Below are 55,018 nucleotides of genomic sequence, written 5' to 3'. Positions count from 1 at the left end.
CTAGCATTAATAATGATATGAATAGTGTTGTTAATCTAAAGGCTGCAGAAAGTAACTTGCAAAAAAATGATTTAGCAGAAAATTATAATGAGCTAAATACTGCAAAGCTAAAAGAAAATGCAGCTCTTTATGCAAGTTCTTTTAATACAAATTATCTTCAAAATAGACTAGATGCACTTCTTGGCTAGTGCATCTAAGACTGCAATAAAAAATGAATAGTTCAAAATATCTTCCAATCCTATAATTTATTACTTTTGTAATGTTTTTAGAATAAAAGCTCAACTCCTTAAGGGATTTTAAAGCTATAAGGGTTTAGAAATTTTCAAAAACCAACTGCAAGTAAATTTCACTAAAAAGTAAAATAAAAATTAATAAGTAACTAAGTAAGTGGCTAAAAATTCCTTTAGATATTTTTGTGATAAGTGTTAGTATTAAAAAAATAAATATAGATGGCTTTTATAAAGATTTAAAGAGAAAATGTAAAGTTTAGCACAACCTTATAAGACTTTAAAAAAGTGTTTTTAAAACTAATTTTTATTAGTAAAACACAAAATAAAACCATTAGTAATTTTTGCGGAGAGTTGTTTGGTTGTTAAATAGAAAAGCAAGGTATGCAAAAATTTTATAAACAATATTTAATTGCTTAGTTTTTAAATAAAAATTACTCATTTTCAAAGAGTTTTATAATATTAATCATATTTAAGCTTTAATTTATAAGAACTCTGTTAATTTATGCTTAAAAATCTTAAATACAAAAAATTTCAAGAATTTATATTTTTGAATAAAAATAAGGAAATATTATGGATCTTACAACAATATTAGGAATGGTGCTTGCAATTACTAGTATTTCATTAGGGGATATATTAGAGGGAGGAAATCCCTTGCATGTTATTCATCTTTCATCTTTTCTTATAGTAGTGCCAACTGCTATTTTTTGTGCGACAACAGCAACACATAAAAATATTGTAAAAGCAGCTTATAAAGAACTAAAACTTGCATTTATGGGTGCTAGAGTAAATCTTAATCAAAGGATTTCAGAACTTATAGATTATTCAGTGATTGCGCGTCAAGATGGAGTTTTAGCATTAGAGCAAAAAGCAAATGAAATTGAAAATGATTTTTTAAGAAAAATTATGATGATGATGGTAGATGGTAAAAGTATTGAAGAAATAAAAGAAAGTGCAGAAATACAGATAGAAGAAGCAGAAGAGTATTATAAAGAATGTGCAGAATATTGGGTGCGTGTGGGTGAAACTTGTCCTACAATGGGACTTGTTGGAGCTGTTATGGGGCTTATGCTTGCACTCCAACTTCTTGATGATCCTAAGGCAATGGCTTTAGGAATTGCAGGTGCATTTACTGCTACGGTTACAGGGATTTTTGGTGCTTATGCACTTTTTGGCCCATGGGGAAATAAAATTAAGGCAAATTCTCGCGATTTAATCAAAGAAAAAATAGTAATCTCTACGGCTATTATCGGTATAGCTGAAGGTGCTAATCCTAGAGATTTAGAAGCTAAATTATTTAATTATTTAAGCCCTAATGAACCTGCAGAATCTAGATTTTAATAAGGTTTAAAAATGGCTAGAAAAAAGAAACAAGCAGAATGTCCTGCAGGTGAAAAATGGGCTGTTCCTTATGCGGATTTTTTAAGTTTGCTTTTGGCACTTTTTATAGCACTTTGGGCTATTTCTGAAAGCAATCCAGCCAAGACAGAAGCTCTAAAAACAGAGTTTATTAAAATTTTTGATTTTACTGCTTCAAGTCCATTGGATAGAGAAAGTGATACACATAATAAAGATAGTGCTCCTGCAAACTCCGAAGTTGAAGAGCTAGAGAGGGAAAAAGTAGCTCTAGATCAAAAAGAAAATAATATGATTTTGCATTTGCCTGCTAAGGTTGAATTTATTAGGGGTAGTGCAGAAATCATATCAGCAGATATGCTAGTTTTAATTAGGCGTGCTGGAGAGATTATCAAAAAAATGCCTCCGCAGGTGCAAGTAGAGCTTAGAGGTCATACGGATAATAGCAATAAAAATCCAAGTGAAAATTTTATTCTAGGAAGTAAGAGGGCTGAGGCTATTGCAGATTTATTGATTAAGCAAGGTGTTAATCAAGAACAGCTTGTCATAATAAGCTTTGGGGATCATACTCCTCTAACAAGAAATAAAAGCGACACAATTAACAATAGGGTAGAGTTTCGCATCCGCACAGACGATAAAGATGATGAAGAAAAGCAATTATTATTAAAGCAGTGGAATTTAAAATAATCCAAAAGCTTTTAAAAAGTAGATTGTTCTTTTTATAGAGAATAAAATTAGAATTTGAGAGCTTTTTAACTTTTTATTTTTTAGCTTTTGTAAAGAAGATGTGGTTTTAGGCTAAATTAACACATTTTTTTATAAAATTCCTAGAAATTACTTTAAATATAAATGTGAGTAAATTAAGGAAATTAAGTGAGATTTGCAGAATTTTTTAAAAGCCTTAAAAAAGTGGAAAGAGCCACTCCAAAAGAAGCACCAAGTCATTGGGTTAAATGCCCTAGTTGCAATGCTTTGATGTATTATAAGGAAATCATTACACAACATTATACCTGTCCTAAGTGTAATTTTCATATGAGAATAGGTTTGCAAGATCGCATTTTTTTAATTTGTGATGAGGGAAGCTTTGTGGAATTTGATAAAGAGCTTTCCCCAACAGATCCCCTTAACTTTGTAGATAAAAAAAGCTATCAAAAAAGAGTAGAAGAATATGAGAAAAAATGTGGCCGTCCTAGTTCTGTGATTAGTGGAGAATGCACAATTATGGGTGTAGGTGCTCAACTTATCCTTTTTGATTTTAATTTTATGGGAGGTTCTTTAGCTTCTGTGGAGGGTGAAAAGATTGTAAGAGCCATTGAGCGTTGTATTGATAAAAAGCAAGGACTTATTATAGTGAGTGCAAGCGGTGGTGCTAGAATGCAAGAATCTACCTATTCTCTTATGCAAATGGCAAAAACTTCTGCAGCACTCAATCGCTTAAGTGAAGCCAAATTACCTTTTATTTCTGTTTTAAGCGATCCTACATTAGGTGGCGTTAGTGCTTCTTTTGCATTTTTGGGAGATGTGATTATGGCAGAACCAGGTGCTACGATAGGTTTTGCAGGAGCTAGGGTAATTAAGCAAACTATTGGAGCAGATTTACCTCAAGGCTTTCAAACGGCAGAATTTTTATTAGAACATGGGCTTATTGATATGATAGTCCAAAGAAAAGATATGAAATCAACTTTAGCTAGTTTATTAACTTATTTGAAAGTTTCTTAGTTTGATTAAAATCAATGTTTATTATATAGCTAAACCCACAAAAGGTTTAGAAGATGAGATGTGTAAAGAATTTGCAAGTTTATGTATGGGATTTGGCGTAAAGGTAGAGTGGTTAAATCTTTTTAATAAAAATATTAAAGAGAGTCATAAAACAGATGCTAGTGAAGCCAAAAAGAGCTATACGCAAATTTTTAGTAGAGTTTTTAAGGAAAATTTATATAAAATTGCCTTATCACCAAGTGGGAGGGAAGTCGATTCGTTTAAATTTGCTTCATTTTTGAAGGATAAATCAGAAATTAATTTTTTTATTGGTGGTGCTTATGGTTTAGAGGATGATTTTTGTAAAAGTTGTGATGCGACACTTTCGCTTTCTAAACTTACTTTTAGTCATAAATTAGCAAAAGTCGTCTTAAGTGAGCAGATTTATAGAAGTTTTTGTTTATTAAACAACCATCCCTATCATAAATGACAAAGGACAGCTAAGTGAGACGCAGTGATTTAGAAAAATTTAGAAAGCTACTTTTAGAGCAAAAGCAGGCAATTTTAAACAATAATCAAGAGCATTGCAGAAGTATGGAAGTGGTAAGATCAGAGCATTTGGGAGATGAAGTGGATATTGCTACAATGAGTATCAAAAATCGTCTTGATGAATCGATTTTTGAGAGGCATACCAAAGAGTTAGAATTTATTGATATTGCCTTGGCTAAAATAGAAGAGGGCAATTATGGAATTTGTGAAATGTGCGAAGAAGAGATTAATTTTCAACGCTTAAAAGCAAAACCACATGCAAGATATTGTATAGTTTGCAGAGAAATTATTGAAAAAAATAAAGGAAAATAATGAAGTTTAAATATTATTTTGGTGCTTTTTTTGTTTTTGTTGTAGTAGTGGGCTTATATATTTATAGCTTAAGCGGTATGGATTATACCTACCATATTCCCTTTACACAGAGATTTGTAACTTTACCGATTGCGCTTTGGTTTCTTGTGCCTGTGGTGCTGTTTTTTATTGTGGTATTGTTTTTACAAGTGGGTGGAATGTATCGTATGTGGTATAAGAGAAACAAATACAAAAACGATTATAAAATGATTTTAGACCAAATTGAAAACCAGCTTCTTGGAAGAGAGGTTCCATTAAAACAACCTTCTATGAATCGCTACAAAGCACTTTCTATTTTATTAAATAATCTTATTTTTGATGTTAAAGAGGGGATTACACAAAAAAGTGGTGAAGCAAGATTGGATGAGCTTATTGAGGTTTTAGGAGATTTAAAAAGGGGAGAATATGTGAATTTAAAGAAATTTAATCCAGGAAATAATTCTCCATTTTTTAAGCAAAATACGCTAAATCAAATCAAATCTGATCCAAAATTTGCAAGTGAGGTATTGAAAAAATCTAGCTTTAGTGATGAGTATAAGCAAGAAGCTTTAAGAGTTTTACTAGCAAATGATGATTTAAGTGAGATTAAACGCTTTATAGCTTCTGTGAAGTTTGATAAAGAGCTTGCTAATCAAGTATTAGGAATGTGTTATGCAAAAAGATTGGAATTTAGCAATGAGGATATTGCAAGTCTTTGTGCGGAAGTAGGGTTTTTAAAACAAGATTATTTGCTTTTAGCACAGAAGACAAAAGAATGCTATGAGCCAACATCTTGGCTAAATCTTTTTGAATATTTGGCTAATAAAGATGAAGTAGCAGAAATGGCATATTTTTATGTGCTTTTAGAGCTAGAGATGATTGATGAGGCAAAAGAGCGTTTAAGTATGCATACGCCTAATGAATTTTTAAAAGTAAGGGCTTATTTAGAGCTAAAGAGTATGGGCAAAAAATATCCGCTTGAATTATTTTTGTTGGATTAGGTAGTAGCCATGGAATTATGTGTTGCACTTGATTTGCCAAGCTCTTATGAAAACCTAAAGCTTTTAGAGGGTTTAAAAAATGAGAATATTTGGGTTAAAGTGGGCTTGAGGAGTTTTATCCGCGATGGAAGAACTTTTATAGAAGACATTAAAAGCATTAATCCAAATTTCAAGATTTTTTTGGATTTAAAGCTTTATGATATTCCAAATACGATGAAAGATAGCCTAGAAGAGATTGCAAAAATAGGTATTGATATGGTTACAATCCATGCAAGTAGTGGTTATGAGGCTATGGAAGTGGTAGCTAATTATGCAAAAACGCTTAGCAAAGCACCTTTGGTTATGGCGGTTACTGCTCTAACTAGTTTTAATCAAGAGGGGTTTTGTGAGATTTATCATAATGATTTAGATAAAAGTGTGCTTGAGTTTGCAAAACTAGCGTATAAAGCGGGTATAAATGGGGTAGTGTGTTCTTGTTTTGAATCTAAAATGATAAAAGAAAATTTAGGCAAGGATTTTCTAACTCTAACCCCTGCAATCCGTCCTTTTGGGGAAGATAGTGGAGATCAAAAGCGTGTGGCTACGCTAGAAGATGCAAAAGAAGCAATGAGTGATTTTATCGTCGTGGGGCGTCCTATTTACAAAGCAGAAAATCCAAGTGCAGTCGCAAAGAGAATTTTAGAAAATATTTAGGGTTTTTGTGAAAAATTTACTTGAATTTGAAAGTTTTTTAGAAACTTTACAATCCACAAACCGCACATTTGGCTTTTATGTAGATTGGGCAAAGTGTAAGTTCAATATAGATAAAATCAAAATATCACTCAATCATCTTAATTTTTTGCTAGGCACACAAGAGCCACAATTACAAGAAAAAATTACAATATTGTTTTGTGAATATTCTAAGGCATTTGAAGTTTTACCCTTACTACTTGCCATTAGAGATACTAAAAAAGAGCAATTATTTGATAGTATGGGTCAAATATGCAGTATGGATTGCTATCTCCAAACCCCACAAAAGATTTATGAATTCCTATGCGAGAGTGGTTTAGCTGAAATATTTTATAATGCAAATATAAAAGATTTAAATGATTTTGTTTTTGGGGTGGAAAAAGAATATATTGTTTCTGCGTTAGATGGTTTTACATTTGATAATAAAGAGAATCAAAAAGAGAATTTGCAGATTTTAGATTTTATTTATGCAAAAAATCTTAATGAGGCTAAGAAAATTGCCAAATCTAAACATTATGGAGATTATCAGGAAATGGTATTTTATCAAGTCATAAGGTAGAAAATGCACCCAAAAGAATATGTAAAACTTGCATTAAAGAATAATGGTGGTTTTGCTTTATATACAGGTAGATACAAACACTTGGGGGACAAAAACACTTTTATAGCCATTAGAAGAATATTATAAGCTTTTAAAATTGCCTTTGGACTTTTTGGGAGAGGGGATAAAAGAGGATTTAAAAGCAATTAAGCAAAAATTGCACATAGATTCTAAGAACACTTTTAATCACGCTTATTATCAAGGTTTAATTGCTTCTATTGGGAATCTAAGGGGCTTTGAGACTTTTGAGCTTTCATAAGAAAAAAAGCAATTTTGCATACGCATTTAGGTGCAATAGCAAGTCTAGTTTCTTTATTTTTTCAGTTATGATTATCGTGTAAAAGATAAAAATATTGGGATTGTATTTGGTTTAATGAACGCAAAATGCCTTATGCCTTTTATGAAGCGGAGCATTCTACAAATATCAAAAACTCTATTAATCGCTTTTATGAATTGCAAGATTTTAGAGCAAAATTTTTTATCGTTGCAGATAAAAGGCGATTTTGCGAGTTTGAAAGTATTATTTCAGAATCTATTTATAAGCCTATTAGGGAGTTTGTGAAATTTGCAGATTATGAAAGTATTGCAAAGCAGTTTGAAAAAGAAAGTCAAATGGCAAAAGACTAATCCACCACCAAATTTTAGTTGCAGGTATCTCACGCATTCTACAGAGCAAATCATTTGGGCTAGAAAAAGTGTAAAACACAAGCACATTTTTAACTATGAGGTTTTAAAACATCTAAATGGTGATAAGCAAATGCGAGATGTTTGAACATTCCCTGCTATCGCTCCTTGGGAGAAGATAAATGGCAAACACCCTACACAAAAGCCACTTGCATTGCTTGTGCGTTTAATCTTAATGGCAAGCAATGAAGATTCTATCATTTGCGATCCATTTAGCGGGAGTTCTACCACAGGAATTGCTGCAAATTTGTTAAAAAGAAAGTTTATAGGTATTGAAAAAGAAAGTGAGTTTATAGACATATCTATAAAAAGAAAAATGGAGCTAGAGAGTAACTTTCAAACTATAAAATCAAAGATAAAGGATTTAAATATAAAAAGATTGCTATAAAAAAACAAAATAATGCAATAGGAAATTTGGAAAAAGTAAATTTAGCTACCTTTTTATCACAATAAAAGACTATTTTTAATAAAAGTATGAGATTTAAAACTTTTACCTAAGGATTTTGTGTGATTTAAAATATTTATAACTGTTAAAATGCAAGTTACAAAGCCTAGATAAGAAATTACACAAAAACAACACTAAAAATTATTTTTAGTGCTAGAACATAGGGTATGCGAGTTAATTATCTTGCTTTAAATACTAATCTAACCAATAAAGCAGGCGATAAACCATTGAAAAAAAGGCATAAGAAGCGCCAAATATATTTATGTTTTTGGCATTAATTTTGGCGGTTAATTATTATTTAAAGCACAAAAGGTGTATCTTGATAAACGCTAAAATTTAGCCAATTTATAAAAAGCATACTCGCACTAGATTTCCAAGAAAGGATTGCTTCTCCCTTTTTGTTAAAATAATTCTTTGGAATTTTTATATCTAGCCCTTTTTCTTTATCGCGTAAATATTCTTCTTTAAGCGTATTTTTGGAATATTCTGGATGTCCTAGCATAAAAATATCTTTAGAATCTTTGATTAAAGTTGCTCCACTTTCCTCGCCACTTAGAAGAATTTTTAATCCTTGTGTTTTTTGCAAGATTTCTTGATGGATAGTAGAATGTCTAGAATGGGGAAGATTTATTATCTCATCTAGTCCGCTTAAGAGAATATCTTGTTGGATAATTTGATGTGGAAAAACCCCAAATAGCTTTTCTTTAAGGGAGATTTTTGGGATTTTATGAAAATAATAAAGTCCAGCCATCGCTCCCCAGCAAAGATACATCGTGCTTGTGCAATGGAGTTTTAAATATTCCATAATTTCCACCAACTCTTGCCAATAGCATACTTCTTCAAATTCTATTTGTTCAATGGGGGCACCAGTAACAATCGCACCATCAAATCTCCTGCCTTTGATACTATCAAATCCTACATAAAATCTATCCAAATGGCTTTTAGGTGTGTTTTTTCCTATGTAGCTTGTAGTGGCTAGAAGTGTGATATTAACTTGCAAAGGAGAGTTTGCAAGTAGGCTTAAGATTTGATTTTCTGCTTCAATCTTTTTTGGCATAAGATTGATGATTAAAATCTCTAAAGGACGAATATCTTGATGTTTGGCTCTCCTTTGCCCCATAATAAAGGCATCTTCTTTTAAAAGCTCATAGGCAGGTATTTCTTCTGGTATGATAAGAGGCATTTTTTCTCCTTATTTTTTAATGAGTTTTATTATCCATTCTGCATTACCTAGTATTTCAAAATGGGTAATTTTATGTCCCTCTTTGGCAGCCCATTGAGGAATTGTTTCTGTTGCTTGTGTGCAGTCAAAAAGAATTTCTAATTCTTCTCCACTTTTTAGGGTCTGTATAAATACTTGTGCATCTACAAGTGGAAAGGGACAAACCTTTCCTCTAGTGTCTAAAGTTGCCATATATTCTCCTTAAAAATTTTGTTTTATTTTGCGTATTGGCAATATGATTGTGAAAAAAGTAGCTATATAAGCACCTAGTAAGAAAAATAAAGTAGCTACCCAGCCTTTATAGGAAAATAGCGAAGTTTCTACTAGTCCATTACCTATCGTGCAACCTCCTGCAAGGGCTGCTCCAATTCCCATCAATATTCCTCCAAAGCCTGCATAGGCTAAGGCTTTTTGATTAGGAAGGCGAAATCTAAATTCTCCAGATAGTTTAGCAGCTAAAAAAGAACCTAATGCTATCCCAAGAACCAAAAAGACACCCCAATCAATAAATTTAGTGTTACCTGTAGTAAAGTATTGAATTAAATTTGCTGAAGGGGTAGTGATACCTAGGCCACCATCTCTTCCGCTTAAATAAGAGAGTGGCCATGCTAAAATTGCAATGAATGCAACCAATAAAGCTGTAATAAAAGGATGCCATGATTTTTCAAACAATATATGTAAAATTCCATTTTTTCTAGGCTTTATGCGTGTAACTTCTAGGCGTGGTTTGCGTAACTCTTTGATGACAAAAAAGCTAACAATTAAGCTTAGAGTAATTACTAAAAACCAAGGAGAAATTCCTAAAGCCTGATAAAAAGTTCCATCAGAAATTTTAAAAGAACTTAAATAAGTTTGCAAAGGTAAAAGAGCACCGTATTTTACCATGCTTGCACTAAGAGCATAGAAAAATAAAGCGATAATAGAGCCTATTAAACCTTCGGCTGCTCTATACCAAGTTCCTGTAGCACAACCTCCTGCAATTACCATTCCAAATCCAAATATAATTCCTCCAGTAATTGTAGATAGCCAATAAAACTCTTGTGGTTTAATGGATATGTAACCTAAAGAATTAAGAGTCCAAACACCTATGCTTTGCAATGCAACAACTATAAAAAGAGCAATAAAGATTGTAAAATTTCTGCTTAAAAAAACATCTCTATATGCACTTACTACACAAAACCGCCCTCTTTGTAAAACAAAGCCAAGTAGTAAGCCTATAATAATTCCACTCAACATAAATCTCCTTTATTTCTCTAAAGCTTGTTTTAAATCTGCTACTAAATCAAGAGGATTTTCCAAGCCTATGCTAAGTCTTAGTGTGCTAGGAGTGATACCTGCACTTTCTAGCTCACTAGGGCTTAGTTGTGAATGAGTCGTAGAGGCTGGGTGAATAATGAGTGATTTTGAATCGCCAATATTTGCAACAATAGAAAAGATTTCTAAAGAGTTGCAAATTTTTTTTGCTTCTTCAAAACTAAGTGCTTCAAAGCTGATTAGTCCACTAGAATGTCCTTCATTAAAGTATTTATTTAAAAGATTATGGTAAGGACTTTCTTTTAATCCTGGGTAATTTATGGATTTTACATTTGGATGTTTTTGTAAAAATTCTGCAACAATTTTCGCATTTTGGCTATGTTTTTTAATCCTAAGTTCTAGAGTTTCTAAGCCTTGTAGAATAATCCAAGCATTTTGAGGAGAGAGTGTAGCTCCTATGTTCCTTAGCCACTCTGTGATAATTCTAATGCTAAAAATTGGCAAAGGAAGAGTAGCATAAACTAATCCATGGTAGCTAGGATCTGGAGTATTAAAAGCTTCATAGCGTGGATTATCTTTTAGAAGTTCATTTAAATGATTTCTTTCTATAATCGCTCCACCTAAAGCACTTCCTTGCCCATTAATGTATTTACTAAGGCTATAGACGACGACATCTACACCATATTTAAAAGGTTTATGTAAAAATGCAGTTGCTACGGTATTGTCGCAAATGCTTATGATTTTATGTTTTTTTGCAATTTGTGTGATTTTTTCTATATCTGCTATGCTAATTTGTGGATTAGATAAGCTTTCAAAGAAGATAGCCTTTGTATTTGCGTCAATGACTTGTTCTAAACTTGCTAGATTGTCAATATCAAAAACCCTAGCTTCAATCCCAAAGCGTTTTAGCGTATGGATAAAGAGGGTTTGCGTTCCTCCATAGATTTTATTAGAAAATGCGATATTATCGCCATTTTGGGCACAATTTAAAATTGCATAGAAAATTGCCGCACTTCCGCTAGAAGTTGGCACACCAAAAGCACCACCTTCTACACTTGCAAGACGCGCACCTAACACATCAGTGGTTGGATTGCTTAGGCGAGAATAGATATTTCCTAGTTCTTTTAGGGAAAATCTAGCTTCTGCTTGCTCTAAGCTTTCAAAGCTGTATGCTGTGTTTTGATAGATAGGAACACTAAGTGTTCTTTGAGTGTCGTAATGATATCCTGCATGGATTGCTAAAGTATCTTGTGAAAAATTATTATGTGTTAAATTTGCCATTTTTAATCCTTGTAATTTAAATATGGAGTAATAATAGCATAAAAAATAAATAATACAATATGTAATTGTTAAAAAATAGCAAATTTTGTTTAAAATGTTACTTTTTATAAAATACATATTGTAATTTATAAATAATACTTGCAAAAATTATAAAATTTTTTAGTATTTTTTAGGTGGTTTAGAAATATTGCGTGGCAATCTTAGATTTATCTTTAAGGTGTTTCTTGACATTGCAAGAGTAGTGAGGTAATATTATTCTTCATTGATATTGTGTGGCTATGTAAATGTTATGGCATTTTATTATCTTCTACCATCATTGCAAGAGTTCATAGAACTCATAGCAAACTAAGATCTATCCTTAAAGGCATTTATCTGTCATTGCGAGGCAACAAAGTTGCCGTGGCAATCTAAGAATTTACCTTTATATAGATTATTCTTTTTTAGACTGTCACACTTTGCTTTAATTTGTTTGCGGTGAAAGAACAGAATGTCATTGCGAGCAAATATGAAATATTTGCGTGGCAATCTCTTTTAAAGATTAAAAAATATTCTTCTTTTATTGTAAAGCTTTTTAAGAAGCTAAAACATTCTATTGTTTTACCTTTAGGTTATTTTTTAGACTGCCGCAGTGTTTCACTACATGTAGTGACATTTTTTGTTTCTTTGGATTATCACAAGCTATGCTCTTGTGGTGCTATTTCTCTTTACTTAATAAATTTTGTAATAAAAATTTTTAAATTAATCTTTTTATGCTATAATTTTAATGCTTTAAGCTTTGTTTTTATTGTCTTTTAGAAGATGTAAAAAGGAGCTAGTATGGAATTAATAATTTTATTTATCATTTCATTAATAGTTCTTGTTCTAGTCTCAAAGAAAAACTAGAACAAATCACATTTAAAAAAATTCAATAAGATTCTAGTTAATACCTGCTTAACTTAGACTTAAAGCATTTTAAAAAATTCTTCTAAAGGCAAAGCAGGTTAGAATCTTTTCTTTTTGCCTTTTACTAAATGAATTATAAACTTGTATCGTTTGAATATTACTAAAGTTTCCCATAATAATAAAATTTACATATTTTTAAATTTTAAAATCTCATCTCTTAGTCTTGCAGCCTCTTCAAAATCAAGCCTTTTTGCTGCTTCATGCATTTTTTTAGTAAGTTCTTTTGTGAGTTTTTCTCTTTCAATTTTTGGCATTTTTTCTTTTTTCTTAGCCTTTTCATAAAGCATTCCCAAATCTTGATTTTTTAAATCTTCATCTAGTTTTCGTTTAACTCCTTGTGGGGTGATGTTATGAAGCTTGTTGAATTCTTCTTGTTTTTTGCGTCTGTAATCGGTTACTTCCATAGCTTTTTGCATAGAAGGAGTGATTTTTTTAGCAAAGAGTAAAACCCTACCATTTACATTTCTAGCAGCTCTTCCCATGGTTTGAATAAGGCTTGTTTCACTTCTTAAAAATCCTTCTTTATCAGCATCTAAGATTGCTACAAGTGAAACTTCTGGCAAATCAAGCCCTTCACGCAAAAGGTTAATACCCACTAAAATATCAAATTCTCCTGCGCGTAATGCACGAATAATTTGATTGCGTTCAATCGCATCAATTTCAGAGTGCATATAACGCACTCTTAAACCTAAATCACTATAATAGCGTGTGAGCTCTTCGGCCATTTTCTTGGTGAGTGCAGTTACTAGGATTTTATCTCCTCTTGCTATTACTTCTTTGGCTCTATCATAAAGGATTTCTACTTGTTTATCGCAATCTAGCACTTCATAGATAGGGTCTAGTAAGCCTGTTGGGCGGATTAGCTGTTCTGCTGTGTGGTTAGCACTAAGCTCTAATTCTAAAGGTGCAGGAGTAGCAGATACAAAAAGAAAATGGGGGGCTTTGTTGATAAATTCTTCAAATTGCAAAGGGCGATTATCTAGGGCACTAGGAAGTCTAAAGCCATATTCTACAAGCACTTCTTTTCTGCTTCTATCACCCGCATACATTCCGCGAAATTGAGGCAAACTCACATGCGATTCATCTACAATAAGTAAATAAGGCTTGTTTTTTTGTTCAAAATAATCTAGCAAGGAATAGGGGGTTTCACCAGGTTTTTTGCCAGTTAAATGTCTTGCATAGTTTTCAATTCCTTTGCAAATTCCTGTGGCACTTATCATCTCTAAATCAAATTCGGTGCGACTTTTTAGGCGTTCATATTCTACCATCTTGCCTTCACTCTTAAAAAATGCCAATCTTTCATGCAATTCTTGTTCTATGCTTTTTATGGCAACTTTTAACCGCTCCTCACCTACAATAAAAGGATTTGCCGCATAAAGCACAAAAGAATCTAGTTTCCTAAGAGGTTTTTTATCAATAGAATCTAAAATTTGTATGCTCTCTAACTCATCTCCAAAGAATTCTAAGCGGATAATTTCTTCTTCGCTGTAAGCTGGATAAATATCAATCACTTCTCCATTTACTCTAAAATCTCCCCGATCAAAAAAATTATCATTTCTTTTATATCCCATACTTACAAGTCTTAAAAGTAGAGATTTTTGCACATAAGAAGAACCTACTTCAAATTTTTCAATCATTTCTAAATATTCTTGTGGATTTCCTAAACCATAATTTGCAGAAACAGAAGCAATCACAATGCTATCATCATGGGCTAAAAGTGAAGTGGTGGCAGAAAGTCTAAGGCGTTCTAGCTCATCATTAATGCTAGAATCTTTTTCTATAAATAAATCTTGTCTTGGGATATAGGCTTCTGGCTGGTAATAATCAAAGTGGGAGATAAAATATTCTACATGATTTTTTGGAAAAAAGCCTTTAAATTCGCTATAAAGTTGGGCACATAGAGTTTTATTGTGGCTCATAATAAGGGTTGGCATTTGTAATTCTTGGATAATATGAGCCATACTGTAGGTTTTACCGCTACCTGTTACACCTATTAAAGTTTGGTATTGGTTACCTTCTTTTATAAAACTGCTTAGAGTTTTGATGGCTTGTGGCTGATCTCCTGCGGGTTGATAAGGGGAGCTTAAAATTAGTTTTTGCATAAAAATCCTTGAAACTTCAAAAATCGTAAAAGAAATTTTAACAGATTTATAAAAATAATGCTAAAATTATGCAAATTATTCTAAAATAAAATAAGGATTTGCAAAGATGGAAGAAACACAAAACATTTCAAATAGGCTTTTAGCAGGTATTGATGAGCTTGTAGCAGAATTGCAAAAAATGCGTGAAGAAAACCAACAGTTACGCCAACAAATTGTTCTTTTAAAAGCTGAAAATGAAGCTAAAAACACAGAGATTAGCTCTCTTTATGATGAAATTTCCTCAAAAGAAAAAGAGTTAGAGGGAGTTTTAGGTAAAATCCAAAATGTTCTTGGACGCTAATGGATACACTTCGTATTTCTATTATGGGACGCTTTTTTGACATCCCAAAAGATAGGATTTCTAACGATACACTTCTTCGTATTCAAAAACTTATGGATGTAAATAATGCAATCAATCCGCTTGATTTATTAAAAGAGTTTTTAGAATGTAGCGAAGAAAATATAAAGCTAGAAGAAATCTTAAATGAAGCTAGCAATAAAATTGCAAATTATAAAACCAAAAATCCACTAACCTAAGCTTTTAACTTGCATTATTATTTGGTTGCTCCTTTGGGGCTAAATTCCCCGCTTTTAACCTATCAAGCTAAAAATTTGCTCCAAAAGGGAAGAATTGTAAAAATCTTTGTTAAAAACAAAGATTATCAAGGCGTTGTTCTAAAAGAGGTGGAAAAGCCTTCATATGATTGTAAAGATTTAGAGGAAAGTAAAGAGAGCTTTTTGCCTCACCAATTGAAATTAGCAGAGTTTATTGCAAGTTATTATTGTGTAACTTTAAATCTTGCTTACAATCTTTTTATGCCCGCTTTTTTAGAAGCTAAAACAAGTTTATTACCGCCCAAAGACATTGTTTTAAAACCTCTTAATACAGTTCAAAAAGAAGCCTATGAATTTTTAAAAAATCAAAAAAGTGCGCTTTTGTTTGGGGATACAGGGAGTGGTAAGACAGAAATTTATATACATTTGATGTATGAGGTTTTAAAAGATGGAAAGAATGTTATTTTTTTATTGCCAGAAATTTCTTTAACTCCACAAATGGAAAAAAGATTAGGGAGCGTTTTTGGGGATATTCTAGCTTTTTGGCATTCTAAGATTACAGCTAAAAAGAAAAAAGAAATTTTAACTTTACTAAAAGAGGGCAAGATTAGAATAATAGCAGGAGCTAGATCAGCACTTTTCTTGCCTTTGGAAGAGGTGGGATTGATTGTTGTAGATGAAGAGCATGATGATGCTTATAAATCTTCTCAAAGCCCTCATTATCATGCAAGAGATGTAGCACTTTATTATGGGAGTAAGTTTGGTGCTAGAGTGATTTTAGGAAGTGCTACGCCTAGTTTAAGCAGTTATTATAAGGCTAAAAATGAAGGGAGGCTTTTTAGGTTAAAGGGCGGTTTTTATGAAGCAAAAAGAAGATTTATTTTTGAAGAGAGTGCAAGGGATTTTAGTTTTAATATTTTGGAAAAATTAAAGCAAAATTTAGAAAACAAAAAACAAGCGGTTGTATTTTTGCCCACAAGGGCGAATTTTAAATATCTTCTTTGTAAGAATTGTGGCGGTAGTGTAGAATGTCCAAATTGCAGTGTTACTCTAAGTTTGCATAAAAAAAGCAATGCACTAAAATGCCATTATTGCAACTATGCAACAAGGATTTTAGAGGTTTGCCAAAAATGTGGTGGAGAGTTGGGGAGCTTTAGAATGGGGACGCAAGAGCTTATAGCAGAGTTGCAAGAGCATTTAAAAGAGGCTAGAATACAAGGATTTGATAGAGATACTATCACTACACAAAAAAAATTAAAAAGCACGCTAGAAGCTTTTAATAAGGGTGAAATTGATATTTTAGTGGGAACGCAAATGCTCTCTAAAGGGCATGATTACCATAATGTAGCCCTAAGCGTAGTTTTAGGGATTGATTATCTTTTAAAAGGTGTGGATTTTAGAGCTAGAGAGAGGGCAACTTCTTTGCTTTTTCAAATTGCTGGGAGAAGCGGAAGAAAAGAAGATGGAGAGGTTTTAATCCAGACTTTAAATAAAGATTTTTTTATACCAATTTTAGAGGATTATGAGAAGTTTTTAGAAGATGAGATTTCTTATAAAATGGGGATTTATCCGCCCTTTATGCGTTTGGCACTTTTGCACTTTTCTAGCGCTAATGAAAAAACTGCTTATAATAATATGCACAAGGCATTACAGATTTTAGAAAGCAAAGAAGTGGAGATTGTAGGTTATGGGAAATCGCCGATTGAAAAAATTTCTAACAAATGGAGGTATGTGATTTTCGTGCGTTCAATGAGTGTGAGTGTGTTAAATAAAGCATTAAAAGAATTTATAGATTATCCTTGCACTATTGATGTAGATCCGCTAGATTTTAGTTAGGAAGCATTGTATAAAATCATCAAAATTGCAATAGAGAATTTTTGAAATAAGAGTCCTAAATTTGTAAATTATTATGAAGTTTTAGGAAACTTTTAAGATTAAAGAAAAACTTTTATAATTTTGATTAAATATAAAAGAATTTGCCAAAAACTAGCAAGAAGCAAGAGCAAGTTTTACAAACAATTCTCCTCTTTGTTTGTAAGAGCTAAATTGATCCAAACTTGCAGCAGCAGGAGAGAGCAAAGCAACACTTTGCAAATTATGTTCTTGTTTTAAAAGAGGCATAGCTTTTTCTAAAGTGTAGCAAGAAAGACATTGTATTTGAAATTGTGAAGCTAAAGAAGCAATTTTATCTGTATTTTTACCAATGGCAAAAATTTTGATTTTTAAGTTTTTGGCTAAATTAAATAAAGGTTCTAAATTAGCCCCCTTATCATCTCCACCCAAAATTAGCAGGATTTTAAAATCTTGATAGCGTTTTAGTGCCTCTAGTGTAGCATCTACATTTGTGCCCTTGCTATCATCTACATAAAGTCTATTGTCATTGTCTTTAAATTCTTCTAAGCGGTGTTTGCCTATTTCAAAAGAATTAAGAAGTGTGTAATCTAATGTATTAAATAGGATTTTGGTTGCACTTAGAGCTAGGAGACTATCTAGTAAAAAGGGTTCTTTGAATTTGATTTTTTCTAAATCAATTTTAAAAGTATTTGCTAAATCTTTAGAATCTTCATAGAAAATAAGAGTTGCTAGACTTTTAGTGCAAAAAGGATGGTCTTTTAAAGAGGCAGGAAGAACTGCTACTTCTTTATCTTGCATAGATAAAAGAGGCTTTAGCTTTGCTTCTTTGTAGGCCTCAAAGCTTCCATGCCAACTAATATGATCTTCAGAGATAGGGAGTAAGAGATAAAGATTTGGCTTGGCGATTTTTGTGTAATGGAGTGTAAAAGAGCTTGTTTCTAAAATCCAAATTTTAGCATTTTGTGGTAAGGCTGCAAGAGGTGTGCCGATGTTTCCTCCACACACAGCACCAAATTTTTCTAAAAGATGTCCTAAAATTTGTGTAGTGGTGGTTTTACCATTTGTTCCACTAATAAAAATACTATAAGGCATACAAGAAGCAAAAAAATCATATTCGCTAATAGGATTGCTTTGTTTTATCATAGGGTTATGGGGTGGGATACCAGGACTTGTGATGATTTTAGCATCTTTTTGTTCTTTTAAAATTTCAGAAAGAGAACTTGCAGGATAGAGAAGATTGCCTAGAGTATCTTTGCTTTGTTCTTTAAAACTATCATCAAAAATGAAGCATGGAGCAAATCTTTTTGCAATTTCTTGATTAGTAATACCATAGCCTAGTAAAATATTCATATTGCCTTCCTTAGCGAATTTTGAGTGTTAAGAGTGCAATGAGATTGCTCATTAAAGCTACAATCCAAAAACGCACAATAATTTTAGACTCACTTAATCCTTTTTCTTCAAAATGGTGGTGGAGGGGAGCCATTAAAAAGAGTTTTTTGCCTCTAGTTTTGTAGCTTCCTATTTGTAAAATTACAGAAAGAGCCTCTAAAACAAAAATAAAACCTATTAAAAAAAGTAAAATTTCATTTTTAGAGATAATTGCAGTATAGGCGATAAATCCTCCAAGTGCTAGACTTCCGCTATCTCCCATAAAAACTTGTGCAGGGTGGCAGTTATACCACAAAAAGCCTATTAAAGAACCCACTAAAGAGGCACTAAGAATAGCTACTTCTCCACTTCCTATTACTTTAGGCCATAAAAGATAACTACTTAGTCCAGAATGTCCTGCAATATATACAAAAATCCCCAAAGTTGTAATAGCGTAGATAGAAGGGATAGCCACAAGCCCATCTAAGCCATCTGTTAGATTAACAGCATTACTTGTAGCCACAAAGACTAAAATCCAAAATGCAATACTAAAAATTCCAAAATCCCACAATTCGTTTTTAATAAAGGGCAAATAAAAAGTTCCTTCAAAGTCTATTAGATAAAGTCCCAAGGAGATAATAAAGGCACTTAAAATTTGCAAGAAAAATTTCATTTTTGCACTCATTCCAGCATTTTTTTTACGCATAACTTTAGAAAAATCATCTTGAATTCCAATAAGACAGAAAAATATTATACTAAGCAAACCAAAAATTACATAAGCATTATTAAGCTTAGCACATACTAAAGAGGCTATGAGAGTAGAGAGGATAAAGACAATTCCCCCCATTGTGGGAGTGTTGGATTTTTGTTGGTGATTTTTGGGAGCAAATTTTGAGATAGGTTGGTTTGCATTTTGTTTTTTAGCCCATAGAATATATTTTGGCATAAAAAACCAAGTGAGTAAAAACGCACCAAAAAATGCGATAGCCGCCCTAACTGTGATATATTGGAAGATGTTAATATCTAAAAAAGAATACAAATAATAAAGCATTTTGTAAAACCCATGAAAAAAATTATAAAAAATTGGGTAGGATTCTATCATAAAATAACTTTAATGATGGAAAAAATAATGAAGAGCATTTTAATAATTACAGATGGCATAGGAGAAAGTAAGGAAGAGGAATTTAATGCTTTTAAAAAGGCCAAAAAACCTACTTATGAAAAGTTATTCAAGCAAGTTCCTTATGGAATGATTAAAACTTATGGTTTATCAGTGGGCTTGCCACAAGAACAAATGGGAAATTCAGAAGTGGGGCATATGTGTTTGGGGAGTGGGAGAATCCTCTATCAAGATTTAGTAAAAATCAATCAAGCTATAGAAAAAAATGAGCTTATGGATAATCCTGCATTAAATAGTCTTAAAGAGTGTAAAAGAATTCATATTGTGGGTTTAGCAAGTGATGGAGGCGTGCATTCGCATTTGGATCATATTTTGGCTTTGGCTAAGGGGTATGCAAAGGAGAAAGAAGTTATTTTGCATTTAATTAGCGATGGTAGAGATGTTTTGCCTAATAGTTTTAAAGGATTTTTGGAGCAGATTTTAGGAGAAATTAAAGGCAAAAATATTCAAATTGCAACTCTTAGCGGTAGATTTTATGCAATGGATAGGGATAATCGCTGGGATAGGATAGAACAAGCTTATAATACAATAGCATTAGGACAAAATCGTGCAGAAATAGATAGTATTGAATATGTAAAAAAGCAATATGAAAGCGAGATTTATGATGAGTTTTTAGTTCCTGCTTCTTTTAACTATGAGGGGATTAAAGAAGGAGATGGACTTATTTTTGCTAATTTTAGAAGTGATAGGGCTAGAGAAATCATAAAAGCTTTAGGAATGGACGATTTTAAGGAATTTAAAAGGCAAAGGTATGTAAAAATCCCTATAATTACAATGTGCGAATATGATAAAACCTTTAATTTCCCCATTCTTTTTCCTAAAGAACTTGTAAAGAATACTCTCTCAGAAGTTATTTCTAAGAATCATCTTAGGCAATTCCATACCGCAGAAACAGAAAAATATGCCCATGTAACCTTTTTCTTTAATGGGGGAAAGGAAGAACCTTATATTAATGAAAGCCGTTCTTTAATCCCATCGCCTAAGGTAAAGACTTATGATTTAGCACCACAAATGAGTGCTAAAGAGGTATGCGATGAGGTTTTAGCAGCAATGGAAGCAGGATATGATTTTATTGTGGTGAATTTTGCAAATGGTGATATGGTGGGACATACAGGAGTGCTAGAGGCTGCAATTAAGGCTGTAGAAGCAGTAGATACACAACTAGGACGCATTTGGAGCAAGGCAAAAGAGCTAGATTATGCTTTTGTTTTAACAAGTGATCATGGAAATTGTGAAGAGATGAAAAATGCACAAGGGGAAATTTTAACTAATCATACCATTGGTGAGGTTTGGTGTTTTATTGATGCTCCAGAGGTAAAAAAAGTGCAAGATGGAGGGCTTAGCAATATTGCTCCTAGTATTTTGAAACTTATGGGACTAGAAATCCCAAAAGAAATGGATAAGCCTTTATTTTAGTGCTTATCTTGGAAATTTAGGATTTTGCCTGGTAGGCACATTTATGAAGCAAGATTTTAAGTTTTTGGAATATAACTTATCTTGTTATATGTTATTTTCTGATTTGATCAATATAAAATCCTATGAGGACAGAAATGTATAATGTGGTTTTATGGTGTTTTTGAAGATATTTTGTCTTTGTGGGAATAAAATCGTCTAAAATCATAAAAGTTCTACAAAAATTTAAGTCTTAACACGCTAAAATAACAAGATTTTTTTAAAAACTACATAAAGAAGAACTAATGCCAAAAAGAAATGATATTAATACAATTTTATTGATTGGTTCAGGACCTATTGTGATTGGACAAGCTTGTGAATTTGATTATTCAGGAACTCAAGCTGCAAAAACTCTAAAAGAATTAGGCTATAAAGTAGTGCTTATTAACTCAAATCCTGCAACAATTATGACAGATCCAGAATTTGCAGATAGAACTTATATAGAGCCTATTACAGAGGAAGTTGTCGCTGATATTATTCAAAAAGAAAAAGTAGATGCTATTTTGCCTACTATGGGAGGGCAAACAGCACTTAATATTGCAATGAGTATGTTTGAAAAAGGAATGCTTGAGGGCATTAAATTTTTAGGTGCAAAGCCAGAAGCCATTAAAAAAGGTGAAGATAGACAAGCTTTTAAAGAGGCAATGTTAAAAATTGGTATGGACTTACCAAAATCCCGCTATGCCTATACACTTAATGAAGCCTTAGAAGCTGCAAAAGAGATTGGTTTTCCTTTGATTATTAGAGCAAGTTATACTCTAGCAGGTGGCGGTAGTGGTGTAGCTTATAATATTGATGAATTTAAATCTTTAGTAGAAGCGGGATTGGAGATTAGCCCTATTGGCGAGATTTTGATTGAAGAGTCTTTATTAGGTTGGAAAGAATATGAGATGGAGGTTATCCGCGATAAAGAGGATAATTGTATTATTGTATGTTCTATTGAAAACTTAGATCCTATGGGTGTGCATACAGGGGATTCCATTACTATTGCACCTGCTCTTACACTTACAGATAAAGAATATCAAAGAATGCGTGATGCTTCTTTTGCAATTTTACGCGAGATTGGTGTGGATACGGGTGGGAGCAATGTGCAGTTTGCACTTAATCCTAAAACAGGTAGAATGACGGTTATTGAGATGAATCCACGCGTTTCAAGAAGTTCAGCACTTGCAAGTAAGGCTACAGGTTATCCTATTGCTAAAGTTGCAACACTTTTAGCAGTGGGCTATACTTTAGATGAAATTAAAAACGATATTACAGGAACCCCTGCAAGTTTTGAGCCTAGCATAGATTATATTGTTACTAAAATTCCGCGTTTTACTTTTGAAAAGTTTCCACAAGCAGACTCTACTCTTACTACTTCTATGAAAAGTATTGGCGAGGTTATGGCAATCGGTGCTACTTTTAAAGAGTCTTTACAAAAAGCACTTAATAGTTTAGAAACAGGGATTTTTGGATTTAATCCACAAAGTAGTGATTTAGTAGAAATACAAAGAGAAGTAAGGCGTCCTAATGCAAATAGAATCCTTTATGTAGCCGATGCTTTTAGACAAGGAATAAGTGTAGAAGAGGTGCATGAGTGGAGCAAGATAGATCCTTATTTCTTATATCAAATTGAAGAGATTATACAATTTGAAAACAATATTAGTTTTGAAAAATTGCAAAAGGAAGAATTTTTAAGAGAAGCCAAAATTTATGGTTTTAGCGACAAGATGCTTGCCTTTTTGATTAATCAAAAGGAATCTTTAGAGATAAGAGAAGAAGATATTTACTCTTTGCGTAAAAATTTAGGCATTATCCAAGCTTATAGTGAAGTAGATACTTGTGCGGCAGAATTTGCTACAAAAACTGCTTATTTGTATTCTCACATTCCTTTTATTAATCAAGAACAAGACAAGCAAAAGCAAGAATGTAAAAAAGTAATGATTATTGGTGGAGGACCAAACCGCATAGGACAAGGGATTGAATTTGATTATGCGTGTGTGCATGCAGCCTTTGCCCTTAAAGATATGGGGATTAAAAGCATTATGTATAATTGTAATCCAGAAACTGTTAGCACCGATTATGATACAAGTGATGTGCTTTATTTTGAACCTATTACATTTGAGCATGTAAGATCTGTGATTGAAAGAGAAAAGCCAGATGGAATCATCGTGCATTTTGGAGGACAAACTCCACTTAAGCTTGCCAAAAAGCTTACAACCATAGGAGCAAATATTATAGGCACAAGTGCCAAAACCATAGATGTAGCAGAAGATAGAGAAAAGTTTTCTAAATTTGTTGAAGAAAATGGATTGTTGCAACCAAAAAATGGCACTGCTTTTACGAAAGAAGAGGCTATTAGTATCGCACAAAGTATAGGTTTCCCAGTGCTTGTGCGTCCTAGCTATGTGCTTGGTGGGCGTGCTATGCGGATTGTTTATAATATTGCAGAATTACAAGATTATATGAGTGAGGCTGTAAGTGTTAGTGAGGATTCTCCAGTTTTAATTGATAAGTTTTTAAATAATGCAGTAGAACTTGATGTGGATATTATCTGCGATGGAGTAGATGTGTATATTGCAGGGATTATGCAACACATTGAAGAGGCAGGAATCCATAGTGGGGATTCTGCTTGTTCGCTCCCTACAATTAGTATAAAAGAAGACAAGATTAAAGAAATTGAAGAGACTACTGCTAAGATTGCAAGAAATCTTGGAGTAGTGGGACTTATGAATACACAATATGCTATTTTTGAAGATACTTTGTATTTGATTGAAGTAAATCCTAGGGCTTCACGCACTGTGCCTTTTGTGTCTAAAGCTACAGGCATACCTCTAGCTAAAGTTGCAACAGATGTAATGGTAAATAGGGATTTAAAATCGGCACTTATGCGTTATGATACCTTCAAAAAAGTGGAATTTAAAGATGGATTGTATAAACCAAAGTTATCCAATCATATTGCAGTAAAAGAATCTGTTTTCCCATTTAACAAATTAAACGGTGCAGTGATGGTTTTAGGGCCAGAGATGCGTTCTACAGGTGAGGTTATGGGGATTAGCGATAGTTTTGGAATTAGCTTTGCTAAAAGTCAGTTGGCTTGTAAGAATAATATTCCATTAAGTGGTGAAGTCTTTTTATCTTTAAAAGCATTGGATAAGCCCTATGCAGTGGAGTTTGCAAGAAAACTAAAAGAGCTTGGATTTAGCTTGTGTGCTACAAGGGGAACGGCTAAGATTATAGAAGAAGCAGGGATTACATGTAAAGAGGCATTAAAAATTAGCGAGGGGCGTCCAAATATTGGCGATATGCTCGCAAATGGAGAAATTGCCTTAGCAATTAATACAAGTGATGAGGCTTCCAGTAAGGATGATACAGATAAAATAAGAACACAAGTTTTACGCAACAATGTGCCTTATTTTACAACGATTGAAGCAGCTAGAGTGGCAATTTTAGCTATCGGGGAAATTAGGGAGAAAAATCCAAATCTTGCAAAGTCTATCCAAGATTTTCTAAAATAATGCAAAAACCACTGATTTATCTTGCCCAAAGTGATACTACTGCGGGCTTTCTTTCTTTAGATTTCCATCAACTAAATACAATCAAAGGGCGCGAAATTTCCAAAAATGTGCTTATAACAACTTCTAGTTTGCAAAATTTAAAAAAAATAACTAGAGTGCCAAATCTCCATAAAAATAGGGTAAGAAAAAGCAAAAAAACAACTTTTATTTATAAAGAACCCAAAAATATTGCAGTGCGTGTGGTAATGAGTGGCTTACATCAAGAATTTTTGTCTTTTTTTGATGCGCTTTATTCAAGTTCAGCAAACTTTCATAAGCAAAAATTTATACTAGACTATGCGTTAGCAAAAAGCGATGTAGTTGTGCTAGATAAGCGAGGGATAGAAGAAAAAGAAGCATCAAAAATCTTTTTAATCCATCATAAAAAAATAAGAAAAATAAGGGGCTAAGATGAAAGTGGCAGATTTTATCCAATCTATTTTTGTGGGTATATTTTTTGTTTTTATTTTAATGTGTGTGTTTTGGGTGGCAATTTTTGTAAATTATATTCAGTTTTATGGGATTAAAGAGTTTTTCAATCCTTTTTTTGGAAATGTATTTAATGGAGTGATTTTTGCTTTGCTTGTTGTGATTTTTGGGCTAGGTTCTCTATTGAGTGGTTTAGCTAAGATTTTAAGGGTTATATATGGTGTTTTATTAGCTTGTAGTTTAGCTTTATTTGTGCCATCTTTAGGTAAAGCAGTAGGGGGGATATTGCTAAGTAGCCAAGAAGTCGTGTTAAAAAATGGAGAAGAAGTTAGAGTGCATAGTCTTTATCAAAATAAATTTTACATTATCTATCAAGAAGATAGAGGAGATACAAAAGAGCTTGTATATTATGAACGCCCATAGCATAAGATTTCAGGGCGGTATTCAAAATGCATCGTATCATAATGCCACCATTTTCCTCCCCAAATAAATCCTTCACTTTCAAAAATTTCTATAATTTCTTGTGGAATTTTGGGTGGATTTCTTCTTTTTTTATCCCAAAGCCAATAGCTAGAATGCGCCACGCTAATATCTATTGCAATCCCATAGCTATGTGCACTTAGGCGATTTGTTTTTGCTATTTTTCTATATTTATATGTTCCGCCGATTTTGCTAAGATAGGGGAGAAATTTTTTATCCAGTAATTTTAGTTTGTTTTTAACGCGTATTAGTGCCTCATAAGCTCCATTTTGAGTATTGAATAAAAAGACTTCCCCATCTAGCCAAGTTAGCTTTTTTAGATTTTTCTCAATCGCTTCTTTAGTGTCTCCATAAACTTGCCCCAAAAGTTCTAAATTTCTTATGCGTGAGGAATCTTCATAAGGATTTTTAGGAGCATTTTTTGGATAGGGATAGAGAAATATACTTGCAATATCAGGATTTTGCAATCTTTCTTCATAGCTTGCATTTTCTTTGTGCGTTGCAAAAGGAATGGAGTGGGAATTTTTTAAAATGACTTGATTGTTTGTGATTTTTAAAATAGGATAGCTTTGCATTAGGCAAGTGCGGATTTTATTTGCACTAAGACAAAGTGGTAAAAACAGAAAGATAAGGTTAAATAACAATATGGATTTTTTCATGTTTTGAAAATTTAGAAAAAATTAAATTGCGTTCTTCCTCATTATCTACTTGCACTTCAATATTGATGCTGTGGTATTTGCCACCTTTGCTTGCTTTGCCTAGAGTGTGCTTAAATTCCTTATCTATAAGGGTAAAAGCAATTTCTACAAGCTCATCTTTATCATTTCCAATAATTTTATACTGCCAAAGGCATGGATAGGTGATTTGTGGTTTTTCCATATTTAATCTTTTTGTAAATTTTTAAAAATTTCATTTGCAAAGGCTGGGATTTTGGTTATTTTTGGTATTTTGTTTTCTCCAAGCTTGATACAAACTAGCAAAATTGTAGCAGAAAATATCTTTTTTTCTTGTAAAAATATTTCTTGCTCTAATAAAATAGAAGCACTTTTAAGCTCTAAAATTTTGGTTTTTACCTCTAGTAAATCGCCAAGTTTTGCAGGGTGTAAAAACTCAATTTGCATAGATTTTACGACAAATCCTACTTCTTTATCCTGTGGGCTTAAGCCAAGTGTGAAAAACCACTCACTTCTTGCCCTTTCGCAATATTTTAGATAATTTGCATGATAGACAATCCCGCCACAATCTGTATCTTCATAATAGATTCTTATTTTCATTTTTACTCCTAAATTAATCGCTTAATTTCATTAGAGCTTTTAAATTAAAAAATTTTGGCTCAATGAGAATTTTGCCATTTTGATCCATTAAGCCAACTTTAGAGCCTTTTTGAAATCTTATAAACTCATCTTGTCTAAGATTTAACCGATACAAAAAATCATATTCTGCTTTTACAAAAGCATTATTTTCTAAATTTTTAAAGCCATATTTTGTTTCACGCTCACTGCCATAATTTTCTATTTTTAGTAAAGCTATATTATCTGTAATGGCGATGTCTCTATAAATTGGCTCTAGGATAATATTCCCTTTTAAGTCTATTAAGCCCTTTTTTGTAAAAAAATCATTGCCAACAGAAATTGTTATGTATTTTCCATCTACTACTTCTTCTGCATAATAGACTGATGGGATTTCAATAATCTTGCCGTTTTTGTCCATAAAAACTATTTGGTCATCATAGCGTGCTTTAGCCCATATTAAGCCATCTTTTGCACTGCTGTATTCTAAATATTTAAATTGTGGCTCAATGATTATCTCCCCTTTTTTATTGATAAGCCCCCAATCGTGGCTGACTAAGATTCCTGCCACTTCTCCATAAAAGTCTTCTACTTCTGTAAATTGTGGTTTTATAACCATTTCGCCCTTTTTATTAATAAATCCCCATTTGCCATCTAGCTGAACTGCGGCAAGATTTTCACTAAAACTTTTTACTCTCTCATAAATAGCTGGTATAACCATTTTCCCACTTTTATCTATAAATCCCCATTTACCATATTTACCATTTAGTTTAATTGCTCCAAGCCCGTTTTGAAAAATATCTACATCTTCATAAATAGTGGGTATTACTATTTTTCCATTTATATCCATAAAGCCCCATTTACCTTCTTTTTGAACCGCTATAAGCCCATCATTAATCCTATAATCAATTGCATCAAAATTAATTTCTGTTAAGATTTGAAAATCAGCATTTGCAACACCAAATTTATCATCTATTTGGAGTTTAATTAAATTTCCATTAGCAATTCTATCAAATTCATCAAATTTAGGCTCTAAAAGAACTTCTAAATTTTGATTGATTAAGCCCCATTTTTTATTGACTTTTATTGAAAATATATTATCACTATACTTAATAACACTATCATAATATTCATTAACTTTATCAATATTTTCCATAAGAATCTTGCCAGAAGCGTCTATAAAGCTAATCTTTTCATTTAAAGTAACTTTGAAAAAATCACCAAAAAAATTTATATCATTATAAATGGGTTGTATTATAAAATTGCCCTTTTTATCTATAATTCCCCATTTTTTATTTTTACTAGCTAGAGCATAGGAATTGTGAAAAATAGATGCCCCTTTAAATTGTGGCTTTATTATAAATTCTCCTTTTTTATTGATAAAGCCAAAAAGTCCATCTTGTTTTACAGGAGCAAGTCCATCATTAAAATCACCAACACTTTCAAACCTAAAATCTATAACAATATCCCCCCATTCATCTACAAATCCCCATTTATCATCTTTTTTAACTGCGATAAGCCCTTCAGAATAATCTCTAATTTCCTTAAATTTAGGCTCTAAAATCTCTTTTCCTTCTTGATTTAAGATTCCATAAAGATTATTTAATGGATCATTTTTAAAAATTGTTTTGGATTTATTTATGGTAACTTCTATAAAACCATTATTTAAAAAATCAAAATCACTATATTTTGCTTCAGTGATAGAATTTCCCTCTATATCAATCAGTGCATATTGGAAGGGGCTTGCAGATGTAGCAGGTATAAAGCCATGCTCTAAAGAAGTGAGATATATTTTTGCTTTGTTAAGTCCTAAATCTTTTGCTTTTTTGTAATAGGCTTTAGCACTGACAAAATCTCTTTTTGGTAAATTTTGATAAAGCCTTCCAAGTTCTAGACAAGAATCTGCATCGTTTTTATCACAAGATTGTTTATAAATTTGCTCTAGCTTTTCACAGCTTTGTCCTTCTTTAAAACTACATTGCTTTTTTAGGGTATCTAGCTCTTTAGCTTTAAAACAACCACTAAATAATATTACTAAGAGCAGGGCTGATAATAATCTAACTTTTGTCATCATCTCTCCTTTTTATATAATTTTTATATTTTAACAAAAGTTATATAAAACTTTTTATTGCAAACTCGCTAAAGGGCAGTATTTTATAAGGGGTTCCGAGATTTTCTCCTTTTTCTTTTTGGCTAAGACTTAAGATTAAAAAGCTTTCACAAAATTCTCTTTCTTTTGTAATTTTACTTAGTTTTGTTTCTAGATTTTGGATAAAGGGCATACAAAGAATCCCTAAGGATAATGAGGGGATATAAAAATCAATTTTATCTGTATAAAAAATCTCATCTTTAAAGCGTGCATAAAGTTCTAAAAACACCATATTTTCAAAAAGCGTAGAGAAATCTTTTTGAAAACTTAGAGAATTTTTAAGACTAAAATCCCAAAAATAAAGCTTTTTTGGAGCAAGTGCGTGTTCAAACTTCCTTACCCAAAAAAGTATATTTTGTTCTTCTAAGGTGTTAATAAAGCCATAAAATCTATCTTTTGAAATTTTTCCTTCTTTTTTTAATTTGGTATAGATTTGATGGGGAGAAACTTTAAGTCCAGAAGAAAGAATAAGGCTTTTAAATATCCATAATTCTTGAGTATCTTTACTTAGAAGTTTTAAAAGATTTACTTTTTTTTCTTCATTAAAATCTTCTATAAATAGGGTGCCTTTTTTAAGATATTGGTGGAAAATTTCTTGCTCTTGTCCTTTGAAAAATTGTTTAAATTCATTAAAGAGAATAGGAGGAAATTCTAAAGCAGTAAATGATGGAATAGAATAATGAATATTAGAGATTAAAATGATATTTTCTATTGCGGGCAAAAAAGATATAGGAAGTAAAGTAGGCGAGTAGTGGTTAATGATTAATAAATCTATTTTGGTTTTAGAACAAAAATCACTCAAATCTTTTAGGAATTCTAAGTTATTCAAGCGAATATCTACTAAATCTATATAGAGTTTTTTAAGTGCAAGTTTATCTTTATGTTCAAAAAAATTTAATACATAATCGCTTTTACCTAAAAAGGGTGCGCCAAAAACTAGAGTTTTTTTGGAAAGATTTAAGGAAATTTTTCTATGGAATTTGTTGGAATTTTTAGGGTAATTTTCAAAAATCTGTTCTAAAAGCATAATTTTTTCTCTCAAAAAATAAAATAAAATGCAAAATATTTGTGTTGTAGAAATATTATTATTTTCCTTTTTAAAAGGAAATAAATTTAATAATTAACACAATAAAAAAGTTAAAAACTATTGATAAAAGAGCATAAAATCAGTATAATTGCAACTTCCAAAAAATATTTACATCAAATTTTGATGAGTTCTTTGAAGGAAAAAAAATGGAAAAAATTAGACTTAAGTTGAAAGCCTATGATCATCGTGTTCTTGACAGATCAGTAGTATCTATTGTAGATGCTGTGAAAAGAACCGGTGCAGAGATTCGTGGTCCTATTCCACTCCCAACTAAAAAGAGACGCTACACAGTTTTAAAATCTCCTCACATTAACAAAGATTCAAGAGAGCAGTTTGAAATTCGTGTGCATACTCGCATTATTGATATTGTATCAGCTACACCCGATACTGTGGATAGCTTGACAAAATTAGATATGGCACCTGAAGTGGATGTAGAAGTCCGCTCAATGGGTAAATAAGGGGCATAAATGGAATTTTTAGTAGAAAAGATTGGAATGAGTAGGACAATTGGTAAGCCAAGTATTCCTGTAACTTTGCTAAAAGTGAAAGATGCTAAAGTTTGTGAAATGTTTGAAGGTGGTAAAGCGCTTGTTGCTTATCATCAAGGAAAAACATTGAATAAAGCAATTGCTGGAGTGCAAAAAAAATATAATCTTGATAAAGAATTTAATCGTTTTGCAACTTTAGCAGTAAGCAATACAGAAGCAGGTGATTTGGATTTATCTCTTTTAGAGAGTGCAAAGAGAGTTAAAGTATCTTTTAATACAAAAGGTAGAGGCTTTAGCGGTGTTATGAAAAGATGGAATTTCCAAGGTGGTCCAGCAGCTCATGGTAGTAGATTTCACAGAGCTCCAGGTTCAATTGGAAATCGTGAATGGCCAGGTCGTGTTCAGCCAGGTAAAAAAATGGCAGGACATTATGGAAATGAAAAAGTAACTGTTCAAAATGAAATTGTTTCTTTTGATAAAGAGCATAATGTTTTGGTTTTAAAAGGTTCAGTTCCAGGCTTTAATGGAGCGTTTGGAAAGATAAAGGTTGTAAAATGAGTAAAGCAATTATTTTAGATTCGCAATTAAAAAAGAGCGGTGAAGCTGCGTTGCCAGAAAGCTATCAAAGCATCAATTCGCACAATCTTTATTTGTATGTTAAGTCATTTTTGGCTTCTTTGCGTGCAAATAATGCAATGGCTAAAACTCGCGGAAAAGTAAGCGGTGGTGGTAAAAAACCATGGAGTCAAAAAGGTGGCGGTAGAGCAAGAGCGGGTAGTATTACTTCTCCTGTATTTGTAGGAGGTGGTGTTGCTCATGGTCCTAGCAATAATAGAAACTATAATTTAAAAGTAAATAAAAAGCAAAAAAGATTAGCTTTACAATATGCCTTACAAGAAAAAGCAAACAATGGTAGTTTATTTATTGTAGATAAAATTAATATAGAAAGTGGCAAGACAAAAGATGCTGTAAATTTGTTCCAAGCATTAAATCAAAGAAGCACTTTGTTTGTTTGTGAAGCATATAATGAGAAAACTTACCTTGCTTTTAGAAATCTAAAGCAATGCTATTTGATTGATGGAGCAGAGTTAAATGCTTATTTAGTAGCCACATTCAGATCGGTAGTGATTGAAAAATCGCTTTTTGAAACTATCACTAAAGAGGGTTAAAATGGCAGGTATTACAGATATTAAATCCATTATGTATACAGAGAAGTCTCTTAAGCTTCAAGAGCAAGATGTTTTAGTGGTGCAAACTTCACCAAGTTTGAGTAAAACACAGCTTAAAGAAGTGTTTAAAGAGTATTTTGGAATAACTCCTTTGTCTATTAATTCTTTAAGACAAGAGGGAAAAGTAAAAAGATTCCGCGGTGTTATCGGTAAAAGAAATAACTTCAAGAAGTTTTATGTGAAGCTTCCTGAGGGTGCAAAAATTGAATCATTAGCGGTATAAAGGGGTAAGACATGGCAATTAAAACATATAAACCATACACTCCTAGTAGAAGATTTATGAGCAACCTAAGCTCAGAAAATATTACTGCTAAGCCAAGTGTAAGAAAATTATTAGTGAAGCTTCCCGTTCATGCAGGAAGAAACAATAATGGTAGAATTACAAGTCGCCACAAAGAGGGTGGAGCTAAAAAACTTTATCGTATTATTGATTTTAAAAGAAATAAATTCAATATTGAAGGTAAAGTAAGTGCGATTGAATATGATCCCTATAGAAACTGTAGAATCGCCTTAGTTACTTACAAAGATGGTGATAAAAGATATATTATCCAACCAAGTGGTTTGAAAGTGGGAGATACTGTGCTTTCAGCAGAAGGTGGATTAGATATTCGTCTAGGTTATGCTATGAAATTAAAAAACATTCCTATTGGAACTGTTGTGCATAATATTGAAATGTATCCAGGTCGTGGCGGTCAGCTTGCAAGAAGTGCAGGAGCTAGTGCACAGCTTATGGGTAGAGAGGGAAAATATTCTATTCTTAGAATGCCAAGTGGAGAGATGAGATATATTTTAGGTGAATGTATCGCTACAATTGGTGTAGTTGGAAATGAAGATTTTGCAAATATTTCTATTGGTAAAGCAGGTAGAAATAGACATTTGGGAATTAGACCTCAAACAAGAGGTTCAGCAATGAACCCAGTAGATCACCCGCATGGTGGTGGTGAAGGTAAAACAGGTTCTAGCGGACATCCAGTTTCACCTTGGGGAATGCCAGCTAAAGGTTATAAGACTAGAAAGAAAAAAGCAAGTGATAAGCTTATTATTTCAAGAAGAAAAAAATAAGGAAAACAAATGGCTAGATCAATAAAAAAAGGTCCTTTTGTTGATGAACACTTAATGAAAAAAGTAACAAAAGCAAAAGAGGCAAAAGACAATAAACCAATCAAAACTTGGTCACGAAGAAGCACAATTATTCCAGAAATGATTGGCTTAACCTTCAATGTTCATAATGGGAGAGCATTTGTTCCTGTGTATGTTACAGAAAATCATGTGGGTTATAAGTTGGGTGAATTTGCACCTACTAGAACTTTTAAGGGACACAAAGGTAGTGTCCAAAAGAAAATTGGTAAGTAAGGGGAGAAGATGAGTAAAGCATTATTAAGATATATTCGTTTATCACCTACTAAGGCTCGTTTGATAGCAAGAGAAGTGCAAGGAATGAATGCAGAACTTGCGATTGCTTCTTTAGAGTTTATGCCAAATAAGGCTGCAAGAGTGATTTCTAAGGTGATTGCTTCAGCAGTAGCAAATGGTGGTTATGAGGCTGAAAATGTGATTGTTTCTTCTTGCAGAGTGGATGCAGGTCCGGTTTTAAGAAGATTTACTCCACGCGCTAGAGGTAGAGCAACTCCAATTAGAAAACCCACTTCACATATTTTAGTTGAAGTAGCACAAAAAAGTAAGGATAAATAATGGGTCAGAAAGTTAATCCTATTGGTTTGAGACTTGGTATTAATAGAAATTGGGAATCAAGATGGTTTCCTGCATTTGCGAGTGCGCCACAAAATATTGCTGAAGATCACAAAATTAGAAAGTTTCTTAAAAAAGAGCTATATTATGCAGGCGTTAGTGATATTATTGTTGAGAGAACTGCAAGAAAAATCCGTGTAACTGTTGTGGCAGCACGCCCAGGAATTATTATCGGTAAAAAAGGTGCAGATGTTGAAAAACTAAAAGAATCTTTAAAGAAAATTGTTAATAAAGATGTGTTTATCAACATTAAAGAAGTTAAAAAGCCACAAAGTAATGCACAACTTGCAGCAGAGAGTGTAGCAACACAACTTGAAAGAAGGGTAGCTTTTAGAAGAGCTATGAAAAAAGTAATGCAAGGTGCTATGAAATCAGGTGCTAAAGGTATTAAGGTAAGAGTTTCAGGTCGTCTAGCAGGTGCAGAGATGGCAAGAACAGAATGGTATATGGAAGGAAGAATTCCACTTCATACTTTAAGAGCTAAGATTGATTATGGTTTTGCAGAAGCTTTAACAACTTATGGGAATATTGGTGTTAAAGTATGGATCTTTAAGGGAGAAGTTCTTCAAAAAGGGATTCAAGCTGAAAAACAACAAGAGAGTGGCGAAGAGAAAAATACTCGTCCAGCTAGAAAAAGAAAGGGGCAATAATCATGTTAATGCCAAAAAGAACAAAATATAGAAAGCAAATGAAAGGTAGAAATCGCGGTAAAGCATTTCGTGGAACTTCACTAGCTTTTGGTGAGTTTGGAATTAAAGCTTTAGAGCATGGTAGAATTGATTCTCGCCAAATTGAAGCAGCTCGTATTGCTATGACGCGTGCTACAAAAAGAACAGGAATGGTTTGGATTAGAGTATTCCCAGATAAGCCACTTACTGCAAAACCTCTTGAAACTCGTATGGGTAAAGGTAAAGGTGCGGTAGATAAGTGGGTTATGAATATTAAGCCAGGTAGAATTATTTATGAAATGGGTAGTGTTGATGAGGCTTTAGCAAGACATGCATTATCATTGGCACAAAGTAAGCTCCCTTTTAAAACAAAAATTGTAACTAGAGAGGGTGAAAATGAAATTTACTGAGATTAATACAAAAAGTCTTGAAGAATTAAAGACGCTATTAAAAGAAAAAGAAACTTCATTGTTTGAATTGAGATTAAAGCTTAAAACAATGCAATTAACAAATTCTAGTGAAGTAAGAGCAACTAAAAAAGATATCGCAAGAATTAAAACGGCTCTTAATGCACTACAAAGGAGGGCTTAATGAGTGCAACACAACCGCATAAAAGAGTAGTGCAAGGTAAAGTTGTAACTAAAACAGGCGACAAGAGTGTTACAATTTTAGTAGAAAGAAGAGTAACACATCCAAAATATAGAAAAATTGTTAAAAGATTTAAACGCTATATTGTGCATGATGAGAACAATAGCGTAAAAGTGGGCGATGTAATTGAAGCAATTGAGTGCAAGCCTATTTCAAAAAGAAAATCTTTTACACTTCATAAAGTTGTTTCAGTAGGGGTTGAGCTATGATACAAAGTTTTACGAGATTAAATGTAGCTGATAACAGCGGTGCAAAAGAAGTAATGTGTATTAAGGTTCTTGGTGGAAGCAAAAGAAGATATGCAACAGTTGGTGATGTAATTGTTGCTTCTGTAAAAAAAGCTCTACCAAGTGGTAAAGTTAAAAAAGGACAGGTTGTAAAAGCAGTTGTTGTAAGAACAAAAAAAGAGCTTCATAGAGAAGATGGAGCTTTAATTAGATTTGATGATAACGCAGCTGTTATTTTAGATAGCAAGAGAGAACCGATTGGAACTCGTATCTTTGGACCTGTGGGAAGAGAAATTCGTTATGCTAATTTTATGAAAATCGTATCATTAGCACCGGAGGTATTATAATGGCGAAATTTAAAATTAAAAAAGGTGATATGGTAGAAATTATCGCGGGAGATGATAAAGGCAAAAAAGCTAAGATTTTGCGTGTAATTCCTAAGAATTCTCAAGTGATTGTAGAGGGATGCAAAATTGCTAAAAAAGCAGTAAAGCCAAGCGATAAAAATCCAAAAGGTGGTTTTATTGATAAAGAAATGCCTATTCATATTTCAAATGTTAAGAAAGCGGAGGACTAAGTAAATGTTTCAATTAAAAACCGCATATAAAAATGAAATTAGAGCAAAATTAGCAGAAGAGCTAGGAATTAAAAATCCTATGCTTTTACCTAAATTAGAAAAAATTGTAATTAGTGTGGGTGCAGGTGAGTATGCAAAAGACACTAAGATTATGCAAAATATTGCTGATACTATTTCCCTTATTGCAGGACAAAAAGCAGTGATTACTATTGCAAAAAAATCTGTTGCAGGTTTTAAAATGCGTGAGGGTATGCCTATGGGTGTAAAAGTTACATTAAGAGGTAATCAAATGTATAACTTCTTAGAGAAGTTGATTGTGATTGCTCTTCCAAGAGTTAAAGACTTTAGGGGTATTCCTCGTAATGGATTTGATGGAAGAGGAAATTATAACTTTGGTGTTACCGAGCAACTTATTTTCCCAGAGGTAGTGTATGATGATATTATGGTAAGTCATGGTATGAATATCACTTTTGTAACATCTGCTACAAATGATAAAGATGCCTTTAAATTGCTAGAGCTTTTTGGCTTACCTTTTGCAAAAGGAAGAACAAATGGCTAAAAAATCTATGATAGCAAAAGCTGCTAGAAAACCTAAATTTAAAGTAAGAGCATATACAAGATGCTCTATTTGTGGAAGACCGCATTCAGTATATAGAGATTTTGGTATTTGCCGCGTTTGCCTTCGTAAAATGGGTAATGAAGGGTTAATACCTGGACTTAGAAAAGCAAGTTGGTAAGGGGAAAATATGGTAAATGATATTATTGCAGATTCATTAACAAGAATTAGAAATGCAAGTATGAGAAGATTAGATACTACAACTTTGTATTATGCAAAAATTGTAGTTTCAATCTTGGAGGTTTTCCAAGCTAAAGGTTTTATTGAAGGCTATAAGGTTGTAGAAAAAGATAAAAAACAATCTATTAATGTAGTGCTAAAATATGATGAAAAAGGACGCTCTGTTATTAATGAAATTACTAGAATTTCAAAACCAGGTAGAAGAGTGTATAAAGCTAGAAGTGAATTGAAACATTTTAAAAATGGTTATGGGACAATTGTAGTTAGCACATCTAAGGGTGTAATTGCTAATGATGAAGCTTATAAGGCAAATGTTGGCGGTGAAGCCCTTTGCAGTATTTGGTAGGAGAATTGAATGTCAAGAGTTGGTAAAAAACCTATTAGCATTCCAAGTGCTATTTCAGTTAGTGTAGAAGGAAGCAAAATAGTTTTTAAAGGTGGTAAGCTTACTAAAGAATTAGAAACTTACGGACGCGTTGGGATTGCTTGTAAAGATAATGAGCTTGTTTTTTCTCTAGTGGGTGAAGATGCTCAATCAAGAGCTTATTGGGGAACTTATAGAGCTTTAGCAAATAATATTGTAATAGGCTTAAGCGAAGGTTTTACGAAGCAATTAGAGATTAATGGAGTAGGTTATAAAGCAGCCGTAAAGGGTAAAGTTTTAGAGCTTGCTCTAGGATTTTCACATCCTATTAATTATGATATTCCAGAAGGTGTTGAAATTAGCGTAGATAAGAATATTATTGTAATTAAAGGTGCTGATAAGCAACAAATAGGGCAAATTGCAGCAGAAATTAGAGAGTTTAGACCGCCAGAGCCTTACAAAGGCAAGGGAATTAAATACAGCGATGAGCGCATTATCCGCAAAGCTGGTAAAACTTCTAAAAAATAAGGGTAAGTCATGACAAGTAAGATTATTAGAAGAAAAAGAACTCTAAGAGTTAAAAGAAAGTTAAGAATTCGTTCAAAAATCTTTGGACATGCAACAGCCCCAAGATTAAGCATTTTTAGATCTAATAGATATTTCTATGCACAAGCTATTGATGATGTAAAAGCAGTAACTTTAGCAAGTGTTGATGGTAAAAAGATGGGCTTAAAATGCAACAAAGAAGATGTTAAGAAAATTGCTAAGGCTTTAGCAGATGCTTTAAAAGCAAAAAACATCAATGAAGTAATCTTTGATAGAAATGGTTATCTATATCATGGTGTTGTTGCTAGTTTTGCAGATTCTCTTCGTGAGAATGGAATAACTCTGTAGGGGATAATATGGAAATTAATAGAGAAGACTTTAAAGAAGTTGTGGTAAATGTCGGCCGTGTAACTAAAGTTGTTAAAGGTGGTAGAAGATTCCGCTTTAATGCATTAGTAGTAGTTGGTAATAAAGAAGGATTAGTGGGCTTTGGCTTAGGAAAAGCTAAAGAGGTTCCAGATGCTATCAAAAAAGCAATTGATGATGCTTTTAAAAACATTGTTAAGGTAAATATTAAAGGAACTACAATCGCTCATGATGTTCAAGAAAAATACAATTCAAGCATCATTTTGCTAAAGCCTGCAAGTGAGGGAACAGGTGTGATTGCTGGTGGTTCTGTGCGCCCTGTGCTGGAAATGGCTGGAATTAAGGATATTTTGACAAAATCTTTAGGCTCAAATAACCCTTATAATGTAGTGCGTGCTACTATTGAAGCACTTACTAAAGTTAAAGCTTAAGGAGAGTTTATGGCATTAGAAAACTTGGCACCTGCTAAAGGTAGCGTAAAAAAAATCAAAAGAGTAGGACGCGGTCAAGGTAGCGGTATGGGTAAAACTTCTACAAGAGGTGGAAAAGGACAAACTGCTAGAACAGGCTCTAAGCAAAAAAGAGGTTTTGAAGGTGGTCAGCAACCTTTACAAAGAAGATTGCCAAAGGTAGGTTTTACAAGTAGAGTTGTAAAGCCTTATGTGATTAATGTGCAAAAAATTGAAAAAGTAGCTACACTTTCTGAAATTACTTTTGAAACTATTAAAGAAGTCCATAGCTTCCCATCTTATACTACAAGTATCAAGCTGATTGGTTCTAACGCTAAAGATTTAGTAGCTAAAATTAAAGATGAAAGAATCAAAGTAAGTGGACACAAATAATGAGTAAAACAATTGTTACTAAGATACTCATTACTCTAGGCTTTCTTTTAGCCTATAGAGTTTTGGCTTATGTGCCAGTACCGGGTGTTGATACTGCTGCTATTAAAGCTTTTTTTGATAGCAATTCTTCCAATGCACTTGGTTTGTTCAATATGTTTAGTGGTAATGCAGTTGAGCGACTAAGTATCATTTCTTTAGGCATTATGCCCTACATTACAGCTTCTATTATTATGGAATTATTAGCGGCTACTTTTCCTAATTTAGCTAAAATGAAAAAAGAACGCGATGGTATGCAAAAATATATGCAAATTGTGCGTTATGTTACTGTGGTAATTACACTTATGCAAGCTGTGGGTGTTTCTATTGGTTTAAAGAGTTTAGGGACAGGGCCTAATGGTGCCATTATGATTGATATGAATGTATTTATAGCTATTTCTGCTTTTTCTATGTTATGTGGAACTATGATGCTTATGTGGATTGGAGAGCAGATTACCCAAAGAGGTATTGGAAATGGTATTAGCTTAATTATTTTTGCAGGTATTGTTTCAGGAATTCCAAGTGCAATTGCAGGAACTTTTGAGCTTGTAAATACTAAGCAGTTAAGTTGGTTAGCACTTTTATTTATTCTGGCTATTATCATCATAACAGTAGTTTGTATCATTTTTGTAGAGCTTGGAGAAAGAAGAGTTCCAGTTTCTTATTCAAGGAAAGTGGTAATGCAAAATCAAGATAAGAGAATTATGAATTATATTCCTATTAAATTAAATCTTAGCGGTGTAATTCCTCCTATTTTTGCTTCTGCTTTATTGATGTTTCCTAGCACACTTTTGCAGGCTTCTTCTAATGAAGTTATTATGAAAATAGCAGATTATTTAAATCCTAATGGATACATTTATAATGTATTGATGTTCTTATTAGTGATCTTTTTTGCTTATTTTTATTCTTCTATTGTATTTAATGCAAAAGATATTTCAGAAAATCTTAAAAGACAAGGTGGCTTTATACCAGGAATTAGACCAGGTGAGGGCACAGCAGGATTTTTAAATAATGTTGCAAGCAATTTGACATTTTGGGGTTCTTTGTATTTAGCACTTATTTCTACGCTTCCTTGGGTTTTGGTAAAAGCTTCAGGAGTTCCTTTTTATTTTGGAGGAACAGCAGTATTAATCGTAGTGCAAGTTGCTGTAGATACAATGAGAAAAATAGAAGCGCAAATTTATATGAATAAATATAAAACGCTTAGTGCGGTAGGTTTATAATGGCAATTTCTATTAGAAAACCTAATGAAATAGAACAATTGCGTAAAGCAAGCAGGATTGTAGCTAAGACGCTTAACCATTTAAAAGCACATATTAAACCAGGAATGTCTTTGAAAGAAATTGACAAAATGGGGGAGGAGTTTATCCTCTCTTGTGGTGCTACGCCTTCATTTAAGGGGTTATATGGTTTTAGCGGTTCTGTTTGCACTTCTGTAAATGAAGTAATCATCCATGGTATTCCAAACTCTTATGTTCTTAAAGAGGGAGATATTATAGGGCTTGATATTGGAACAAATTTAAATGGTTGGTATGGAGATGCTGCAATTACTTGTGGTGTAGGAAATATTTCTAAAGAAGATACAAGATTAATTGCTTGCTCAAAAGATGCACTTTATTATGCAATTAGTCAGATTAAAGTAGGTATGCATTTTAAGGAGCTTAGTGCTTTGATCGAGCAATTCATCTTAGATTATGGATATGTGCCTTTACTTGGATTTTGCGGACATGGGATTGGCAGAAAACCTCATGAAGCACCTGAGATACCTAATTATCTTGAAGGTAAAAAAGCAAAACAGGGAGACAAAATCAAAGAGGGAATGGTTTTTTGTATTGAGCCTATGATTTGTCAAAAAGAAGGGAATCCCAAAATTTTAGAAGATGAATGGAGTGTTGTTTCAACAGATGGCTTAAGAGGTAGTCATTATGAACATACGGTTGCTATTATTAATGGCAAAGCTGAAATTTTATCAAAGGAATAAAACTTGGCAAAAGATGATGTTATAGAAGTAGATGGGATTGTTAAAGAGGCATTACCAAATGCGACTTTTCGTGTAGAGTTGGAGAATGGACATATTATTTTATGTCATATTGCAGGAAGAATGAGAATGCATTATATTAAAATACTCCAAGGGGATAAAGTTAAAATTGAATTAACTCCTTATAGTTTGGATAAAGGCAGAATTACTTTTAGGTATAAGTAGTTTTTAATAAGCTTTTAAGTATAATTACCACTTTTCATAGTCGTTTAGGTGATGAATAAGCCTTTGGAGGACTATAAACTCAATGCTTAAAATTCATTTTAAGAAGCAATAAATTTTTGAAATTTAGAGCAATTCAGTAATGTTTTTTGGTTGTTACCAAAAAAGCTTGGGGTTTTAAAATATAAAACTTTAAGAATTAAAAGTTAGGAGAACTTATGAAAGTTAGACCTTCTGTTAAAAAGATGTGTGATAAATGTAAAGTTATCAAGAGAAAAGGCGTGATTCGAGTAATTTGCGAGAATCCAAAACATAAACAAAGACAAGGTTAAAAGGAAAAAGAATGGCGAGAATTGCTGGTGTTGATTTACCCAAGAAAAAGAGAATTGAATATGCTTTAACCTATATTTATGGTATCGGTTTAAAGACTTCAAGAGATATTTTAAAAGCAGTGAATATTTCTTATGATAAAAGGGTGCAAGACCTTGGTGAAGATGAAGTTTCTTCTATTGCAAAAGAAATTCAAGCTCACCACATCGTAGAGGGTGATTTACGCAAAAAAGTTACAATGGATATTAAATCTCTTATGGATTTAGGTAACTATCGAGGTTTAAGACATAGAAAAGGTCTTCCTGTTCGTGGTCAAACTACTAAAAACAATGCAAGAACACGAAAAGGTAAGAGAAAAACTGTTGGTAGTGCATCTAAATAAGGGGTAAAAATGGCTAAAAGAAATGTAACTAAAAAAAGAATTGTAAGAAAAAATATAGCAAGAGGTATTATCCATATTTCTGCTGCTTTTAATAATACAAGCGTAACAATTACTGATGAGATGGGAAATGTAATTTGCTGGAGCACAGCAGGTGCATTAGGTTTTAAAGGAAGTAAAAAATCTACTCCTTATGCAGCACAACAAGCTGTTGAAGATGCAGTAGCAAAAGCTAAAGAGCATGGTATTAAGGAATTAGGAGTTAAGATACAAGGTCCAGGTAGCGGTAGAGAAACTGCTGTAAAAAGCCTAGGTAGTATTGAGGGAATTAAAGTATTATGGTTTAAAGATGTAACACCATTGCCACACAATGGTTGTCGCCCACCAAAAAGAAGAAGAGTGTAAGGAGTTAGAATATGGCAAGATACAGAGGTCCTGTAGAAAAAATTGAAAGAAGATTTGGTGTTTCTCTTGCTTTAAAAGGTGAAAGAAGATTAGCAGGTAAGAGTGCACTAGATAAGCGTCCATATGCTCCCGGACAACATGGACAAAGACGCGGTAAAATTTCAGAATATGGTATCCAATTAAGAGAAAAACAAAAAGCTAGAATGATGTATGGTGTTTCTGAAAAACAATTTAGAGCAATGTTTGTGGAAGCAAATAGGCTTGAAGGAAATACAGGGGAAAATCTAGTAAAATTGATTGAAAGAAGATTGGATAATGTAGTTTATAGAATGGGATTTGCTACAACAAGAAGATTTGCTAGACAGCTTGTAACACATGGACATATTCTTGTAGATGGAAAAAAGCTAGACATTCCTTCTGCTCTAGTAAGCGTAGGGCAAAAAATTGAAATTTGTGAAAAAACAAAAAACAATCCTCAAATCCAAAGAGCTATTGAATTAACAAAGCAAACAGGTATTGTTCCATGGGTTGATGTGGATCAAGAGAAAGTTTTTGGTATTTTTACAAGAATGCCAGAAAGAGAAGAGGTTGTTATTCCTATTGAAGAAAGGCTCATTGTTGAGTTGTATTCTAAGTAAAATTTAAAGGAGAGTCTCTATGAAAAGTATTAAAACTTCTCCTCATGTTCCCAATAAAATTGAGGTGCGTGAGGTTGGTAAAAATAGAATACAAATCACGGCTTATCCTTTTGAATTTGGATATGCAATTACACTAGCACACCCTTTGCGTCGTTTATTGCTAGGAAGTTCTGTTGGTTATGCTCCAACAGCACTTCATATTGCAGGTGCTACACATGAATTTGATTCTGTGCGTGGTGTGGTAGAAGATGTATCGCATTTTATTGTTAATCTTAAAACCATCCGTTTTAGGATTAAAGATGAGAGCGAAGTAGTAAGTATTGATTATAAATTTAATGGTCCTAAAGTAATTAAGGGAGAAGATTTAGCAAATGATCTTGTAGATATTGTAACTCCTGATATTCACTTAGCTACTATTAATGAAGATGCAGTATTGAATTTTACTATTATTGTTAAAAAAGGTATCGGTTATGTGCCAAGTGAGGAAACAAGAAGAGAAGCACCAGAAGGCTATATGCCATTAGATGCTTATTTTACTCCTGTTAGCAATGTAACTTATTCAATTGAAAATATGCTTTTAGAAGATGATCCAAACTTTGAAAAAGTGGTTTTTGATATTCAAACAGATGGGCAAATCGAACCTTTAGCAGCTTTTAAAAATGCATTGAGTGTAATGCATAAGCAAATGGCGATTTTTAATTCTGAATTAGATATTGAAGTTCCTGAAACTGAAAGTAGTGATGAAAATCCAGAATTTAAAAAATTACTCCAAACAATTGATAGCTTAAATTTAAGTGCTAGAAGTTTTAATTGTCTTGATAGATCAGGCATTAAGTATCTAGGAGAACTAGTATTGCTTAGCGAGGATCAAATTAAAGAGATTAAAAATTTAGGCAAGAAGTCTTTGGACGAAGTTACAGCTAAATTGGAAGAGTTAGGCTATCCAGTAAGCAAAGAAGTGCCAGAAGAATTAGCAGCAATGCTGAAGAAAAAATTTGGAAAATAAATAAGGAATAATCATGAGACATGGACATGGATATAGAAAGCTTGGAAGAACATCTGCTCACAGAAAAGCTCTTCTTAAGAATCTAACAATTGCATTGATTAAAAGTGAGAAAATTGAAACTACTCTTCAAAAAGCTAAAGAATTGCAAAGCTATATTGAAAAGTTAATTACGCGTGCTAGAAATAATGATAATATGGCACATCAAGTTGTTTTTTCTCATTTGCAACACAAAGAAAGTGTAAAAAAATTAGTAAAAGAAATAGCACCAAGATATGTAGATCGTAAGGGTGGCTATACAAGAATTATTAAAACAAGAACAAGAAGAGGTGATGCAGCAGAAATGGCTTTCATCGAGCTTGTTTAATAAGCAGGTTTTCCTGCTTTTATAATTTTTAACTTCTTTTTAAAGTTCTGACTAAAAAGGAACAATCTTCTTATTTTATTTCCCTATTTTATGTAAAATTTCCGCTTTTATAAGGTTTCTATGATAGAATTATATGTTTAATACACAAAATTTTATTTCTTATTAGGAGGGAATAAATGGCAGATAATGTCAATCGTAGAGACTTCCTTGGAATGACTTTGGGTGGTATTGCAGCTGTTGGTGTTGGTGCATCATTGGTTGCTATGAAAGCCACTTGGGATCCTTTACCAAGCGTTGTTGCTTCAGGTTTTGTTACTGTAGATCTTAGCTCAATGAAAGAGGGCGAGTATAGACAAGTAGAGTATAGAGGAACGCCTGTATATATCATTAAGAAAACTGCAGAAATGAAAAAATGCGAAGAAAGAGATGTGGTAGTAGGTAATGCAGATTATAGTTTAGGTATTCAGGTATGCACACATCTTGGTTGTATTCCATCATATGATACTGGAAAGAGTGAATTTCACTGTGCTTGCCATGGTGGAAGGTTTGATGCCTGTGGTAGAAACATTTTTGGTCCGCCTCCTATTCCTATGAAGATACCTCCCTTTAAGATTGATGGTGAGAAGTTAGTTCTTGGAGAAGAAGGTCCAGAATATAAAAAGTTAGTAGGAAATGCATAAGGAGTTTTAATGGCACAGATACAAAAGGCAAATGGTATTGTTGATTGGCTAGATCAAAGAATAGCATTAAAACCACTTATGAAGGTTTTGATGACAGAATATTGGATACCTAAAAATATTAGTTTTCTTTGGGCTATGGGTATAGTTTTGGTGGTGTTATTTACACTTTTGGTTGTATCAGGATTGTTCTTACTTATGTATTATAAGCCAGATGCAAAATTGGCATTTGATAGTGTGAATTACACAATTATGCAAGAAGTGAAATATGGTTGGTTGTGGAGACATTTGCATGCAGTAAGTGCTTCTGTTTGCTTTTTGATCATCTATATCCATATGTTTGTAGCTATTTATTATGGTTCTTATAAGCGTGGAAGAGAGATGATTTGGCTTACAGGTATGATTTTATTTGGTTTGTTTTCTGCTGAAGCATTTAGTGGATATATGTTACCTTGGGGACAAATGAGCTATTGGGCTGCAGCTGTTATTACAAACCTTTTTAGCGGTATTCCTTTAGTGGGACCAGATTTAACAGAATGGATTAGAGGTAATTTTATTGTTGCTGATTCCACACTTACAAGATTTTTTATGCTTCATGTTGTGTTATTGCCAGTAGTGATTATTGCTGTGATTGCAGTGCATTTTTATACTTTGCGTGTGCCACATGTTAATAATCTTTATGGGGAAGAAATTGATTTTGAAGCAGAGGCAGAGAAGTTTAAAGCAGGAAATAAAAAAGATTCTAAAGTTATTCCTTTTTGGCCAATGTTCTTGTCTAAAGATTTCTTTGTGGCAAGTTTCTTCTTAGCAATTTTATTCTATTTGGTATGTTACCATTATAGTTTTGCGCTTGATCCTATTAATTTTGATCCAGCAGATCATTTAAAAACACCGCCACATATTTATCCAGAATGGTATTTCTTATGGAGTTATGAGATTTTAAGAGGTTTCTTCTTTAGTGCGGATTTAGGACTGATTGCTTTTGGAATTGCAAATGTGATTTTTATGCTTTTACCATGGCTTGATAGAAGTAATGTGGTAGCTCCTGCACATAAGCGTCCTGCATTTGCTGTTTGGTTTTGGGTTTTGATTGCAGATATGATTGTTTTAACCATTTATGGTAAATTACCTCCAACAGGAGTAAATGCTTATATTGGTTTTGCAGCTACAATTCTTTTCTTGGCTTTATTCTTTGTGATTTTGCCAATTATTACAAAATTAGAAAACAATAAGAATGCATAAGGAGTAAGCGATGAAAGAATTTTTAGCATTAATTATTGTGGTTGTAATTACAGGTGTTATTTATTGGGGAGTAGAGCCTTTTGCACATTCTCAAATGAATCCAGAAGTAGCCCCAGCAGATTATAAGTTTTCAGATTTGCCTGCTTTAAATGCAGAAGGTGAAGCAAATATTGAAAATGGTAAAAAACTTGTTATGGAAAATTGTGTGGCATGCCACTCTATTAAAAAAGAAAGTGTTGCTTCTCCTTTCTCTCCTAATGATGCAATAGCAGCTTATGGTGTAAATCCACCAGATTTAAGCACAGCGGGTTTGATTTATGATAAGCATTTCTTAGCAAATCTTTTAAAAGATGCAGCAGTTGCCACAAAGCAAACACATAAATTTAAAGAAATGCCACACCCTATGCCAGCTTATAATTGGATGAGTGATAGAGAAATTTTAGATATGGTTGCTTATTTAGAGTCTATTGCTCCAAAAGAGCTTAGCAATAAAGAAGTGTTTATAGATGCTTGTAGCAGATGCCATGGTATGAAATATGATAAATTGAGTGCAGAGGGTGGATTAACTACTTATATGGGGACAAAAGTTCCAGATCTTTCTATGATGATTAGAAGTAGAAGTTTAGATTATTTACATACTTTCATTAATGATCCGCAAAAAAGACTTGCAGGAACTGCAATGCCAAGAGTTGGTTTAACTGAACAGAGCGAAAAACAAGTGATTGCTTATATGGAGAGTGTAGGTGATAGTAAGAAAGCTGAACGCGAATCATTAGGCTATAAACTTGTAATTTTCATGGTTATTATGGGTGTTGTTGCATATCTTTGGAAAAGAAAAATTTGGAAAGATGCTCACTAAAATTTAACTAGCCTTTAAGGCTAGTTTTCTAATACTTTCTTATTAAAACTTTCATTTATTACTATAATTTGCTATAATCTTCTTAAAACAAATAAGGTGTAAGAGTTGCTAGAAATACTACAAGAGGCTTTTGGGCAAGTAATCAATGATACAATGCAGATGGAATTGGAGTGTGGAGAAGCAGAATTAAATTTAGGATATTTGTCTAATATTGAAATGATTTATGAAAATCAAAGTCGCTTAAAGGTAACTTTTGTATGTTCAAAAGAATTTCTTGCTTTAATGGCACTTCAAATGCTGGGTGATGATGATCCAGATGATTTAACCTTAAGAGATCTTTCGCAAGAGATTGCTAATCTTACAGTAGGCTTAAGTAAAGTATTGGCAATTAAAGAAGGAATTAGTTTTAATATTAGCACCCCTAATATTTTTGGAATGGGAGAGTTTAGCACCAAAGAATGTAAAAGTTTAAATTTTAGAGTTGCTAATACTAGCTGTTCACTTTATTTGCATAATTTTTAAAGGAGTAAAAATGCCAGCAGATGAATTTACACTAGCTAAAATTCAAGCTCCCAAACAAGAAGATTTGGCACGCTATTTAGAGGGGATTATTAATAATTATGGCGGACTTTTGGATATGGGTGTGGTATTCTGTGCGGAACTTGGCGTTACTAAAGTTCCATTGATGGATATTTTACGCTTTGAGAAAGGTTCTATTATTGATTTACAAAAACCAGCAGGTGAGAGTGTGGAGATTTTTATTAATGGTAGAATTGTTGGAAAAGGTGAAGTTATGGTATATGAAAAAAATCTTGCTATTCGTGTGAATGAAATTTTAGATTCTAATGCCATTATTTATTATCTTACGCGTGAGAGTATTGGTTCTGTATGAGGGTTTTATTAGCTTTTATTGGTTTTTGCCTCTTTTTGTATGCGGAGGGAAATCTTACAAAAGAAGAAATGGCTATCAAACAGTTGCAATCACAAACGCATTTGGAATACCAAGAAAAAATGCAAAAAGAGGGCAATATTACTTTTCCTTTTGCTATGGCACAATCCCCTTTGGAATCGGTTAATAAAATTCAATATTTAGGTGTGATTTTTGTTCTTGCTTCACTTCTTGTTTTTCTTTGGTATTTTAAAAAAAGATCTCAAAAAGTAGGTTTTGTTTTAAAAAAGGGGGCAAATATTAAAATACTTTATGAGGCAAATTTGAATTTAAATACTAAAATTGTTGTTGTGAAAATACAAAAAACTTGCTATGTTCTAGCCATAAGTTCTAATAATGTTGTTTTGCTTGATAAATATCAAGATTTTGAAGAATGCTTAAAACAAGAGAGTGAAAGATAAGAATTGATGCAAAGAAGAGAGCTTTTTGCACTTTTTATCTCTCTTTTATTGCATATTTTGATTATTGTTTTAATTTTTGTTGAGTTTCCAAATAAGGAACTCAATCAACTAAAGCATGGAAATAATGAGGGCAAACGCATTAATATTAAGGATTTTAAATTTTCTAAAGGCGTGCAACCACAAAATGCAAATTCCTCTAATAATAATCCTCAAACTCCTGCTCCACAAAAGCAGCCAACACCTATAAAAGAAGACATAAAACAGCAAAATAAGCCTAAAGAGCCAACCAAAACAACTGCTACAAAACCAACTAATCAAAAAGCTATCAAAAAAGAGCCTAAAAAACCAACTCAAAATAGCAATGATAATCAAGAGCTTATACAAAAACTTAATCAATCTACAACCACACAAATTCCACAGCAATCTAAAAAATCTAATTCTCCAAGTGCTTATGATATTAAGCCTAAAAACTCTAGTCCTTCTTTGTATCAATACTCTAATGATATGGCTTCTCAAGAGATTGAAGAGCTTTATGGAGAAGATTTGTATTCTCTTTCTAAAGAAGAGAGAAAATTTATTGAAGACAATTTAAGTGGTATAGGAAGAATTACGCAAAAGTATTTAAAATATCCAGCAATAGCAGGTAAAATAGGGCAACATGGGGACAATATTGTGGAGTTTTATTTGTATCCTAATGGGGATATTTCAGATTTGAGACTTTTAACTCCTAGTGGTTATAGGCTTTTAGATGATAATAGTGTTAAAACTATAGAAATTGCTTATAAAGACTACCCTTATCCTAGTGTAAAGACAAAAATTAGAATAAAGGTAATGTATCGTATTTATTAAATAGTTCTTAAAGAAGCATATTCTTTGGGGATAAAGCAGTCTTGAGTATGAATGATTTGAGGGTAAATCCCTTTTTCATAACCAATTTTAAAAAGACTATCTAAAGCCTTAATTTGTATGGAACTAAGTGTTTTAGAATCTTCATTAGCATAGAGATTTAAATAATGATTGAGTATTTTAGCATCCACGCGGATAAGATTTCTCTCTAAAAGCATTTTTGAAAGCAAGGGCTTGTTTTTGAGTGCGACTTCTACAGCTTTGGTTAAAATATCTTCTAATCTAATGGCTAAACTTAGGGGAATTGAGCGTAAAATACACATTCCACCAAGTGGCAGAGGTAGTTCTTCTTTATTGAGTTCGCACCAAATATCCCAAATTTCTCTTTCTACTTCTAAGCTTTCATCAAAATTTAAAATGGATTCATGGATTAAAACTCCTGCATCTACTTCATCTTCTAAAATTGCTTTTTCTATTTCTAGAAAATTTTTGTAGATAATCCTAGCTTCTGGATAGGCAATTTTAAAAAGCAAGGCGTTGGTTGTGTGCTCTCCACTTAAAGCTACTTTAAAATTTTTTTTGAGTGTTTTGGTGCGTTTTTTTACAAGTTTTGGGCCATATCCATTACCAAAGCTTACTCCCGTTCTAAGGAGGGCTTGTTCTTTAAAAAGTAATGGATAAGTAGCAAAAGAAATTGCAGAAATATCTAAAAGATTTTCTAAAGCCATTTTATTGAGAGTTTGAATGTCTAGTGCTTGATTGTGGAAGTTAATATCTCCTCCTACCCAGCCAAATGCAATTGCATAATACATAAAAATATCATCTGCATCAGGTGAATGTCCTAAGTTAATTATTTTTTTCATAATTTTCTCTTTGTAGTATTTTTCTAGAAGATTTTAGTTAAAAGTCGCTTATAAGGGATTGAATTTTGCTAATAACAAATTCTGGCTTTAAGGCTTGCATACATTGATGGTGGGATTTATCATGTTTGGGAATAGGGCAAGTGCGTTTTTTGCAAGGCATACAAGAAAGAGGATTGCCTAAGGTTTTTAGTGAGATAATATGTGCATTTTTGGAGCCAAAAGGAGAAGTTTCACTATCATTTGTAGGACCAAAAATAGCTACCATAGGGATATTAAAAGCAGCACCAATATGCATAGGACCACTATCATTTGTAACCAAAAGATCTAGTTTTGCAAAATAAGCAAGAAGGGTTTGTATATCTGTTTTGCCACAAAGATTTAAAACCTCTTCTTTGAAATCTAAAAGCGCAAGAATGCGTTTTGTGATTTCTATCTCATTAATTCCGCCAAAAAGTAAAATTTTATAGCCCTGTTGGTGTAGATAGATTGCAACTTTAGCAAAATTCTCTTCACTCCAACGCTTAGCACTGCCAAAAGCTGCCCCTGGATTTATCCCTGCAATTTTATTTGCATCTTGCAAAAGGGGTAAGGAAATTTTAGGTTTTTTTAAATAAAGCTTAGGGGTTAATTGGATTGTTGCAAAGGGCTTTATGAGAGTGGCAAAAACTAAAACTTCATGCAAAGACTTTTCTTTTTTAAAACTATGGGTAAGCAAGAAAGAACGCATTTCATTTTTATAGCCTACACGCACTTTGGCATTGTTAAAACGCAAAAAAAGTGCCGAGAGAAAATTATTTTGAAAGCTAAATGATAAATCACAAGGCGGAATGGATCTAGCAAGTTTAAAAAGTGAATAAATTCTGCATTTTGCTTGTTTGCTTCTATCTTGTAAGACTGTAGTGTTTTTGAGGTTTTTATATAGCTCGCAAGCCACTTGCGATCCCACTAGATAAAATTTGGCATTAGGATAGCTTTGGTAGAGGAGTTCTAAAGCATAGCTTGCCATAATAGCATCTCCTAGCCAGTTTGGAAGACGGATTAGAATATTCATAGGGAGCTTAAAATAGTCTTGCTTAGATTTGCAAGAGATTTTGTAGCATCTAGCGTGATGTGCGCACTTTTTGTGTAAATATCTTTGCGTTCTAAATAGAGTTTATAGGCTTTGTTAGTATCGCTAAAGAGGGGGCGTTTTGCTAGTTCTTGCGGATTTAATCTTTTTAGCAATTCTTCAAATTCTAATTCAAGATAAAAAACTTTTCCCATTGTTTTTACATCGCATACACTTGGCATTCCTCCACCAGTTGCGATAATGCAATTTTGAATATTTAAAGAGCAGAATTGACAAAATTCTTTTTCTAAATTTCTAAAATATTGCTCACCCTTTGTAGCAAAAATCTCATTAATGCTTAGATTTTCATTATTTTGGATAATATTGTCACTGTCTAAAATCAAGCGTTTGCTTTGTTGGTAGAGAGTTTTAGAAAGCGTGCTTTTGCCACTTCCCATAAAGCCTATAAGGACAATATTAGTTAAATTCAATTTCAAGCCCTTCTTGTGTGTTTTTTAGCGTGTAGTTGTATTGTCCATCTAACACAAGACTAACACGATAAAAATCTAAATGGTTTTGTAAAGTTCCTTCAGTAACAATAGGTAATTTTGTGGTAAATTTACTTTTTTGTGGCACACCTTTTTTGTTTTCAAAATCAAGAATTAAACGCATAGGAGATGCTAGAGTAAAATCTCTAAGTAGTTTATGTTTGGTTTTAATTTTTAAGGTATTTTTGTTGATATGCACTAAAAAATCTTTTCCTAATTCAAAATCCACTTTTGGAGGCATTTGGATTTTGGGTTGCAACTCTTGAGAGAGGATAAGAGGAAAATGCCAATCTATATCACCACTTAGCTCTTGTTCAATATTAGAGATAGAACCATCAAGATTTTGGTAGGTTAGAGTGATTTTTGTAATTTTCCTTGCAGTGCTTGGAAGCTGTATTTGCGTTTTAGTAAAAAGACTAAGTTCAGGTTGGTTAGAGATTAACCCGCTTTCTTTTGGGGTGATTAAGGGGGTGAAAGGATTTCTTGTTCCATTTCCTTCATTTTCATTATTTGAAGCTGTATTAATTTTAGCCACTTTAGATTCAATAGATTTATTTAATTCTTGCTTATTGGTTTGTGTAGTGTTGTTTTCCATTTTTGGAATTTCTTGAGTTTTGGGCGTATTAGCAGGAGTTTTTGGTAATTCTTCAGAAATGGGTGGAATTTCTGGTAACTCTTTGGGTTCTTGTGCAAATGCTAAAGTAACTAAACTGGCTAAAAGAATAATTTTTTTCATTTTGGCTCCAATCCTTTGAGTTCAAAAAGTTCTTTTTGTAATCTTGCATTTTCATTCATGAGACGATCTACTTCTATTCTTATAGATTCTTCTTTATTTTTTAGTTTGTGTAGCACACTTAAAGAATTTTCTCCAAAAAGAAGATTGCCAAAATAAAGTGCAAGAATACATACTAATATAATCAATGTTAAAAAGGGGAGTATTCTATAAAATCCCCCCTTAACTTGAAATGTCTTATCCAAAAAGTTTCTTTCCTAAATAGATAGGATATGCTAGCTCTTTTTCAATAGCTAGAAGTCTGTTGTATTTTGCCATTCTTTCACTTCTTGCTGTGGAGCCGGTTTTAATTTCTCCAGTATTGAGTGCAACGGCAAAATCAGCAATAAAGGCATCTTCGCTTTCTCCGCTTCTATGGCTCATAATACATTTATAGTTATTTCTTTGTGCTAGGCGGATAGTTTGCATAGTTTGAGAAATTGTTCCAATTTGGTTAGGTTTAATCAAAACTGCATTGGCAATATTTTTATTAATCCCTTCTTCTAAAATTTTTGCATTAGTTACAAAAAGATCATCGCCTACTAGTTGAATCTTTTTTCCAAGTTTTTGGGTAAGTTTCTCCCAACCATTCCAGTCATCTTCACTAAGTCCATCTTCAATGGATACAATAGGATATTTGTTGATAAGATTTTCATAATATTCTATAAGCTCTTCATTGCTTAACTTTCTGTTTTCACCTTTTAGATGATAGATACCATTTTCATCTACAAACTCACTGCTTGCAACATCTAAAGCAATTGCAATTTGATCGCCTTCTTTATAACCTGCTTTTTTAACCGCTTCCAAAATTACTTGGATAGGCTCTTCATTGGTTTTTAAATTAGGAGCAAATCCGCCTTCATCGCCAATGCTTGTAATATGCTTTTTCTCATTAAGAAGCTTTTTAAGGTGCTGGTAGATTTCTGCACTTGCTCTCATAGCTTCACTAAAGCAATCAAATCCAATAGGCATAATCATATATTCTTGAAAATCTACTGTATTATCTGCATGGCTTCCACCATTAATAATATTTAGCATAGGAGTAGGTAAAGTAAGTGCATTAGCTCCACCTAGATAGCGATAAAGAGGGATATTCAAGCTTTTAGCCGCCACTCTAGCTAAAGCCATAGAGACGCCCAAAGTTGCATTTGCACCAAGTTTTGAGAAATTATCCGTGCCATCAAGCTCTATTAAAAGATTATCAATAGCACTTTGATCATAAGGACTTAATCCAATAAGCTCTTCAGCAATGGTAGTATTTACATTTTCTACTGCTTTTAAAACGCCTTTACCAAGATAACGAGTGTCACCATCACGCAATTCTAGTGCTTCTCTTTTTCCAGTGCTTGCACCACTGGGGACAATAGCACTTGCAGAGCTTCCATCACTTAGTAAAATGGTTGTTTTAACTGTTGGATTACCTCTACTATCAAGAACTTCTTGGGCTTGTATTTCATCAATATAATTCATCTTTTCTCCTTAAAATTATGCTTCTTGTTCGTCTTCATCTCCACCATTTGACAAATCATCGGTAATAGAGATAGAAGCTTTGATTTTATCTTCAATTTCTTGTGCAATTTCTTTGTTTTCTTTTAGGAAGGCTTTTGCATTTTCTTTGCCTTGCCCTAGTTTTTTATCACCATAGCTAAGCCATGCACCGCTTTTATCTACAATATCAAGTTTGACGCCATAGTCAATGAGTTCTCCCTCTTTGCTAATTCCTTCACCAAACATAATATCAAATTCTGCTCCTCTAAAGGGGGGTGCAACTTTGTTTTTAACAACTTTTGCTTTAACGCGGTTGCCGATATTTTGTTCTCCTTGTTTTAGGGTGGCTACGCGTCTTACATCTACTCTAACACTCGCATAGAATTTTAAAGCATTTCCTCCAGTAGTGGTTTCAGGACTTCCATATCCCATTACTCCAATTTTCATACGGATTTGATTGATGAAGATTACAGTAGTATTCATTTTGTGGATAATACCTGTAACTTTACGCAGAGCTTGACTCATAAGCCTTGCTTGAAGTCCTACATGCTGATCTCCCATATCGCCTTCAATTTCGCTTTTTGGAGTGAGCGCGGCAACTGAATCAATAACAATTAAATCCACACCGCCACTTCTTGTAAGAGTTTCTAGAATCTCTAAGGCTTGTTCTCCAAAATCAGGTTGAGAAACAAGTAAATTTTCTACATCTACCCCCAATCTTTTGGCATAGGTTACATCAAGAGCGTGTTCTGCATCAATAAATGCACAAATACCGCCATTTTTTTGGCACTCTGCGACAATTTGTAGTGCTAGAGTGGTTTTTCCAGAGCTTTCAGGTCCATACACTTCTATAATTCTTCCTTTTGGAATACCGCCAATTCCTAGTGCAATATCTAAGCCTAAAGAGCCGGTGCTAATTGCATCAATTTTCTCAACAGGTTTATCTCCAAGCCTAATAAGAGCACCTTTGCCAAAGGCTTTATCAATTTGTTTGATAGCAAGCTCAATTGCTTTTTGCTTGTTTTCATCTAGTGCCATTTATTCTCCTATTTTGTGCCATCATTGCAAGAATTGCTATCCACAATCTTTGCAAAGTGCAAATCCATAAATAAAAGCTTTATTCTAGCCAAAAAAAAATAAATTTAGTGTAATTTTAAAAAGTTTTCAAAGATTAATTTAAAATTTTCATTCTAAAACTTAAACGAGAATTCTTTTAATAAAAACAACAAATAAGATTTGAAAGATGTAGTTTTGGTATTTAATCTATATAAAAAATATCTAACTTACCTTAAAACAAACATTCTTTATTAATAAACTATATGCAATATAAATATAAAAATAGATATAAAATATCAATATCAATATAAAATAAATATAGATACTAAAAATAAATATAAACACCAATATAGATATAGATATAAATATAAATACTAACAATAAATATAAATATAAACACCAATAGCCAATATAGATATAGATGTAGATATAAACACCAATATAAATATAAAAATAGATATAGATATAGATACTAATAATAGATACAGATATAAAAGCAAATATAAATATTATTAAATAAAATTTAGAATATAAAAATAATAATTTTATAATTCATAAAATCTTAAAAAATA

At 32.8% G+C, this 55,018-nt stretch carries 73 protein-coding genes and 1 pseudogene (1 of these 74 cut by a window edge); 55 read left to right on the top strand and 19 right to left on the bottom strand.

Going from position 1 to position 55,018, the window contains the following annotated elements:
* The 12 genes and pseudogenes from B6S12_RS04685 to B6S12_RS04635 all read left to right on the top strand — a co-directional run.
* Positions 1-188: the 3' end of a flagellin gene (locus B6S12_RS04685; RefSeq protein WP_111229647.1), read on the top strand. Its footprint begins 568 nt before the window's first position; the window shows 188 of its 756 coding nt (coding positions 569-756); its start codon lies off the left edge, out of view; it ends in the stop codon at positions 186-188.
* A 612-nt stretch (positions 189-800) separates the two neighbouring features.
* Positions 801-1,568: a flagellar motor stator protein MotA gene (gene motA / locus B6S12_RS04680; protein ID WP_111229646.1), complete on the top strand. Its 768-nt coding sequence runs from the start codon at positions 801-803 to the stop codon at positions 1,566-1,568.
* Positions 1,569-1,580: 12 nt separating this feature from the next.
* Positions 1,581-2,270 (top strand): flagellar motor protein MotB, encoded by a 690-nt coding sequence (gene motB, locus B6S12_RS04675; RefSeq protein WP_111229645.1) that lies wholly within the window; start codon positions 1,581-1,583, stop codon positions 2,268-2,270.
* Between the two features lie 186 nt (positions 2,271-2,456).
* Positions 2,457-3,302 carry an acetyl-CoA carboxylase, carboxyltransferase subunit beta gene (gene accD, locus B6S12_RS04670; RefSeq protein WP_111229644.1) on the top strand — a complete coding sequence of 282 codons (846 nt, stop codon included), beginning with the start codon at positions 2,457-2,459 and terminating at the stop codon, positions 3,300-3,302.
* Position 3,303: 1 nt separating this feature from the next.
* Entirely contained in the window at positions 3,304-3,771 is a 468-nt protein-coding gene (locus tag B6S12_RS04665; protein ID WP_111229643.1) for a 23S rRNA (pseudouridine(1915)-N(3))-methyltransferase RlmH, read from the top strand.
* Between the two features lie 14 nt (positions 3,772-3,785).
* Entirely contained in the window at positions 3,786-4,142 is a 357-nt protein-coding gene (gene dksA / locus B6S12_RS04660) for an RNA polymerase-binding protein DksA (RefSeq protein ID WP_111229642.1), read from the top strand.
* Positions 4,142-5,161 carry a hypothetical protein gene (locus B6S12_RS04655; protein WP_111229641.1) on the top strand — a complete coding sequence of 340 codons (1,020 nt, stop codon included), beginning with the start codon at positions 4,142-4,144 and terminating at the stop codon, positions 5,159-5,161. The genes dksA and B6S12_RS04655 overlap by 1 nt, the downstream gene beginning before the upstream one ends.
* A 9-nt stretch (positions 5,162-5,170) precedes the next feature.
* Positions 5,171-5,854, top strand: a complete 684-nt coding sequence (gene pyrF, locus B6S12_RS04650) for an orotidine-5'-phosphate decarboxylase (protein ID WP_111229640.1) — start codon at positions 5,171-5,173, stop codon at positions 5,852-5,854.
* A gap of 7 nt (positions 5,855-5,861) precedes the next feature.
* Positions 5,862-6,449 carry a DpnII family type II restriction endonuclease gene (locus B6S12_RS04645; RefSeq protein WP_111229639.1) on the top strand — a complete coding sequence of 196 codons (588 nt, stop codon included), beginning with the start codon at positions 5,862-5,864 and terminating at the stop codon, positions 6,447-6,449.
* Between the two features lie 3 nt (positions 6,450-6,452).
* Positions 6,453-6,575 (top strand): hypothetical protein, encoded by a 123-nt coding sequence (locus B6S12_RS11665; RefSeq protein ID WP_281267882.1) that lies wholly within the window; start codon positions 6,453-6,455, stop codon positions 6,573-6,575.
* A gap of 297 nt (positions 6,576-6,872) precedes the next feature.
* The gene (locus B6S12_RS04640) at positions 6,873-7,115 is read left to right on the top strand and encodes a hypothetical protein (RefSeq protein WP_111229638.1); all 243 of its coding nucleotides are present in this window, start codon (positions 6,873-6,875) and stop codon (positions 7,113-7,115) included.
* Positions 7,099-7,560 (top strand): annotated as a pseudogene (locus tag B6S12_RS04635) (DNA-methyltransferase); the annotation flags it as partial. The gene B6S12_RS04640 and the pseudogene B6S12_RS04635, both read left to right, overlap by 17 nt.
* A 355-nt stretch (positions 7,561-7,915) precedes the next feature.
* Here the strand turns inward: B6S12_RS04635 and B6S12_RS04630 are convergent.
* From B6S12_RS04630 to uvrB, 5 genes are all read right to left on the bottom strand, one after another.
* A complete protein-coding gene (locus B6S12_RS04630; protein ID WP_111229637.1) occupies positions 7,916-8,800 on the bottom strand; it encodes a homoserine O-succinyltransferase in 885 nt (294 codons plus the stop codon).
* Positions 8,801-8,809: 9 nt separating this feature from the next.
* Positions 8,810-9,031 carry a sulfurtransferase TusA family protein gene (locus B6S12_RS04625; protein WP_111229636.1) on the bottom strand — a complete coding sequence of 74 codons (222 nt, stop codon included), beginning with the start codon at positions 9,029-9,031 and terminating at the stop codon, positions 8,810-8,812.
* 9 nt (positions 9,032-9,040) lie between these two features.
* Entirely contained in the window at positions 9,041-10,075 is a 1,035-nt protein-coding gene (locus tag B6S12_RS04620; RefSeq protein WP_111229635.1) for a YeeE/YedE family protein, read from the bottom strand.
* Positions 10,076-10,084: 9 nt separating this feature from the next.
* Positions 10,085-11,374 (bottom strand): O-acetylhomoserine aminocarboxypropyltransferase/cysteine synthase family protein, encoded by a 1,290-nt coding sequence (locus B6S12_RS04615; RefSeq protein ID WP_111229634.1) that lies wholly within the window; start codon positions 11,372-11,374, stop codon positions 10,085-10,087.
* 1,067 nt (positions 11,375-12,441) lie between these two features.
* The gene (uvrB, locus tag B6S12_RS04605) at positions 12,442-14,418 is read right to left on the bottom strand and encodes an excinuclease ABC subunit UvrB (RefSeq protein WP_111229632.1); all 1,977 of its coding nucleotides are present in this window, start codon (positions 14,416-14,418) and stop codon (positions 12,442-12,444) included.
* Positions 14,419-14,524: 106 nt separating this feature from the next.
* On the opposite strand from uvrB, the gene B6S12_RS04600 reads away from it, so the two are divergent.
* From B6S12_RS04600 to B6S12_RS04590, 3 genes are read left to right on the top strand one after another with little or no spacing between them, the layout of a single operon-like run.
* Complete coding sequence (locus B6S12_RS04600) at positions 14,525-14,758, top strand: hypothetical protein (protein WP_111229631.1); 234 nt, start codon at positions 14,525-14,527, stop codon at positions 14,756-14,758.
* Positions 14,758-14,994 (top strand): hypothetical protein, encoded by a 237-nt coding sequence (locus tag B6S12_RS04595; protein WP_111229630.1) that lies wholly within the window; start codon positions 14,758-14,760, stop codon positions 14,992-14,994. Before B6S12_RS04600 ends, B6S12_RS04595 begins: the two co-directional genes overlap by 1 nt.
* Before the next feature lie 9 nt (positions 14,995-15,003).
* A complete protein-coding gene (locus B6S12_RS04590; protein WP_111229629.1) occupies positions 15,004-16,848 on the top strand; it encodes a primosomal protein N' in 1,845 nt (614 codons plus the stop codon).
* 150 nt (positions 16,849-16,998) lie between these two features.
* Here the strand turns inward: B6S12_RS04590 and murD are convergent, their stop codons facing one another.
* Both murD and mraY read right to left on the bottom strand, forming a co-directional pair.
* Positions 16,999-18,216: a UDP-N-acetylmuramoyl-L-alanine--D-glutamate ligase gene (gene murD, locus B6S12_RS04585; RefSeq protein WP_111229628.1), complete on the bottom strand. Its 1,218-nt coding sequence runs from the start codon at positions 18,214-18,216 to the stop codon at positions 16,999-17,001.
* Between the two features lie 10 nt (positions 18,217-18,226).
* Complete coding sequence (gene mraY / locus B6S12_RS04580) at positions 18,227-19,285, bottom strand: phospho-N-acetylmuramoyl-pentapeptide-transferase (protein ID WP_111229655.1); 1,059 nt, start codon at positions 19,283-19,285, stop codon at positions 18,227-18,229.
* A gap of 78 nt (positions 19,286-19,363) precedes the next feature.
* On the opposite strand from mraY, the gene gpmI reads away from it, so the two are divergent.
* The 4 genes from gpmI to B6S12_RS04560 all read left to right on the top strand — a co-directional run bounded on the left by gpmI (position 19,364) and on the right by B6S12_RS04560 (position 25,257).
* Complete coding sequence (gene gpmI / locus B6S12_RS04575) at positions 19,364-20,830, top strand: 2,3-bisphosphoglycerate-independent phosphoglycerate mutase (RefSeq protein WP_111229654.1); 1,467 nt, start codon at positions 19,364-19,366, stop codon at positions 20,828-20,830.
* A 281-nt stretch (positions 20,831-21,111) separates the two neighbouring features.
* On the top strand, positions 21,112-24,366 hold the full coding sequence (carB, locus tag B6S12_RS04570; protein ID WP_111229627.1) for a carbamoyl-phosphate synthase large subunit: 3,255 nt from the start codon (positions 21,112-21,114) through the stop codon (positions 24,364-24,366).
* 11 nt (positions 24,367-24,377) lie between these two features.
* Positions 24,378-24,815: a Sua5/YciO/YrdC/YwlC family protein gene (locus tag B6S12_RS04565; protein WP_111229653.1), complete on the top strand. Its 438-nt coding sequence runs from the start codon at positions 24,378-24,380 to the stop codon at positions 24,813-24,815.
* A gap of 1 nt (position 24,816) precedes the next feature.
* Positions 24,817-25,257, top strand: a complete 441-nt coding sequence (locus tag B6S12_RS04560; RefSeq protein ID WP_111229626.1) for a hypothetical protein — start codon at positions 24,817-24,819, stop codon at positions 25,255-25,257.
* Here the strand turns inward: B6S12_RS04560 and B6S12_RS04555 are convergent.
* Genes B6S12_RS04555 through B6S12_RS04535 form a run of 5 tightly spaced genes read right to left on the bottom strand, consistent with a single transcriptional unit; the run spans position 25,242 to position 29,779 of the window.
* Positions 25,242-25,889: a M15 family metallopeptidase gene (locus B6S12_RS04555; RefSeq protein WP_181450955.1), complete on the bottom strand. Its 648-nt coding sequence runs from the start codon at positions 25,887-25,889 to the stop codon at positions 25,242-25,244. The two genes, B6S12_RS04560 and B6S12_RS04555, sit on opposite strands and share 16 nt — an antisense overlap.
* Before the next feature lie 58 nt (positions 25,890-25,947).
* Entirely contained in the window at positions 25,948-26,193 is a 246-nt protein-coding gene (locus B6S12_RS04550; RefSeq protein WP_111229624.1) for an HP0495 family protein, read from the bottom strand.
* A 2-nt stretch (positions 26,194-26,195) separates the two neighbouring features.
* Complete coding sequence (locus tag B6S12_RS04545) at positions 26,196-26,588, bottom strand: YbgC/FadM family acyl-CoA thioesterase (protein ID WP_111229623.1); 393 nt, start codon at positions 26,586-26,588, stop codon at positions 26,196-26,198.
* Between the two features lie 13 nt (positions 26,589-26,601).
* On the bottom strand, positions 26,602-28,674 hold the full coding sequence (locus tag B6S12_RS04540) for a WG repeat-containing protein (RefSeq protein WP_181450954.1): 2,073 nt from the start codon (positions 28,672-28,674) through the stop codon (positions 26,602-26,604).
* Between the two features lie 40 nt (positions 28,675-28,714).
* A complete protein-coding gene (locus B6S12_RS04535) occupies positions 28,715-29,779 on the bottom strand; it encodes an ATP-binding protein (protein ID WP_111229621.1) in 1,065 nt (354 codons plus the stop codon).
* Positions 29,780-29,985: 206 nt separating this feature from the next.
* Here B6S12_RS04535 and rpsJ point away from each other — a divergent pair, with 206 nt between their 5' ends.
* The 36 genes from rpsJ (at position 29,986) to B6S12_RS04355 (ending at position 48,674) form a co-directional block, all read left to right on the top strand.
* Positions 29,986-30,297: a 30S ribosomal protein S10 gene (gene rpsJ / locus B6S12_RS04530; RefSeq protein WP_111229620.1), complete on the top strand. Its 312-nt coding sequence runs from the start codon at positions 29,986-29,988 to the stop codon at positions 30,295-30,297.
* Positions 30,298-30,306: 9 nt separating this feature from the next.
* Entirely contained in the window at positions 30,307-30,885 is a 579-nt protein-coding gene (rplC, locus tag B6S12_RS04525) for a 50S ribosomal protein L3 (protein WP_111229619.1), read from the top strand.
* Entirely contained in the window at positions 30,882-31,496 is a 615-nt protein-coding gene (rplD, locus tag B6S12_RS04520) for a 50S ribosomal protein L4 (protein WP_111229618.1), read from the top strand. The genes rplC and rplD overlap by 4 nt, the downstream gene beginning before the upstream one ends.
* Position 31,497: 1 nt before the next feature.
* Complete coding sequence (locus B6S12_RS04515; protein WP_111229617.1) at positions 31,498-31,779, top strand: 50S ribosomal protein L23; 282 nt, start codon at positions 31,498-31,500, stop codon at positions 31,777-31,779.
* Between the two features lie 11 nt (positions 31,780-31,790).
* On the top strand, positions 31,791-32,618 hold the full coding sequence (gene rplB / locus B6S12_RS04510; protein WP_111229616.1) for a 50S ribosomal protein L2: 828 nt from the start codon (positions 31,791-31,793) through the stop codon (positions 32,616-32,618).
* Between the two features lie 9 nt (positions 32,619-32,627).
* A complete protein-coding gene (rpsS, locus tag B6S12_RS04505) occupies positions 32,628-32,909 on the top strand; it encodes a 30S ribosomal protein S19 (RefSeq protein WP_111229615.1) in 282 nt (93 codons plus the stop codon).
* 9 nt (positions 32,910-32,918) lie between these two features.
* Positions 32,919-33,248 carry a 50S ribosomal protein L22 gene (gene rplV / locus B6S12_RS04500; protein WP_111229614.1) on the top strand — a complete coding sequence of 110 codons (330 nt, stop codon included), beginning with the start codon at positions 32,919-32,921 and terminating at the stop codon, positions 33,246-33,248.
* Positions 33,248-33,955, top strand: coding sequence for a 30S ribosomal protein S3 (gene rpsC / locus B6S12_RS04495; RefSeq protein ID WP_111229613.1), 708 nt, complete (start codon positions 33,248-33,250; stop codon positions 33,953-33,955). Before rplV ends, rpsC begins: the two co-directional genes overlap by 1 nt.
* 2 nt (positions 33,956-33,957) lie before the next feature.
* A complete protein-coding gene (gene rplP, locus B6S12_RS04490; RefSeq protein ID WP_111229612.1) occupies positions 33,958-34,383 on the top strand; it encodes a 50S ribosomal protein L16 in 426 nt (141 codons plus the stop codon).
* On the top strand, positions 34,370-34,564 hold the full coding sequence (rpmC, locus tag B6S12_RS04485; protein WP_111229611.1) for a 50S ribosomal protein L29: 195 nt from the start codon (positions 34,370-34,372) through the stop codon (positions 34,562-34,564). Before rplP ends, rpmC begins: the two co-directional genes overlap by 14 nt.
* On the top strand, positions 34,564-34,830 hold the full coding sequence (gene rpsQ / locus B6S12_RS04480) for a 30S ribosomal protein S17 (protein ID WP_111229610.1): 267 nt from the start codon (positions 34,564-34,566) through the stop codon (positions 34,828-34,830). The genes rpmC and rpsQ overlap by 1 nt, the downstream gene beginning before the upstream one ends.
* A complete protein-coding gene (gene rplN / locus B6S12_RS04475; RefSeq protein ID WP_111229609.1) occupies positions 34,827-35,195 on the top strand; it encodes a 50S ribosomal protein L14 in 369 nt (122 codons plus the stop codon). The genes rpsQ and rplN overlap by 4 nt, the downstream gene beginning before the upstream one ends.
* The gene (gene rplX, locus B6S12_RS04470) at positions 35,195-35,425 is read left to right on the top strand and encodes a 50S ribosomal protein L24 (protein WP_111229608.1); all 231 of its coding nucleotides are present in this window, start codon (positions 35,195-35,197) and stop codon (positions 35,423-35,425) included. Before rplN ends, rplX begins: the two co-directional genes overlap by 1 nt.
* A 4-nt stretch (positions 35,426-35,429) precedes the next feature.
* Positions 35,430-35,984 carry a 50S ribosomal protein L5 gene (gene rplE / locus B6S12_RS04465; protein WP_111229607.1) on the top strand — a complete coding sequence of 185 codons (555 nt, stop codon included), beginning with the start codon at positions 35,430-35,432 and terminating at the stop codon, positions 35,982-35,984.
* Positions 35,977-36,162, top strand: a complete 186-nt coding sequence (locus B6S12_RS04460) for a type Z 30S ribosomal protein S14 (RefSeq protein WP_026943278.1) — start codon at positions 35,977-35,979, stop codon at positions 36,160-36,162. Before rplE ends, B6S12_RS04460 begins: the two co-directional genes overlap by 8 nt.
* 9 nt (positions 36,163-36,171) lie before the next feature.
* Complete coding sequence (gene rpsH / locus B6S12_RS04455) at positions 36,172-36,567, top strand: 30S ribosomal protein S8 (protein WP_111229606.1); 396 nt, start codon at positions 36,172-36,174, stop codon at positions 36,565-36,567.
* 9 nt (positions 36,568-36,576) lie between these two features.
* Positions 36,577-37,113 carry a 50S ribosomal protein L6 gene (rplF, locus tag B6S12_RS04450; protein WP_111229605.1) on the top strand — a complete coding sequence of 179 codons (537 nt, stop codon included), beginning with the start codon at positions 36,577-36,579 and terminating at the stop codon, positions 37,111-37,113.
* Positions 37,114-37,122: 9 nt separating this feature from the next.
* A complete protein-coding gene (rplR, locus tag B6S12_RS04445; RefSeq protein WP_111229604.1) occupies positions 37,123-37,479 on the top strand; it encodes a 50S ribosomal protein L18 in 357 nt (118 codons plus the stop codon).
* Positions 37,480-37,487: 8 nt separating this feature from the next.
* A complete protein-coding gene (gene rpsE / locus B6S12_RS04440) occupies positions 37,488-37,928 on the top strand; it encodes a 30S ribosomal protein S5 (RefSeq protein ID WP_111229603.1) in 441 nt (146 codons plus the stop codon).
* Between the two features lie 9 nt (positions 37,929-37,937).
* On the top strand, positions 37,938-38,339 hold the full coding sequence (gene rplO / locus B6S12_RS04435; protein ID WP_111229602.1) for a 50S ribosomal protein L15: 402 nt from the start codon (positions 37,938-37,940) through the stop codon (positions 38,337-38,339).
* Complete coding sequence (secY, locus tag B6S12_RS04430) at positions 38,339-39,598, top strand: preprotein translocase subunit SecY (protein ID WP_111229601.1); 1,260 nt, start codon at positions 38,339-38,341, stop codon at positions 39,596-39,598. The genes rplO and secY overlap by 1 nt, the downstream gene beginning before the upstream one ends.
* Positions 39,598-40,356: a type I methionyl aminopeptidase gene (gene map, locus B6S12_RS04425; RefSeq protein WP_111229600.1), complete on the top strand. Its 759-nt coding sequence runs from the start codon at positions 39,598-39,600 to the stop codon at positions 40,354-40,356. Before secY ends, map begins: the two co-directional genes overlap by 1 nt.
* A gap of 3 nt (positions 40,357-40,359) precedes the next feature.
* Positions 40,360-40,578, top strand: coding sequence for a translation initiation factor IF-1 (gene infA / locus B6S12_RS04420; RefSeq protein WP_006801843.1), 219 nt, complete (start codon positions 40,360-40,362; stop codon positions 40,576-40,578).
* A gap of 215 nt (positions 40,579-40,793) precedes the next feature.
* A complete protein-coding gene (gene rpmJ / locus B6S12_RS04415) occupies positions 40,794-40,907 on the top strand; it encodes a 50S ribosomal protein L36 (RefSeq protein WP_005022299.1) in 114 nt (37 codons plus the stop codon).
* Between the two features lie 11 nt (positions 40,908-40,918).
* Positions 40,919-41,287, top strand: coding sequence for a 30S ribosomal protein S13 (gene rpsM, locus B6S12_RS04410; protein WP_111229599.1), 369 nt, complete (start codon positions 40,919-40,921; stop codon positions 41,285-41,287).
* Positions 41,288-41,296: 9 nt separating this feature from the next.
* Positions 41,297-41,689: a 30S ribosomal protein S11 gene (rpsK, locus tag B6S12_RS04405; protein WP_111229598.1), complete on the top strand. Its 393-nt coding sequence runs from the start codon at positions 41,297-41,299 to the stop codon at positions 41,687-41,689.
* Positions 41,690-41,700: 11 nt separating this feature from the next.
* On the top strand, positions 41,701-42,327 hold the full coding sequence (gene rpsD, locus B6S12_RS04400) for a 30S ribosomal protein S4 (protein ID WP_111229597.1): 627 nt from the start codon (positions 41,701-41,703) through the stop codon (positions 42,325-42,327).
* Between the two features lie 19 nt (positions 42,328-42,346).
* Positions 42,347-43,333 carry a DNA-directed RNA polymerase subunit alpha gene (locus B6S12_RS04395; protein ID WP_111229596.1) on the top strand — a complete coding sequence of 329 codons (987 nt, stop codon included), beginning with the start codon at positions 42,347-42,349 and terminating at the stop codon, positions 43,331-43,333.
* Between the two features lie 13 nt (positions 43,334-43,346).
* Positions 43,347-43,697: a 50S ribosomal protein L17 gene (gene rplQ, locus B6S12_RS04390; protein ID WP_111229595.1), complete on the top strand. Its 351-nt coding sequence runs from the start codon at positions 43,347-43,349 to the stop codon at positions 43,695-43,697.
* A gap of 176 nt (positions 43,698-43,873) precedes the next feature.
* Positions 43,874-44,377 carry a ubiquinol-cytochrome c reductase iron-sulfur subunit gene (gene petA, locus B6S12_RS04385; RefSeq protein WP_111229594.1) on the top strand — a complete coding sequence of 168 codons (504 nt, stop codon included), beginning with the start codon at positions 43,874-43,876 and terminating at the stop codon, positions 44,375-44,377.
* 9 nt (positions 44,378-44,386) lie between these two features.
* The gene (locus B6S12_RS04380) at positions 44,387-45,616 is read left to right on the top strand and encodes a cytochrome b (RefSeq protein WP_111229593.1); all 1,230 of its coding nucleotides are present in this window, start codon (positions 44,387-44,389) and stop codon (positions 45,614-45,616) included.
* A 10-nt stretch (positions 45,617-45,626) separates the two neighbouring features.
* A complete protein-coding gene (locus B6S12_RS04375) occupies positions 45,627-46,475 on the top strand; it encodes a c-type cytochrome (protein ID WP_111229592.1) in 849 nt (282 codons plus the stop codon).
* 105 nt (positions 46,476-46,580) lie between these two features.
* Entirely contained in the window at positions 46,581-46,997 is a 417-nt protein-coding gene (locus tag B6S12_RS04370; protein WP_111229591.1) for a chemotaxis protein CheX, read from the top strand.
* Between the two features lie 10 nt (positions 46,998-47,007).
* A complete protein-coding gene (gene fliN / locus B6S12_RS04365) occupies positions 47,008-47,367 on the top strand; it encodes a flagellar motor switch protein FliN (RefSeq protein ID WP_111229590.1) in 360 nt (119 codons plus the stop codon).
* Positions 47,364-47,825 carry a flagellar biosynthetic protein FliO gene (locus B6S12_RS04360; RefSeq protein ID WP_111229589.1) on the top strand — a complete coding sequence of 154 codons (462 nt, stop codon included), beginning with the start codon at positions 47,364-47,366 and terminating at the stop codon, positions 47,823-47,825. Before fliN ends, B6S12_RS04360 begins: the two co-directional genes overlap by 4 nt.
* A 6-nt stretch (positions 47,826-47,831) precedes the next feature.
* A complete protein-coding gene (locus B6S12_RS04355) occupies positions 47,832-48,674 on the top strand; it encodes an energy transducer TonB (protein WP_111229652.1) in 843 nt (280 codons plus the stop codon).
* On the opposite strand, the gene B6S12_RS04350 is transcribed toward B6S12_RS04355, so the two are convergent.
* Genes B6S12_RS04350 through recA form a run of 7 tightly spaced genes read right to left on the bottom strand, consistent with a single transcriptional unit; the run spans position 48,671 to position 54,428 of the window.
* Positions 48,671-49,534, bottom strand: a complete 864-nt coding sequence (locus tag B6S12_RS04350) for a menaquinone biosynthesis family protein (protein ID WP_111229588.1) — start codon at positions 49,532-49,534, stop codon at positions 48,671-48,673. The two genes, B6S12_RS04355 and B6S12_RS04350, sit on opposite strands and share 4 nt — an antisense overlap.
* A 37-nt stretch (positions 49,535-49,571) precedes the next feature.
* Positions 49,572-50,585, bottom strand: a complete 1,014-nt coding sequence (gene waaF, locus B6S12_RS04345) for a lipopolysaccharide heptosyltransferase II (RefSeq protein WP_111229587.1) — start codon at positions 50,583-50,585, stop codon at positions 49,572-49,574.
* Complete coding sequence (locus B6S12_RS04340; protein WP_111229586.1) at positions 50,582-51,073, bottom strand: shikimate kinase; 492 nt, start codon at positions 51,071-51,073, stop codon at positions 50,582-50,584. Before B6S12_RS04340 ends, waaF begins: the two co-directional genes overlap by 4 nt.
* Entirely contained in the window at positions 51,060-51,866 is an 807-nt protein-coding gene (locus B6S12_RS04335; protein WP_245892526.1) for an AMIN domain-containing protein, read from the bottom strand. The genes B6S12_RS04340 and B6S12_RS04335 overlap by 14 nt, the downstream gene beginning before the upstream one ends.
* Positions 51,863-52,051 (bottom strand): hypothetical protein, encoded by a 189-nt coding sequence (locus B6S12_RS04330; RefSeq protein ID WP_245892524.1) that lies wholly within the window; start codon positions 52,049-52,051, stop codon positions 51,863-51,865. Before B6S12_RS04330 ends, B6S12_RS04335 begins: the two co-directional genes overlap by 4 nt.
* A gap of 49 nt (positions 52,052-52,100) precedes the next feature.
* A complete protein-coding gene (gene eno, locus B6S12_RS04325) occupies positions 52,101-53,372 on the bottom strand; it encodes a phosphopyruvate hydratase (RefSeq protein WP_111229584.1) in 1,272 nt (423 codons plus the stop codon).
* A 15-nt stretch (positions 53,373-53,387) separates the two neighbouring features.
* Positions 53,388-54,428 carry a recombinase RecA gene (recA, locus tag B6S12_RS04320; protein WP_111229583.1) on the bottom strand — a complete coding sequence of 347 codons (1,041 nt, stop codon included), beginning with the start codon at positions 54,426-54,428 and terminating at the stop codon, positions 53,388-53,390.
* Positions 54,429-55,018 lie beyond the last annotated feature (590 nt).

The organism is Helicobacter valdiviensis, assembly GCF_003245365.1.
Taxonomy (GTDB): Bacteria; Campylobacterota; Campylobacteria; order Campylobacterales; family Helicobacteraceae; genus Helicobacter_D; species Helicobacter_D valdiviensis.
The sequence above is the reverse complement of the archived record's forward strand: the minus strand, read 5'-3'. Positions and strand labels throughout refer to the sequence as shown.

Bases quoted from the DNA above. Each gene is read 5' to 3' on its own strand.
- rpsE (WP_111229603.1), top strand. From the start codon at position 37,488: ATGGAAATTAATAGAGAAGACTTTAAAGAAGTTGTGGTAAATGTCGGC.
- pyrF (WP_111229640.1), top strand. From the start codon at position 5,171: ATGGAATTATGTGTTGCACTTGATTTGCCAAGCTCTTATGAAAACCTA.
- rplR (WP_111229604.1), top strand. From the start codon at position 37,123: ATGACAAGTAAGATTATTAGAAGAAAAAGAACTCTAAGAGTTAAAAGA.
- mraY (WP_111229655.1), bottom strand. From the start codon at position 19,285: ATGCTTTATTATTTGTATTCTTTTTTAGATATTAACATCTTCCAATAT.
- B6S12_RS04395 (WP_111229596.1), top strand. From the start codon at position 42,347: ATGAAAAGTATTAAAACTTCTCCTCATGTTCCCAATAAAATTGAGGTG.
- rpsJ (WP_111229620.1), top strand. From the start codon at position 29,986: ATGGAAAAAATTAGACTTAAGTTGAAAGCCTATGATCATCGTGTTCTT.
- rpsD (WP_111229597.1), top strand. From the start codon at position 41,701: ATGGCAAGATACAGAGGTCCTGTAGAAAAAATTGAAAGAAGATTTGGT.
- B6S12_RS04355 (WP_111229652.1), top strand. From the start codon at position 47,832: ATGCAAAGAAGAGAGCTTTTTGCACTTTTTATCTCTCTTTTATTGCAT.
- B6S12_RS04630 (WP_111229637.1), bottom strand. From the start codon at position 8,800: ATGCCTCTTATCATACCAGAAGAAATACCTGCCTATGAGCTTTTAAAA.
- rplB (WP_111229616.1), top strand. From the start codon at position 31,791: ATGGCAATTAAAACATATAAACCATACACTCCTAGTAGAAGATTTATG.
- rpsS (WP_111229615.1), top strand. From the start codon at position 32,628: ATGGCTAGATCAATAAAAAAAGGTCCTTTTGTTGATGAACACTTAATG.
- B6S12_RS04375 (WP_111229592.1), top strand. From the start codon at position 45,627: ATGAAAGAATTTTTAGCATTAATTATTGTGGTTGTAATTACAGGTGTT.
- B6S12_RS04555 (WP_181450955.1), bottom strand. From the start codon at position 25,889: ATGCAAAGCTATCCTATTTTAAAAATCACAAACAATCAAGTCATTTTA.
- carB (WP_111229627.1), top strand. From the start codon at position 21,112: ATGCCAAAAAGAAATGATATTAATACAATTTTATTGATTGGTTCAGGA.
- rplX (WP_111229608.1), top strand. From the start codon at position 35,195: ATGGCGAAATTTAAAATTAAAAAAGGTGATATGGTAGAAATTATCGCG.
- recA (WP_111229583.1), bottom strand. From the start codon at position 54,428: ATGGCACTAGATGAAAACAAGCAAAAAGCAATTGAGCTTGCTATCAAA.
- B6S12_RS04560 (WP_111229626.1), top strand. From the start codon at position 24,817: ATGAAAGTGGCAGATTTTATCCAATCTATTTTTGTGGGTATATTTTTT.
- eno (WP_111229584.1), bottom strand. From the start codon at position 53,372: ATGAATTATATTGATGAAATACAAGCCCAAGAAGTTCTTGATAGTAGA.
- waaF (WP_111229587.1), bottom strand. From the start codon at position 50,585: ATGAATATTCTAATCCGTCTTCCAAACTGGCTAGGAGATGCTATTATG.
- rpsC (WP_111229613.1), top strand. From the start codon at position 33,248: ATGGGTCAGAAAGTTAATCCTATTGGTTTGAGACTTGGTATTAATAGA.
- rpsM (WP_111229599.1), top strand. From the start codon at position 40,919: ATGGCGAGAATTGCTGGTGTTGATTTACCCAAGAAAAAGAGAATTGAA.
- B6S12_RS04540 (WP_181450954.1), bottom strand. From the start codon at position 28,674: ATGACAAAAGTTAGATTATTATCAGCCCTGCTCTTAGTAATATTATTT.
- B6S12_RS04360 (WP_111229589.1), top strand. From the start codon at position 47,364: ATGAGGGTTTTATTAGCTTTTATTGGTTTTTGCCTCTTTTTGTATGCG.
- motA (WP_111229646.1), top strand. From the start codon at position 801: ATGGATCTTACAACAATATTAGGAATGGTGCTTGCAATTACTAGTATT.
- map (WP_111229600.1), top strand. From the start codon at position 39,598: ATGGCAATTTCTATTAGAAAACCTAATGAAATAGAACAATTGCGTAAA.
- rpsQ (WP_111229610.1), top strand. From the start codon at position 34,564: ATGAGTGCAACACAACCGCATAAAAGAGTAGTGCAAGGTAAAGTTGTA.
- B6S12_RS04550 (WP_111229624.1), bottom strand. From the start codon at position 26,193: ATGGAAAAACCACAAATCACCTATCCATGCCTTTGGCAGTATAAAATT.
- petA (WP_111229594.1), top strand. From the start codon at position 43,874: ATGGCAGATAATGTCAATCGTAGAGACTTCCTTGGAATGACTTTGGGT.
- uvrB (WP_111229632.1), bottom strand. From the start codon at position 14,418: ATGCAAAAACTAATTTTAAGCTCCCCTTATCAACCCGCAGGAGATCAG.
- rpmC (WP_111229611.1), top strand. From the start codon at position 34,370: ATGAAATTTACTGAGATTAATACAAAAAGTCTTGAAGAATTAAAGACG.
- B6S12_RS04460 (WP_026943278.1), top strand. From the start codon at position 35,977: ATGGCTAAAAAATCTATGATAGCAAAAGCTGCTAGAAAACCTAAATTT.
- murD (WP_111229628.1), bottom strand. From the start codon at position 18,216: ATGAATATTTTACTAGGCTATGGTATTACTAATCAAGAAATTGCAAAA.
- B6S12_RS04515 (WP_111229617.1), top strand. From the start codon at position 31,498: ATGGCAGGTATTACAGATATTAAATCCATTATGTATACAGAGAAGTCT.
- B6S12_RS04655 (WP_111229641.1), top strand. From the start codon at position 4,142: ATGAAGTTTAAATATTATTTTGGTGCTTTTTTTGTTTTTGTTGTAGTA.
- rplE (WP_111229607.1), top strand. From the start codon at position 35,430: ATGTTTCAATTAAAAACCGCATATAAAAATGAAATTAGAGCAAAATTA.
- B6S12_RS04380 (WP_111229593.1), top strand. From the start codon at position 44,387: ATGGCACAGATACAAAAGGCAAATGGTATTGTTGATTGGCTAGATCAA.
- gpmI (WP_111229654.1), top strand. From the start codon at position 19,364: ATGAAGAGCATTTTAATAATTACAGATGGCATAGGAGAAAGTAAGGAA.
- B6S12_RS04615 (WP_111229634.1), bottom strand. From the start codon at position 11,374: ATGGCAAATTTAACACATAATAATTTTTCACAAGATACTTTAGCAATC.
- B6S12_RS04625 (WP_111229636.1), bottom strand. From the start codon at position 9,031: ATGGCAACTTTAGACACTAGAGGAAAGGTTTGTCCCTTTCCACTTGTA.
- B6S12_RS04535 (WP_111229621.1), bottom strand. From the start codon at position 29,779: ATGCTTTTAGAACAGATTTTTGAAAATTACCCTAAAAATTCCAACAAA.
- rplC (WP_111229619.1), top strand. From the start codon at position 30,307: ATGGAATTTTTAGTAGAAAAGATTGGAATGAGTAGGACAATTGGTAAG.
- rpsK (WP_111229598.1), top strand. From the start codon at position 41,297: ATGGCTAAAAGAAATGTAACTAAAAAAAGAATTGTAAGAAAAAATATA.
- rplN (WP_111229609.1), top strand. From the start codon at position 34,827: ATGATACAAAGTTTTACGAGATTAAATGTAGCTGATAACAGCGGTGCA.
- B6S12_RS04600 (WP_111229631.1), top strand. From the start codon at position 14,525: ATGGAAGAAACACAAAACATTTCAAATAGGCTTTTAGCAGGTATTGAT.
- rplD (WP_111229618.1), top strand. From the start codon at position 30,882: ATGAGTAAAGCAATTATTTTAGATTCGCAATTAAAAAAGAGCGGTGAA.
- rpmJ (WP_005022299.1), top strand. From the start codon at position 40,794: ATGAAAGTTAGACCTTCTGTTAAAAAGATGTGTGATAAATGTAAAGTT.
- rplF (WP_111229605.1), top strand. From the start codon at position 36,577: ATGTCAAGAGTTGGTAAAAAACCTATTAGCATTCCAAGTGCTATTTCA.
- B6S12_RS04350 (WP_111229588.1), bottom strand. From the start codon at position 49,534: ATGAAAAAAATAATTAACTTAGGACATTCACCTGATGCAGATGATATT.
- B6S12_RS04620 (WP_111229635.1), bottom strand. From the start codon at position 10,075: ATGTTGAGTGGAATTATTATAGGCTTACTACTTGGCTTTGTTTTACAA.
- fliN (WP_111229590.1), top strand. From the start codon at position 47,008: ATGCCAGCAGATGAATTTACACTAGCTAAAATTCAAGCTCCCAAACAA.
- B6S12_RS04335 (WP_245892526.1), bottom strand. From the start codon at position 51,866: ATGAAAAAAATTATTCTTTTAGCCAGTTTAGTTACTTTAGCATTTGCA.
- B6S12_RS04595 (WP_111229630.1), top strand. From the start codon at position 14,758: ATGGATACACTTCGTATTTCTATTATGGGACGCTTTTTTGACATCCCA.
- B6S12_RS04545 (WP_111229623.1), bottom strand. From the start codon at position 26,588: ATGAAAATAAGAATCTATTATGAAGATACAGATTGTGGCGGGATTGTC.
- B6S12_RS04640 (WP_111229638.1), top strand. From the start codon at position 6,873: ATGCCTTATGCCTTTTATGAAGCGGAGCATTCTACAAATATCAAAAAC.
- secY (WP_111229601.1), top strand. From the start codon at position 38,339: ATGAGTAAAACAATTGTTACTAAGATACTCATTACTCTAGGCTTTCTT.
- rplP (WP_111229612.1), top strand. From the start codon at position 33,958: ATGTTAATGCCAAAAAGAACAAAATATAGAAAGCAAATGAAAGGTAGA.
- B6S12_RS11665 (WP_281267882.1), top strand. From the start codon at position 6,453: ATGCACCCAAAAGAATATGTAAAACTTGCATTAAAGAATAATGGTGGT.
- rpsH (WP_111229606.1), top strand. From the start codon at position 36,172: ATGGTAAATGATATTATTGCAGATTCATTAACAAGAATTAGAAATGCA.
- rplQ (WP_111229595.1), top strand. From the start codon at position 43,347: ATGAGACATGGACATGGATATAGAAAGCTTGGAAGAACATCTGCTCAC.
- motB (WP_111229645.1), top strand. From the start codon at position 1,581: ATGGCTAGAAAAAAGAAACAAGCAGAATGTCCTGCAGGTGAAAAATGG.
- rplV (WP_111229614.1), top strand. From the start codon at position 32,919: ATGAGTAAAGCATTATTAAGATATATTCGTTTATCACCTACTAAGGCT.
- rplO (WP_111229602.1), top strand. From the start codon at position 37,938: ATGGCATTAGAAAACTTGGCACCTGCTAAAGGTAGCGTAAAAAAAATC.